Here is a 56,237-nt window from a genome sequence, read left to right on the forward strand (position 1 = left end):
ATCACGCCCTCACTGTGCTTCAAGTTCCACTACTTCGCGCTGCGCAAAATGCACTTCATGATGCGCGCCAAGGCGCTGGTGGCGTTTCCGGGTGGCTTTGGCACGCTGGACGAGCTGTTCGAGGTGCTCACCCTGGTGCAGACGGGCAAGGCCAAGCCGGTCCCCATCGTGCTGTTTGGCTCCGACTACTGGAAGCGGCTCATCAACTTTGACGTGCTGGTGGAGGAAGGCACGGTCTCGCCCGAAGACCTGTCGCTCTTCCATGTGACCGACGATCCACAGGAAGCCTGGAACCTCATCAAGGCCTTCTACGGGCTGTGATCGCCACGGCGCACGGTGCCGCCAACGGCACCGGCACGCTCAGCGAATGACCGGCGGTGGCGGCGGCACCGCAATCGGCGGCAGCACGAAGATGGGCCGCACGATGGGGGGCAAGGTGGTGATGGGCGGCCGCGTGGCCGGAGGGGCTGGCGCGGTGGGCGTCGTCGGCGCGGGCGGCGTGGTGGGGGTCGTGGGCGTGGTGGGTGCCGGCGGGCGTGTGGTGGGCGGCTGCTGCGGGCCGGGCACCGTCACCGGCGGCGGTGCACCCGGCTGCCCCGGGTCGGGCGCAGGCACCGGGGTCGGCACGGGCTGGGGAGCTGGTGCCGCCGGTGTGGCAGGTGCTGGGGGCTCGGGCACAGGCGCGGGCAGTGGCTGTACACGACCACCGCCGCCGAGTTGCTCGCCCATCACATAGGGCAGCGGTGCGGGCGGCAATGGCAGCAACGCCCGGGTGTGCGTATAGAGCGGCAGTTCTGCATCGGACACCACACGCACCGATTCGCCCGCCTTCACGCCCACGCATCCTGCGCGGGTGCAGACCTCGATCTCGTCCTCCTCGCCGGAGACCACCACCTCACCGACCGCGTTGAAGGCCACCAGGAAGGCCGAGCCACGGATGCCCACCACCGCCGTGGGCGTGGTCACTTGGTAGTTGCGTGGCTCGCGCTTGCCAATCAGCCCGGTGATGGCGCGCAGGCCGCCCTGCAACAAACTCACGGCGAACTGGTCCTGCGCGGGGTTGCCGGTGTCGGCATAGCGCGTCACGGTGAACTGCGAGCCCGGGTACAGCGCCACCAGCCCGCCGTCCGAGAAACGGATCTGCGCACGCCCGTCGGCCCCGGTGAGCAGCACATCGCCCGCCTCCACCGGCAGGCCCTTGGACACGGCCGAGGTGCTGCCGGCGCGGCGCAGTTGTACATCACCCGTGCTGAACTGCACCAGCCCTGCTGCGGCAAGGCTCTGCAGGGGCCAGGCGGCCACCAGGGCGGCCCACCAGGCCAGGCGGAACGAAGGGGTCAAGGCGGGCATGTCGGGCCTCCCACGGCATCGAAACGCATTGCAGGCATCAGAACTCGCGCCGCACGGTGACAGACACCGTGCGCCGGTCGTAGTCGGTGATCGGCAGGTTGGACGCATTGCGTGTGACGGCCAACTGCGGCGTGATGCGCCAGCCCGGCGCAGGCAACCACGACAGACCGAGCGCCACCTGCGTGGCGCGGTCGCTGCGCCGCAGCGCAAAGAAGGGATCGTCCGCACCGTAGCGTCGCCGCTCGTGACTCGCGTGCACAAACGCGGCCCAATCGGGTGCCAGCGCCCACTGCCAGCCCGCGCGCAGCCCCCTCAGGCGGTGGCCGAGATGCTCGACGCCGGCCGCGTCAGGCGATTCACGCCCTGCGTACACGCCCGCATAGCCCAAGCTGCCGTTGCGCAGCACATGCACATACGAGGTGCCCGCCACCACGCGCTGGCCATCGCGCAGCGACTGGCCGGGGTAGCGCAGCGTCTGCCATTGCACAAAGCTGTCCCACTGCCGGAAGCCGTCGAGCCGCCAGATCCACTCACCCACCAGGCCTGCGGTGTTGCGCAAGGTGCTGCCATCCTGCTGCCAGGTGCTGCCCTGGGCGCTGAGCAGCCATTCGTGGCGCTCGCGCCGGTAGGCCAGGCCCGCGCTAGCATCCCACTGGAGCGCGTCGTAGTCTTGCGCACGGCGCGCGTGGCCGCGCAGGTCGGCGGTGGTCGCGCCCACCAGCGACCAGCGCGCGTCGATCACATGGCGCCCCCGCAGATGGCCCTGCAAGGCTGCAAAACCCGCGCCCTGCGCTGCGCTACCCGGAGCCAGGCTCCAGGCCGGTGTGCCGGGGGGCGAGAGCGACGGTGCGTCGGGAACAGGACCCGCGTTGGCATTGCTGTCGTGGCCCAGCGTGAGGTCGAGGTGGCCCTTCCAGGTCGAGCGGCCCTCGTGGCCACGCCGATCAAACGAGACGAGGAACGGGTCGAGGCTCAGGGCCGCATCCACCGGCACGCCGCGCAGGCCGAAGCGCTGCAGCACGGCCTCGGCGCCCGGCGCATCGCCCACGGCGTGCAGCGCACGCGCCAGCGCACGGGCTGCGTCTGCATCCTGCGGCCGGTTGGCCAACACGCGCTCCCAAGCCAGGATGGCGCGCGGATAACGGCCGGCCGCATGCGCGGCGTGGCCCATCAGAGCGTCAAATGCCGGATCGCCCGCCTCGGCCGCTTCCAGCCCAGACAGCAGCGCCAGGGCTTGCTCAGCCTGGCCCGCAGTCAGCGCCAGCTGCGCGGCCTGCCAGCGCGGCACAGCGGTCTGAGCCGCGGCCGACAGCGCCATGGCCCACACCGCTGCGGCCAGGGCAAGCTGCTCTTTCAAGTGTCTGCGCGCTCTGTCCCGCATCACGCCCTCCGTGCAGATACGCTCTGATCGCGGCCACTGTAGCGCTTTTACAGTCTTTTGGGTGGCGATTTGAAACCGCCGCGCGATCAACCGGCATCAGTGCCCGGCTGACGGCGGGGCATGTCCCATGCGCCAGGCCGTCCGCGCTCCCAAGCCCACCGCCGCGCCCACCACCCAGAACAGCCCGGCCACGCCGATCACCGCGCCAGCCGTGCCGAACAGCATGGGCATGAGCACGCTGGAGGCGTTGATGGCCATCAGGCGCAGGCCCAGCGCCTCGCCCTGGCGGTGGGCGGGCGTAATCTGGTGCAGCAGGCTCATCACCATGGGCTGCACCGAGCCCAGCGCCAGGCCCAGCAGCACCGAGCACAGGCCCATGGCCCAGGCGGTGGGCAGCAATGGGTACAACCCGAACAGCACCGCCGTGATGCCCATGGCCGCGGCCACCACCACGGCCTCGCGCAGCCTGTCGGCCACCAGCGGCATGAGCACGCGGATGCAGGCCGCCGCAATCGCAAACGCACCCAGGATGGTCCCGATCACCGAGGCCGACAGGCCGCGCTCGTGCCCGAGCAGCGGCACCACGAAGGTGTGCACGTCCCAGCACGAGGCGAGCAGCCAGTTGACGAACAGCAGACGGCGCAGCGGTGGATCGGCCAACAGATCCCACGCGCGGCCACGCGGGGCGTCGGCCGGCGTCTCGGTGCGGGGCAGCTCTTGCGTATGCCTCACCCAGAACCAGGTCAGCACCGGCAGCACGGCCATGAAGGCAAAGGCCGCGCGGTAGCCCTGGCTGCTGCCGGCCACCGGGCCGGCGTGGTCGATGAGCAGCCCGGCCGCAAACGGCCCCACGAAGTTGGACACCGCCGGCCCGATGGCCAGCCAGCTGAACACCTGGCGCAGTTGCGTGGCGTCGTGCGCCGCACGGCCCACATGGCGCTGCAGCGCAATGATGGCTCCGCCCGCCGCGCCACCCGTGCACAGCGCGGCGATGCACAGCGTGACGAAGTGCGGCCAAGCCAGCGCCAGCGCGCAGCCCGCCACGGCCACCAGCACCGCCCAGCCCACCGGCCGGCGCAGGCCGTGCCGGTCGGCATAACGCCCGGCGGGCAGCGAGAGGAACACCTGCGTGAGCGCGAACAGCGCCAGCAGTACGCCCACGGCCGCAGGGCTGTAGCCCTCGTTCAGGGCCCACAATGGCGCGGCCATGCGCATGCCCGCCATGGCCGCGTGGATGCAGACTTGGCCTGCAATCAGCCGCGCCAGCTCGCCGGTCACGGCGCGTCGTCCCCCAAGCCATCGAGCGGCAGGCCTGGCTGCGCCAGCCCCCCGCCGGGCGCGGGCAGCTCCTGGACGTCGCGCAGCTTGCGCTGGATGGCGCGGGTGCGCACGCCCACCTCGTCGAACTTGCGCGCAGCGGCGTCGATGGACTTCTTGGTGGCCTCGACCACGTCGCCGAACTTGGCGAACTCGGTCTTGACCACGCCCAGCAGCCCCCAGACCTCGGACGAGCGCTTTTCGATGGCCAGCGTTTTGAAGCCCATCTGCAGGCTGCTGAGCATGGCTGCAAAGTTGGCCGGGCCACTCACCACCACGCGGCAGTCGTTCTGCAGCGCCTCCACCAGGCCGGGGCGGCGCATCACCTCGGCAAACAGGCCTTCGGTGGGCAGGTACAGCACGGCAAAGTCGGTGGTGTGCGGTGGCGAGACGTACTTGGCACTGATCTTCTTGGCCTCCAGCCGGATGGAAGCCTCGAACGCATTGCCAGCCGCCGCAATGGCCCCCTTGTCGGCGGCATCGTGAGCGTCCATCAGGCGCTGGTACTGCTCCACCGGGTACTTGGAGTCGATGGGCAGCCACACAGGCTGGTCATCCTTGCGGCCCGGCAGGCGAATGGCAAATTCCACCAGCTCGTCGCTGCCCGGCACCGTCTTGACGTTGCGCGCAAACTGCTCGGGCGTGAGCACGTTCTCGATGATCGCGCCCAGTTGCAGTTCGCCCCAGGTGCCGCGCGACTTCACGTTGGTCATCACGCGCTTCAAGTCGCCCACGCTGCCGGCCAGGCTCTGCATTTCGCCCAGGCCCTTGTGCACCTGCTCCAGCCGCTCGCTCACGAGCTTGAAAGATTCGCCCAGGCGCTGCTCCAGCGTGGCGTGCAGTTTTTCATCGACCGTGCGGCGCATTTCTTCGAGCCGCGTGGCGTTGTCGGCCTGGATGGCGGCCAACCGCTCGTTGAGCGCGTTGCGCAGCTGCTCGGCATTGCTCTGGCTGCCCTGCACCAGTTGCGAGAGCTGCTCCGACACCGTCTGCTGCAGCGCGCCGAACTGGTTGCGGATCAGCAGGCCGTTGGATTCGAGCTGCACCTGCAGCGCACCGGCCATGGTGCCCAGCTGCTGCTGGATGTCGCCCTTGAGCGAATCGAGCGTGGCGCGCTGCGCGAGCGACAGCGCCTCGAAGCGCTCCTGGATGCGCTGCTCGAACAGTGCCGCGCTTTCGGCCAGGGTTTCACGCGACTTCACGCTCTCGGCGGCCAGCGCGCCCGTGGCCTGCACCAGGTCGGCGCGGAAGGCGCCCAGCGTCTGGGCCATTTCCTGGCGCGCGGTGGCTGCGTCGGTCTGGGCCTGGGCCAGGTGGGCCAGCAACGTGCGCTGGCTGTCGTCCAGCCGCCCGGCCACGGCGTGTTGCAGGGCCTCAAAGCGCTGGGCCAGGGCCGACTCCTGCACGGCCTGGCGCTGCAGCAGCGCGCTGTCGAGCGCGGCCAGGCGCTGCTCCAGCTTGGCTTCGAACACCCCAAAGGCGGCCAGCAGCTCGTTGCGCCCGGTGCGCGATTCGGCCACAGCCTGGGCCAGGCGTTCGTCCACCGCATGGCGCTGGGCATCGAGCGTGGCCTGCGTGGCCTGGGTGAATCCGCCCACCTGCTGGGCCATGCGGTCCAGCGCGCCATCTTGCCGCGCCACGGCCAGTTGCGTGGCCTGGGCGGCCTGCTCCAGCGCCTGCAGGCGCGTGGGCCAGTCGGGCGGCAAGTCGACGCGCGGGCGCCGCCACAGCAGCACGCCTTGCAGCACCAGCACGGCCAGCAAACCAGCCCCCAGCCCGAGCACCCAGGTTTCCGTCATCGCACACCCACCACTATCAAAACAGTAGCTGATTGTGCTTGACTTTGCTGCGTCGCGGGCCAGTTTGCACCAAATCCGAGCACGCTGCAGCGCTATGCGCAGCGCTGCACGCGGGCCCCGGGCGGTCGATCAGGGGCGCGGGGCGCCCGGGTAGGGCACGGTATTCACCGGCGTGAGCGGGCCGCGGCCGTCGAAGAACGCGATCAGGTTGTCGGCCGCCAGTTGCGCCATGGCCCGGCGCGTGGGCACGGTGGCGCTGGCGATGTGCGGCGTGAGCACCACGTTGGGCACTTCAAGCAGACCCGGGTGCACGGCCGGCTCGCCCTCGAACACGTCCAGCCCCGCAGCGGCAATGCGGCGCTCGCGCAACGCCCGGGCCAGGGCCGCGTCGTCCACGATGCCGCCGCGCGCAATGTTGACCAGCGTGGCCGTGGGCTTCATCAGCGCCAGCTCGGCCGCGCCGATGGTGTGGTGCGCCTCGGGGCTGTAGGGCAGCACCAGCATCACATGGTCGGCCTCGCGCAGCAGCGTGGCTTTGTCCGTATAGGTGGCCTTGCATTCGGCTTCGAGCGCCGGGGCCAGGCGCGAGCGGTTGTGGTACAGCACGCGCATGCCAAAGCCGTGGGCCGCGCGCCGGGCAATGCCCTGGCCGATGCGCCCCATGCCGACGATGCCCAGCGTGCTGCCATGCACCTCGGCCCCGGCAAACATGTCATAGCTCCAGCGGTTCCAGAGGCCGGCGCGCAGAAAGTGCTCAGATTCCGTGAGCCGCCGCGCCGTGGCCAGCAGCAGCGCAAAGCCGAAGTCGGCCGTGGTTTCGGTGAGCACGTCGGGCGTGTTGGTGCCCACCACGCCGGCGGCGGTCATCGCCGCCACGTCGAAGTTGTTGTAGCCCACGGCCATGTTGGCCACGATGCGCAGCCGCGGGCTGGCGGCCAGCAGTGCGGCATCCACCCGCTGGCTGCCGGTGGTGAACGCGCCGTCCTTGTCGGCCATGCGCGCAGCCAGCTCCGCCGGGCTCCAAAGCACATCGTCCTGGTTGGCTTCCACGTCGAAGTGTGCGGCCAGGCGCTCGACGATGTCGGGGAAGATCGCACGGGCGATCAGGATGCGGGGTCGGCTCATCAATGCATCTCCAGTGAATGTGCCCGGCACGCCACTCTGTGACGCGGGCGCTGCCCAAACCAGGGCAGCCGAGCAAGGGCAGCCCCGCAGCGAGGGCTGCGTCCCCCTACCCGCAGTGCGCAGCGCCACGGGCGCTCAGGGGGATGCTTCATCTCACCTAAACCAGATGAAGGTCATGACGATGAACAGCGGAATCAGCACACAGCCCGACCAGGCCATGTAGCCGAAGAAGCTGGGCATCTTCACGCCGCGGTCTTCGGCAATGGCCTTGACCATGAGGTTGGGCGCATTGCCGATGTAGGTGTTGGCCCCCATGAAGACCGCCCCCGCCGACACGGCCGCCAGCGTGGGCGCCAGCGTGGTCATGAGCACCGCCGGATCGCCGCCGGCCGTGTTGAAGAACACCAGGTAGGTGGGCGCGTTGTCCAGGAAGGAGCTGAGCGCACCGGTGGCCCAGAAGTACATGGCCGGATCGGGCGTGCCGTCGGGCCGCGTCACCGCGCGCACCACCGCACTGAACGGGCCGTCCACCCCGGCCTTGAGCATGGCGATCACCGGAATGATGGTGAGGAAGATGCCTGCAAACAGCTTGGCCACCTCTTGCATGGGCCCCCAGCCGAACTGGTTGGCCTCGTGCACCGCGCGCGGCGTGACCGCGAGCGATACCAGGGTCACGGCGATCAGGCCGATGTCGCGCACCAGGCTGGGCAAGGCCACCGGGGTTCCAGCCACGTCGAACACGACGCTGGACTTCCAGATACCGCTGAGCAGCACGAAGCCCACCACCACGGCCAGCAGCAGCAAGTTGACCTGGCCCTGCAGCCGGATGCCGCGCGTATCGGGCGTGGGGTCGCGGGGCAGCAGTTCTTCGCGCTTGCGCCAGTACCAGCTGTCCAGCGCATAGAAGATGGCCAGCAGCGAGCCCAGCATGAACAGCGTTTCGGGAAAGATGTGGCGCACCGTCCAGAAGAACTCCACGCCCTTGAGGAAGCCCAGGAACAGGGGCGGATCGCCCAGCGGCGTGAGCGAGCCGCCCACGTTGGAGACGATGAAGATGAAGAACACCACCACATGGGCCACGTGCTTGCGGTTGTCGTTGGCGCGGATCAGCGGGCGGATCAGCAGCATGGACGCCCCGGTGGTGCCCATGAAGCTGGCCAGCACCGCACCCAGCGCCAGAATGGCCGTGTTGGTGCCCGGGCTGCCGTGCAGATTGCCTTGCACGAAGATGCCGCCAGCCACGGTGAACAGCGCCGTGAGCAGGATGACAAAGGGGATGTACTCGGCCACCAGCGCGTGCGCCACGCCCGCGCCCGCAGCCCCCACCCCGAACACCGCCGCAAACGGCACGAGAAACGCGAGCGCCCACGCCGCGGTGACCTTGCCGTAGTGGTGGTGCCAGAAGATCGGCGCCAGCAGCGGCATCAGCGCGATGGACAGCAGCATCCCGGCGAACGGAATGCCCCACCACACTGCCAATTCAGCACCGTTGAGTTCGCCCGCATGGGCCATGAAGGGAAGACCCGCCACGCACAGGGCCAGGCAGCGGCGCTGCCAGATCGAGAGCTTCATCGGAATTGCCTCCTGTTGTTGTCGTTGGAGGCCGGAGTGTCCCCCATCAGGCGGGACTGGAGATGTCAAACACCTGACGAAGATACGCGAGGTACTTCTCGTCGTCGCACATGCCCTTGCCTGGGGTGTCCGACAGCTTGGCCACGGGCTGGTCGTTGCAGCGCGTCATCTTGATGACCACTTGCAGCGGCTCGTGCGCGGGCGGGTCGCCCAGGTCGTTGGTGAGGTTGGTGCCGATGCCAAACGCCAGCTGGCAGCGGCCGCGAAAGCGCTGGTAGAGCTCGATGGTGCGCGGCACCGTCAGGCTGTCGCTGAAGATCAGCGTCTTGGTCAGCGGGTCCACGCGGTTCTTGCGGTAGTGCTCGATCAGGCGCTCGCCCCAGGAAAACGGATCGCCGCTGTCATGGCGCGCGCCGTCGAACAGCTTGCAGAAGTACAGGTCGAAGTCGCGCAAAAAGGCGCTCATGCCGTACACGTCGGACAGCGCAATGCCCAGATCGCCCCGGTATTCCTTGGCCCACATCTCGAAGCCGAACACCTGGCTGTCGCGCAGCCGCGGGCCCAGCGCCTGGCAGGCCTGCAGATATTCGTGCGCCATGGTGCCCAACGGTGTCAGGCCCAGCTTCATGGCATACAGCACGTTGCTGGTGCCCGCAAACTGCCCTGGGGCCGAGGCCGAGCCCGGCCGCCGCGCGCCAGCACCCAGCCGGGCGCAGAGCACACGCAGCACCTCTTCATGCCAGGCACGCGAAAAGCGGCGGCGCGTGCCGTAGTCGGCAATCTTGAGATCGTCGAGCCCCTCGGCCTGCAACTGGGCGATCTTGGCATCCAGCCGGCGGCGGCCTTCGGGAAAGTCGGGCACCTTCTGCGTGTTGCGGAAGTACACCTCGTTCACGATGGCCAGCACCGGAATTTCGAACAGGATGGTGTGCAGCCAGGGCCCGCGGATGGTGATGTCGATCTCGCCAGTGGGCAGCGGCGTGATCTGGATGTACTTTTCGTTCAGGCGGAACAGCCCGAGAAAATCGACGAAGTCGCTTTTGATGAAGCGCAGCGAGCGCAGGTAAGCCAGCTCGGCATCCTGAAACGACAGGCTGCACAACGAGCGTACTTCGTCGCGAATCTCCTGCACATACGGCGCAAGCTGCACGCCCGGGTTGCGGCACTTGAAGCGGTATTCCACCTGCGCGCCCGGAAACTGGTGCAGCACCACCTGCATCATGGTGAACTTGTACAGGTCGGTGTCCAGCAGGCTGGTGATGATCATGGGCGGGGGCGCAGGCCGTGCGCAGGTTCAGAGCCAAATCGGCTGCTCGTGCTTGTTAATCAAGCACAAGCAGCTCATATTTTGATAGCAAATACCGGTCAGGCCACCACGAGGCGCTGCAGCGCCTGGCGCAGGGCGTCCGGCAGCGGCACGGGGCGGCGCGTGGCGCGGTCCACGTACACATGCACGAAGTGGCCGGCCGCGGCGGACAGCGGCTCACCTTGCGCGAACAGGCCGACTTCGTAGCGCACGCTGCTCGTGCCCAGCCGGGCCACACGGATGCCCGCCTCCACCATTTGCGGAAAGGCCAGCGAGGCAAAGTAGTTGCACTGCGTCTCGATCACCAGGCCAATGGTCTCGCCCGCGTGGATGTCGAGCACGCCCTCGTCGATCAGGTGCGCATTCACGGCCGTGTCGAACCAGCTGTAGTACACGACGTTGTTCACGTGGCCGTACACATCGTTGTCGCTCCAGCGCGTGCTGATGGTGCGGAACACGGGGTAGCTGCTGCGCGGCTGCGGCGCGGGGCGGGCGGCCGGCGCGGCCGCGGGGGTGTCGGGTGCGCTCATGGCCGGCCATTGTGCCAGCGGGCGTGGTACGACAGCGCCACACGCCAGGTGGTGAGCTGCACCTGCACCGTGCGCGCAATGTCGCGCCCGTAGCCCCCGGCCATGGTGAACGCCAGCGGAATGCCGCGCCGCCAGGCCCAGTCGAACACGCGGCGGTCGCGCGCCTCCATGCCGTCATCGGTCACGGCCAGGCGGCCCAGGCGGTCGCCTTCGTGGATGTCGGCCCCGGCCAGGTAGAGCACAAAATCCGGCGCAAAGCGCAGTTCCAGCGCCAGCAGCGCCTGCTCCACGCAGGCCAGGTATTCGTCGTCGCCGCAACCATCGGGCAGTTCCACGTCGAGGTCGCTCGGCTCCTTGCGGAAGGGGAAGTTGCGCGCGCCGTGCAGCGACAGCGTGAACACGCTGTCGTCGCCCTGGAAGATGCGCGCCGTGCCGTTGCCCTGGTGCACGTCCAGGTCGATCACCGCCACCTGCAGCGGCCCCCGAGCGCCGCGCCGGGCTGCGTGCTGCGCCTGCAAGGCCCGCGCGGCCACGGCAATGTCGTTGAACACACAGAACCCGCCGCCTTTGTCAGCGTAGGCGTGGTGCGTGCCGCCGGCCACGTTGCCGGCAATGCCCTCGCGCAGCGCGGCTTCGCAGGCGGCCAGGGTGCCACCCACCGAGCGGCGCGCACGCTCGGCCATGGCCTCGCTCCACGGAAACCCGATTTCGCGCTGCGCCATGGGCGGCAGCGTGCCCTGCGCAATGTGGGCGATGTATTCCGCCGTGTGCACCCGCGCCAGGTCTTCGGTGGCGGCGGCCGGGGCCTCGTGCAGCTGCACGCCGGGCAACTCTTGCGCCAGCGCATCGCGCAGCATGCGGTACTTGGCCATGGGAAACCGATGCCCCTCGGGCAAGGGCAGAACGAAGTGGTCGGCGTAGTACGCATGCATGGGCCGCGATTGTGTCGGGGATGCGATACCCGAGAAGCGCCTCTAATTTTTGCTGCAACGCAACAAAATCGCTTGCCAAGGCGGCTGGGGCACCGCAAAATCCACCCCATGCTGCACTGCAACATGAACGGCGTGAACCGCAGGTCCATGTCAGCGCAGATGTCCGCAACCCTTCCGGCCCGCGGGGGCCGATTTCTCTAGGAGAACCGACATGACGCTGACCGCAGAACAGATCCTGGCTTCGCACAAGGCCAACCTCGAAACCCTGTTTGGCCTGACCTCCAAGGCCTTTGAAGGCGTGGAGAAACTGGTCGAACTGAACGTGACCGCCACGCGCGCCGCCCTGAACGAAGCCGCCACCCACAGCCAGGCCCTGCTGAGCGTGAAGGACGCCCAGGAACTCCTGGCCCTGCAGGCCGGCATGTTCCAGCCCCTGGCCGAGAAGACCGCCGCCTACAGCCGCCACCTGTACGACATTGCGTCGGGCACCGGTGCCGAGTTTGGCAAGGCGTTCGAAGCCCAGGCCGCTGACGCGCAGAAGGGCTTCACCAACCTGGTGGACAGCATGGCCAAGAACGCCCCGGCTGGCTCTGAAACCGCCGTGGCCGTGATGAAGAGCGCCGTTTCGGCCGCCAACAACGCCTTTGAATCGGTGCAAAAGGCTGTGAAGCAGGCCTCCGACGTGGCCGAAGCCAACTTCAACGCCGTGGCCTCCACGGCAGCCAATGCCGCCAAGACCGCCGCTCCGCGCAAGCGTTGAGCACCGGCTGTCCGGGTGCTCTCTGGAGAGCCAACTCTAGGCACGCTTCAGGGATTACCCGGATAATCCGCCCACAGATCGACGGCATTCCCGGCGATCTTCCAGTTGTCTCCTTGGATCCTCTCGAAACCCCCGTTTCAAGGATCCTTTCAAGCCCGGTGTCTCCACCGGGCTTTTTTTTGGTCGCTGCGTGCGCCCCCCCTGCTCCACCATCACCGTCCACAGACCTTGGCGCATACGGCCGGCCTGCAATGCGACTGCTCCCACGCCGCCCACAGGCCCGAGGCTTGGCCGTCTCGCCGCACGCGCGTTTACGCAACGACGGCGGCGCAAGACGCGGGGCTCGGCGCCGCGCGCGAAATTCCCCTCCGCTTGCCCCACCATCTGCGTGGATCCTCAAGGTACGCGCCGCTGCTGCAGAGCCCCCTCCAAGACGTGGAAATTATTAAGAATAATTCGCGTTTACTTTATCATTGCGATGTTTCCATCCTGAAGGACTTGATCCACCATGTTGTCGAAAAACGCGAAAGCCTTGGTCTCGGCCTGCCTCATGGCCACTGCTGCTCTGGGCGCCCATGCACAAGAGCAGGTGTTGAACCTTTACTCGGCGCGCCATTACTCCACCGACGAGGCCCTGTACACCGGCTTTACCAAGGCCACCGGGATCAAGATCAACCGTGTGGACGCCGATGACGCGGGCATCCTGGCCCGCCTCAAGGCGGAAGGCTCGGCCTCGCCAGCCGACGTGATCCTGCTGGTGGACGCCGCTCGCCTGCACAAGGGCGAAGTGGACGGCCTGTTCCAGCCGATCAAGTCCAAGGTGCTCAACGACGCCATTGCGCCCAACCTGCGCGGAGCGCCTACCGCCGATGGCTCCATCGCCTGGTATGGCCTGTCCACGCGCGCCCGCATTGTGGTGTTCAACAAGACGAAGGTGCAAAAGGACGATGTGGACACCTACGAAGAGCTTGGGGATCCCAAACTCAAGGGCAAGATCTGCATCCGATCCGGCTCGCACCCGTACAACCTGAGCCTCTTCGGCGCTGTGGCCGAACACATCGGCATGGAGAAAACCGAGGTCTGGCTCAAGGGCATCGTGGCCAACCTGGCGCGTCCGCCCAAGGGTGGCGACACGGACCAGATCCGCGCCGTGGCCGCCGGTGAGTGTGATGTGGCGGTGACCAACAGCTATTACCTGGCCCGCCTGATGCGCTCGACCAAACCGGAAGATGTGGCCGCGGTCAACAAGCTGGGCGTTGTGTTCCCGAACCAGCAGTCCTGGGGCACGCACCTCAACATCGCCGGCGGTGCGGTGGCCAAGCACGCCAAGAACCAGGCCAACGCCATCAAATTCCTAGAGTATCTGGTGAGCGCCGAAGCCCAGAACTACTTCGCCAACGGCAACAACGAGTGGCCCACCGCCAAAGGCGTGACCACCGACAACCCGGCCCTGCGCGCCATGACCGGCAACGCGCCCTTCAAGAGCGAGACCATCCCGATCAGCGCAGTGGGCGCGAATGCGGTCAAGGTGCAACAGATGCTGGACCGCGTCGGCTTCCAATAAACACGCGCCACTGGCAGGCGCCGCGTGGGCGGCCCTGCCCTGCCTTTTCACAGCCCGGCCCCGCCGGGCTGTTTTGCTGGTGGGGCCTGACTCGGCCATAATTGACGTTTACGTTAACGTCATTTGCGGAGGCAACATGGAGATCCAGGGCAAAGTTTTCATCGTCACCGGCGGCGCATCGGGTCTGGGCGAAGGCACGGCGCGGCATCTGGCACGCCTGGGCGGCACCGTGGTGGTGGCCGACATGCAGGCCGACAAGGGTGAGGCCGTGGCCCGCGAGATCGGCGGCGCCTTCGTGCGCTGCGACGTGAGCAGCGAGGCCGACGGCCAGGCGGTGGTGGCCCAAGCGGTGTCGCTGGGCAAGCTCATGGGGCTGGTCAACTGCGCGGGCATTGCCCCGGCCGAGAAGACCGTGGGCAAAAACGGCGCGCACGCCCTGACGCTGTTCCAGAAGACCATCACCGTCAACCTGCTGGGCAGCTTCAACATGATCCGCCTCGCAGCCGAGGCGATGTGCAAGAACGAACCCGAGGCCACAGGCGAACGCGGTGTGCTGATCTCGACGGCAAGCGTGGCGGCGTATGACGGCCAGATCGGACAGGCGGCCTACAGCGCTTCCAAGGGCGGCGTGGTTGGCATGACCCTGCCCATCGCACGCGACCTGGCGCGCAACGGTATCCGCAACATGACCATCGCCCCGGGCATCTTCGGCACGCCGATGCTGTTTGGCATGCCCCAGGAAGTGCAGGACGCACTGGCCGCCGGCGTGCCCTTCCCGAGCCGCCTGGGCACGCCGCAGGACTACGCCAAGCTCGTGCAGCACATCTTCGAAAACGACATGCTCAACGGTGAAGTGATCCGCCTGGACGGCGCGATCCGCCTCGCGCCGCGCTGAAGCACTCGCCCCCCCCCAGCCCGCGCCCGGCGCAGGCGCGCGGCGGGTCCTGACACGAGGGCTGCGCCGTAAGCGCGTCCCTCGACCTTGCATGCCGCTCGCCTAGAATGGCAGGCTTTCCGGCGCAACCGAGGACCTGCATGATCACCGAAAAAATCGACGGCGTTTCCGTCAGCACCCAGGCCAATGTGTACTTCGACGGCAAGTGCGTGAGCCACAGCATCACCTTCCCCGATGGCACACGCAAGTCGGTGGGCGTCGTCCTGCCCGCCACGCTGACCTTCAACACCGGCGCACCCGAGATCATGGAATGCGTGGCCGGCAGCTGCGAATACCGCCTTGCGGGCTCTGACACCTGGCACACCTCCAAGGCTGGCGACCGCTTCAACGTACCCGGCCAGTCGAGCTTCGACATCCGCGTGACCGAGGCCTACCACTACATCTGCCACTTCGGCTAATTCCGACTTCGCACCATGGCAACCATTCTTCAGAACCTTCCCACCGGCCAAAAAGTCGGCATCGCTTTCTCGGGTGGCCTGGACACCAGCGCCGCGCTGCACTGGATGAAGCTCAAGGGCGCTGTGCCCTACGCCTACACGGCCAACCTGGGCCAGCCGGACGAACCCGACTACGACGCCATTCCGCGCAAGGCCATGGAGTACGGCGCCGAGAAGGCACGCCTGATCGACTGCCGCACGCAGCTGGCGCATGAAGGCATTGCCGCCCTGCAGGCCGGCGCCTTCCACATCAGCACCGCCGGGGTGACCTACTTCAACACCACGCCGCTGGGCCGCGCCGTCACGGGCACCATGCTGGTGGCCGCCATGAAGGAAGACGACGTCCACATCTGGGGCGACGGCAGCACCTACAAGGGCAACGACATCGAGCGTTTCTACCGCTACGGCCTGCTCACCAACCCGGCGCTCAAGATCTACAAGCCCTGGCTGGACCAGCTCTTCATCGACGAACTCGGCGGTCGTGCCGAAATGTCGGCCTTCATGACCAAGGCGGGCTTCGGCTACAAGATGAGCGCCGAAAAGGCCTACAGCACCGACAGCAACATGCTGGGCGCCACGCACGAGGCCAAAGACCTGGAGCATCTGAACAGCGGCATCCGCATCGTGAACCCGATCATGGGCGTGGCCTTCTGGAAGGACGACGTGGCCGTGAAGGCCGAAGAAGTCTCGGTGCGCTTTGAAGAAGGCCAGCCCGTGGCCCTCAACGGCATCGAGTTCAACGACCCGGTCGAACTGATCCTGGAGGCCAACCGCATCGGTGGCCGCCATGGCCTGGGCATGAGCGACCAGATCGAAAACCGCATCATCGAGGCCAAGAGCCGCGGTATCTACGAAGCCCCGGGCTTGGCGCTGCTGCACATCGCCTACGAACGCCTGGTGACGGGCATTCACAACGAAGACACGATTGAGCAGTACCGGATGAACGGCATGAAGTTGGGCCGTCTGCTCTACCAAGGCCGCTGGTTCGACCCGCAAGCCATCATGCTGCGTGAAGCGGCCCAGCGCTGGGTGGCCCGTGCGGTGACCGGCACGGTCACGCTGGAACTGCGCCGCGGCAACGACTACTCGTTGCTCAACACCGAGTCGCCGAACCTGACGTACCACCCCGAGCGCCTGACCATGGAAAAGGGCGAATCCATGTTCTCGCCGCGCGACCGCATTGGCCAGCTCACGATGCGCAACCTCGACATCGTGGACACCCGCGACAAGCTGGGCATCTACAGCTCGGCGGGCCTGCTCTCTGGCGGCCAGCATGGCGATCCGTTGAGCCTCACGGGCCAGCGTTGAGCCGATCGAGCACACTCAAGGCTGCCCCGGGCAGCCTTTTTTTCGCCTACCACCGCTGAATTGGGCATCATTGTTAGCATTTGGGTTTCTTTTTAACTAGAATAATCACTTTCAAACCGCGGACTCTGCCATGACCACTTCGCCTTTTCGTCGTGCCCTGCTCATCGGTGCCCTGGCGTGCGCTGCCCAGGTGCTGCCTGCCCACGCCACACTGGCCCAACCCGAAGGACCGGTGATCCTGTCCATCACCGGCAAGATCGACGTCCGCAACCAGGGCGATCAGGCCGCATTCGACCTGGAAATGCTGGAAAAGCTGCCACAACGTAGCTTCACCACGCAGACGCCCTGGGACAAGAAACCCACCAAGTTCACCGGTCCGTTGCTGCGCGACGTGCTCGCCGCGGCCAAGGCGCGCGGCCAAACCATCACGGCGCTGGCCTTGAACGACTACAAGACCACCATCCCGATGGACGACGTCACGCGGTTTGACGTGCTGCTGGCGCACCGCATCAACGACGAACCGATACCGGTGCGTACCAAGGGCCCGCTGTTCATCATCTATCCCTTTGATGCCAAGCCCGAACTCAAGGCCGCGCGCTACTACGAACGCTCGGCCTGGCAACTGCGCTCTTTGACCATCGACTGACCGGGCTGCACGCGTCCTCCATGCCGTCCCGCCCACGCGACCCGCGCCACCAACGCTATCTGCTGCGACTTGCCGCAGTGACGGCGGTGATGGCGGTGGTGATGGCGGTGGTGCTGGCCTTGCAGGTGCTGCAGCGCCAGGCGATTGCCCAGTCGGCGGCCTTGCGCAGCGATTCGGTCACCGCATTGGCGTTCCAGCTGGAGCGCGAATTCCTGCGACTGCGTTTTGAACTGGGCTCCGCACTCGCCACCGAAGGCCCGGTGGACACGGCGCCCCTACAGCTGCGCCAGGAGCTGTTTGCCAGCCGCTACCAGCTGATGCACGACACCCCCAGTGCGTCGGCATTGAGCGACAACGCCGAGTACCAGCGGGTCATGCCCAAGGTCAAGGCCCTGGTCGAGCGCACCGATGCCCTGCTGGCGCAGCGCCCCGTCGATCGCTCCGCGCTGCGCACCCTGGTGGCCGACTTCCAGGCCGCAGGGCCCGATGTGCTGGCGCTGACGCTGGCAGCCAACTCCCATGTGGCCCACCTGCTGGAAACGCAGGTCAACACCATGCTGGAGCAGGCCGACCAGATCGTGTGGCTGTCGCTGGCGCAGCTCTTGATGCTGCTGGTGGCGGCGACTGCGCTGCTGGTACGGCAGCGCCGCCAGGAGCGTGAGCGGCTTGCGCTGGAGCAGTTGACCCGCGACCTGAGCGAAGCCCATCGCACGGCCGAGGCGGCCAACCGTGGCAAAAGCCAGTTTCTGGCCAACATGAGCCACGAGCTGCGCACGCCGTTCAATGGCATGCTGGGCATGCTCACACTGCTCGAAGGCACGCCTTTGAACGCCCAACAGGGCGACTATGTGCGCACGGCGCGTACCTCGGCATCACACCTGCTGCAGCTTCTGAACGACATTCTGGACGTGTCGGCGCTCGAATCAGGCCGCATGGGTATCCACCCCAGCCCTGTGCAGCTGGGCGCTGTGATGACCGAGGTCGAAAGCCTGATGCGCCCGCTGGCAGAAGGCAAGGGACTGCGCCTGGAGGTGCGCCTGGACCCGCAGCTGCCGCCCTGGCTGGTGGCGGACGCCACGCGCATCCGGCAGATCCTGCTGAATCTGGTCTCCAATGCCATCAAGTTCAGCGAACATGGCACGGTGCGCGTGGACGTCGATCGCCTGCCCCCACAGGCCGACGCCGCTCCGGGCACCGTGCACCTGAGCCTGCAGGTGCACGACCAGGGCATCGGCATGGATGCGCACACCCTGTCCAAACTGTTCCAGCGTTTCTCGCAGGGCGACGCCAGCACATCGCGGCGCTTTGGCGGCACCGGGCTGGGGCTTGAGATCTCGCGCAGCCTGGCACGGCTCATGGGCGGCGACATCACGGTGAGCAGCCAGCCCGGCAAGGGCAGCACGTTCAGCGTGCACCTGCCGCTGCCTGAAGGCGCCCCGCCCGCTGCCCAGCTCCTGCGGCCAGCGGCAGAAGCCGACCTTGGCGCTCCGGCCGACCGCCCGCATCTGTCCATCCTGGTGGCCGAAGACCAGTGGGTGAACCGCAAATACCTGGGCGAGCTGCTGCAACGCATGGGCCACAGCGTGCGCTTTGCGCAAAACGGACAGGAGGCGGTGGAGGCCGTGAAGGCCCGCACGCCCGACGTGGTGTTCATGGACTTGCACATGCCGCTGCTCGACGGGCTGCAGGCCACCCGCGCCATCCGGGCGATGCCCCCGCCCGCAGGCGCGGTGCCCGTGATCGCTCTCACCGCCGACGTGCTGCGCGAGACGCGGGACAACGCCGCACAGGCGGGCATGAGCGCCTTTCTGACCAAGCCAGCGTCGGCAGAGGCCGTCACATCGGTGCTGTTGGAGCTTTTCGGTGAGCGTGCCACGGTGCCCGCCTCGCTTGAACCAGTGCCTGCCCCCACCCCCGCTGCAACGCCTGCTGCCAGCCCCCCGGCAGCGCCCCCACCCCGGGCGCCATCCAAAAAGAGGCGTTTTCGCCCCGGGGATGTGGCCGCGCACATCGACATGGCGATGGTGGGCGAGGTGTGCATCGGGGTGTCTCTGGCGTCGTACAGCAGTCTGGTGCAGTCCTTCTTCTCCGACGAAAGCGGCACCCGCGCCCGGCTCAACGAGACCCTCCAGGCACAGGCAGCCGATGCGGCCCACGAGGCCGCCCACGCCCTCAAGGGCGCAGCCGCCAACCTGGGCTTTCACCACATCGCCCAGCTGGCACGGCAGATCGAGCACCACTGCGGCGACGCAGGCTTTGACTGGGCGGGCGCGCAGCAGGCACTGGACCAGGCCTTCGACATGGCACAGGCCCTGAGCGAGCGCATGGGCCTGTACCGCGCGCAGGCACCGGCCTCCTGAACACACCGCCCGCGCCCCGGGCTGGCGTTTGCGCAGCGCTGGACTCCCTGAGGGCCGGTGTCGCCACACCCAGCACTGCACCCGTCGCCAGGGTCAAGCGCCCGCCGAATGGGCAATCCATTCAGCATCAAATAGGCTGCTCGTGCTTGAAAAACAAGCACGAGCAGCTATCAATTCAATAGCAAACGTATTGCAGGCCGGTCTGGCTCCACCCACACCAGGTCGGCTGCTGCGGCCCTGTGGAACAGCCGGTGCGGCGCATGGTCGTGGCTTGGAGGCGGGGTGTGCGGCGGCGCGCTTTACAGCACCACGGGTTCGGGCTCCAGACGGATGCCGAAACGCTCGTACACGCTGGTCTGGATGGCACGCGCAAGCGTCATGACCTCGCCGCCCGTCACGCTGTCGTCCTGCGTGCCGCGGTTGACCAGCACCAGCGCCTGCTTGTCATACACGCCTGCCTTGCCGATGGTTTTGCCCTTCCAGCCGCAGGCCTCGATGAGCCAGCCGGCCGCCAGCTTGATCGAACCGTCGGGCATGGGGTAGTGCACGATGCGGGGCTCGCGCGCAATGATGTCCTGGCACTGGTCTGGCGTGACCGTCGGGTTCTTGAAAAAGCTGCCCGCGTTGCCCACCACCTGCGGGTCGGGCAGCTTGGCACGCCGGATGTCGCAGACCCAGTCGAACACCTGCTGCGCCGTGGGCTGCTCCACGCCTTCCAGCTGGCGCCGGCGTTCGAGGTCCAGATAGCCCAACTCGGCGCGCCAGGGTTTGGGCAGGCGCAGGCGCACGCGCGTGATCACGCAGCGCCCCGCCAGCCCCATGCCGCGCACGGCACCGGTGTCGGGCGCGGGCTGCGGCAGGGCATGCTTGAACACCGAGTCGCGGTAGCCGAACGCGCACTGCGCCGCGTCCAGCCGCAGGCGCTGCCCGGTCTCCAGGTGGATTGCATCCAGCGACTCAAAACGGTCCTGCAATTCCACCCCGTAGGCGCCGATGTTCTGCACGGGGGCCGCGCCCACCGTGCCAGGAATCAGCGCCATGTTCTCCAGGCCGGGCAGGCCCTGCGCCAGCGTCCAGGCCACGCACTCGTGCCAGCCCACGCCCGCGCCCACCTCCACGATGGTGGCCCGCTCATCGTCGCGCACCACCGCCATTCCGCCGATTTCCATCTTCAGCACCACGGGGCGCACGTCCCCGGTGATCACGATGTTGCTGCCGCCCCCCAGCACGAAGAACGGGCCTCGGCCCAGCTCGGGATGGGCCAGCAGGTCCAGCAGGTCCTGCTCGCTGCGCAGCCGCACCAGGGTGTGGGCCCGCGCGGCGATTCCAAAGGTGTTCAGCCCCTGCAAGGGGACGTTTTTCTCGACTACCATTGGCGCGATTGTCGCACCCGGCCCCCGTGCCGCTGTGGTGCGACGCCGTCCCCTACACAGCCTCTGCGAGACCCATGCCCTCTTTTGATACCGTCTGCGAACCCAACCTGGTCGAAGTGAAGAACGCGGTGGAGAACGCGTCCAAGGAAATCGGCACCCGATTCGACTTCAAGGGCACGTCGGCCAGCGTCGAGATCAAGGACAAGGAAATCACCCTGACCGGCGACGCCGAGTTCCAGCTCACCCAGATCGAGGATGTGCTGCGCAACAAGCTCACCAAACGCAACGTCGATGTCCGCTTTCTGGACGCCGGCACCGTGCAAAAGATCGGCGGCGACAAGGTCAAGCAGGTGTTCACCGTGCGCAGCGGCATCGAGGCCGAGCTGGCCAAGAAGATCCAGCGGCTCGTCAAAGACAGCAAGCTCAAGCTGCAGGCCGCCATCCAGGGCGACGCCGTGCGCGTGACAGGCGCCAAGCGCGACGACCTGCAGGCGGCCATGGCGCTGATCCGCAAAGACATTGCCGACGTCCCGCTGAGCTTCAACAACTTCCGGGACTGACCTCCCCCCCGCCCCATGATGCCTGCAGCCCTCCGCCCTCGTCGCCTGGTGCAGGCCGCATGCGTGGCACTGCTCGGGGCCATGGCACTCGGGCAGGCCAGTGGCCAGACGGTGGCCCTGGCCGGCGTGCTGGGCAGCAAAGCCCTGCTGGTGATCGATGGCAACGCACCGCGCGCCCTGGCACCGGGCGAAACACATGGCGGGGTGCGGCTGATGGCCCTGCAGGGCGATACCGCGCAGGTCGACGTGGGCGGCGACCGCCGTACCTTGCGCCTGGGCGAGGCCCCAGTGAGCGTCGGCACGCGCGCCAACGGGCGGCGTGTGGTGCTCAGCGCAGACGGTCGCGGGCATTTCGTCAGCCTTGGGCAAATCAACGGCCGCACGATGCAGTACATGGTGGACACCGGGGCATCGACCGTGGCCATTGGGGTATCCGATGCCGAGCGCATGGGACTTGACTACCGGCAGGGACAGCGCGTAACCATGGGCACGGCCAATGGCGTGGCCCAGGGCTGGCGCATCGTGCTCGACACGGTGCGGCTCGGAGACGTGATGCTCTATGGTGTTGAAGCCGTGGTCACGCCACAGCCCATGCCCTTCGTGCTGCTGGGCAACAATGTGCTTGGCGAGTTCAAGATGACCCGCACCCCGGATCAGATGGTGCTGGAAAAGCGCTGACGCCTGATGACCCACCCGCTGCTCCAGGGCGCCCCTGCCCGTGACGCCGAATACGAGGATCTGCTGAGCCTCTGGTCGGACCTTGAAAGCGGCCTGTCCACGCTGCTGGCGCGCCCGCTGCAGGTGCAGGATTTCCCGGCCAAGGTGCGTCAGCTCGATGGATGGCTGCAAGACCTGGTGGCGCACGACATCGATGCGGCGCTGTACCTGATGTTCCAGCTCGCCACCACGTCGTCGGTGGGCTACAGCGCATCGCACGCACTGGTATGCGGCACGCTGTGCCACATGATGGCGCATGAGCTGTCGCTGTCAGGTTCCGAGCGCGACAGCCTGGTGCGCGCCGCGCTCACCATGAACATCGGCATGACCGCGCTGCAGGACGAACTGGCCGAACAGCGCGAGCGCCCCACGGGCCCGCAGCAGGAGGCGATCCGGCAGCACCCGCAAGACGGCTTGGCACTGCTCAACCGCCTGTTCATCCGCGACGAGCTGTGGCTGGACGTGGTGGGTCAGCACCACCACGCCGTGCCCGAGCACGTGCCCCTGCGCGAACAGACGCCGGTGGACCGGCTCACGCGCATCCTGGGCACCATCGACCGCTACGCCGCCATGATCAGCCCCCGCAAGTCGCGTGCGGGGCGCAGCGCCACAGACTCGGTACGGGCCATCGTGGGGCAGGAGGTGGACCGCCGTGACGAGGTGACGTACACCCTGATCCGCCTCGTCGGTCTTTGCCCGCCGGGCACCTTTGTGCGGCTGGACAACGGCGACACCGCGGTCGTCCTTCGACGCGGCGACTCGGCCAGCCACCCACTGGTGGCCAGCGTTCTGGACGCCCAGGGGCAACACTGCAGCCCCCCGACGCTGCACCACACCTCACGCGGCAAGCCGGGCATCCAGTCGGCGCTGGCCCGCGCTGCCGTCACACTGGAACTGGACCACCGCACCATGGTGCGGCTGGGCTGGTACGCCGCTCAGGGGCACTCGGGCCTGCGCAGCCTGGTCAGTGGCCCAGCCACACTGACCTGAGACCGTCCGCCACGATCCGACTGCGCAGCGTCAGGACGAACCCCGCGCACCAGCCGATTTGCTGCCCAGGCGCGACTCCTTGCCCTCCAGCAGGCGGCGGATGTTGTCCTTGTGGCGCCAGGCCAGCAGCATGGCCATGACCCCCAGGGCCAGGGTGATGCGCGCATCGGCGTACCACACCACGCCGCTGGCGATCAGGTAGTACACCGGCGCAAACACCGCGGCCACCAGCGACGCCAGCGACGAGTACCGGAAGAAGAACGCCACGATGATCCAGGTGGCGCCTGCGGCCAGGCCCAGCCAGCCGCTCACCCCCACCACCACGCCCAAGGCCGTGGCCACGCCCTTGCCGCCCTCAAAACGGAAAAACACCGGCCACAGGTGTCCCAGGAAGGCCGCCACGCCCACAAGCGCCATCGTGCCCTCTTCCATGCCATAAGGCGCGCCCCACACGCGCACCGCAAACACCGGCAACCAGCCCTTGACCGCATCGAGCAGCAAGGTGAGCACGGCCGCAGCCTTGCTGCCCGAGCGCAGCACATTGGTGGCCCCCGGGTTTTTGCTGCCATATGTGCGGGGATCGCTCAGGCCCATGACGCGCGTGACGATCACGGCAAACGACAGCGAACCAAGCAGGTAGGCGGCGACGGCCGCCAGCAGCGGATAGACGGTGTTCAAGACGGAGCTCCTTGCAAACGACAGGCACGGGGCACACCCGGCGGCCCGCTATTCTGCCAGCGCACACTGCACTGGCCGGGCCTGCAGCAACCGCACACACACCGCCGGTTCGATCTGCACGAGAAACCCTCGCCGCCCCCCGTTGATGGCGATGCGCGGCAGTTCCAGGATCGTGGACTCGATGAACACCGGCATCGGCCTGCGCGTGCCAAACGGGGAAGTGCCCCCCACCAGATAGCCCGAATGGCGGTTGGCGACCTCCGGAGCACAGGGCTCGACCGACTTGGCGCCAATCTGCCGCGCCAGATTTTTGGTGGACACCTTGCGGTTGCCGTGCATGAGCACAATCAGGGGCTTGGCATCCTGGTCCTGCATCACCAGCGTTTTGACCACCTGATATGGGTCGAGGCCCAGCACCTGGGCGCTGTGCAGGGCGCCGCCATGCTCCAGGTACTCATATGGATGCTCGGTGAATGCAATGCCGGCCTCGCGCAGCGTGCGCGTGGCCGGCGTTTCAGAAACATGTTCTCGCTTGGCCATGCCCCGATCATGCCGCAGCGCGCCGCGGCTTTCGCCCACCGGCACCCACAGCCTTCCGCGCCCGCGGCGGTTGGGCCTGCTGCAAGGCACGCACCAGTGCCTGCGCGAACTGCACGGCACCGGGGGCCAGCGCGGCGCCCTGGCGTGCCAGCAACTGCGACTGTCGCTGCTGCAGCGGTGCATCCGACAAAGGCCGGGCCACCAGCCTGCCTGCTTCGACCCAGTGGGCGGCCGTGGCGTACGAGGCGAGCGCCACGTCGCGCGGACCCAGCATGGGCAGCAGGGCCGACGACACATTGCTCTCCATGGCGGGCACGCAGTGCAATCCCTCGAGCGCGCAGGCGAGGTCGAACAACTGCCGTCCTGTGGTGTGCGGCTCGCCGGTCAGCACCGGGTAGTCCACCACGTCACGCACGCCCAGACGCGCCCGACCAGCCAGCGGATGCGAGGGCACCATGAGGGCGAAGACCGGAGCTGGACTGGCATGCAACACAGCCACACCCGGCTCCGGTGCGAGGCTGAACCGCAAGGCCAGATCCACCTCCGAGCGCAGCAGCAAGGCCGACACAGCTGCCGGACTTTCCACCCGCAGCTGGAACTGCGTACCGGGGTGGACCTCTCGGTAGGCCGCGATACAGCGCGGCACCAGACCGGCCGCAAAACCCTCGGTACAGGCCAAGCGCACACGCTGCTGGGCCTGACGGCCAAGGTCGAGCAACTGGGGCACCAAATGCTCGGAGTCCGTCTCCAGGCCGGCCACATGCTGCAACAGCCGCTCGCCCGCCAGCGTCAGTTGCATGCCCCGCACCTGCCGCTCGAACAGCGCCACGCCCAAAGCCCCCTCCAGCTTGGACAGTTGTCGACTGACCGCCGACGCCGCCACGTGCAGATGCTGGGCTGCCTGGCTCACGGAGCCAGTACGCGCCACCTCAAGAAAGTGGCGCAAGGGCAGACTCACCAGGGCAGCATGCAGATCGGCTTTCATTGCTCTAAACAGCATGATAGCTTGCCTATTTGCTGATTGGAGCAAGGCTGCGACCGGTACATGATGGCTGGGTCCCTGCCATCGGCTCCCCGTGCCACACGCCCCATGACCTTGTCGCGCCGCCTCCTACTGTCTTCACTGGCCTCGGCCGCCCTGCCCGCCTGGACGTCCAACGCGGCCCATGCGTCCCCCCCTAGCAGCCGGCCTCAGCGGCCCATCAAGCTGGTGGTGCCTTTCCCGCCTGGTGGTGGCACCGACGTGGTGGCACGGACGCTGGCCCAAAGCCTGGGAGAGCGATTGGGCAAGCCGGTGGTGGTCGAGAACAAACCGGGGGCCTCAACCATCATCGGCACCGAGTCCGTGGTGCGCGCCGAGCCCGACGGGCACACGCTGCTGGTCTCGGGCTCGACCAGCTTCACGGTAAACCCAGCCTTGCGCGCCAGGTTGCCCTACGACCCGGTGCGTGACCTGCTGCCTGTGGGCGTGCTGGCGCGCGCACCCCTGGTGCTGCTGGTGCCTGCACAGTCACCGCACGCCGACCTGGCTGCCTTGCTGGCGGCCGCGCGGTCCAAGCCCCGCAGCCTGCACTACGCCACCTTTGGCGCCGGTTCGGGCCCGCACTTGGCAGCGGCACTGCTGGAACAAGCCGCCGGTGTGCGCCTGCAAGACGTGCCCTACCGCGGCAGCAGCCCCGCGCTGATGGCGCTCATCGCGGGCGAAATCCAGCTCGGAATCGATACCGTGGCCGCTGCTGCGCCGCAGGTGAAGGCAGGCAAGCTGCGCGCGCTGGCCATTGCGGGGCCGGCCCGATCCAGCCTGATGCCGCACGTGCGCACCGTGGCCGAGCTGGGCCTGCCCGATGCGCAGTTCGACGCCTGGTACGCCGCCGCCCTGCCCGCACGCACCCCGACCGCCATCCATGCACGGCTGGCGGCCGAGTTGGCCCGCATCGTCGCCAGCCCCGGCATGGCCGAGCCCTTGCGAGCCCAGGGCATGGAGCCGGTGTTCATGGACACACCGCGCCTCAAAGCCCTCATCGACGAAGAAATCGTGCGGTATCGCGCACTCGCCTGGCGCGCCCAGATCGTGGTGGAGTCCTGATCATGACGAACACACACCGCAACACGGCCATTGCACGCGCCGTTGCCTACCTCGAGGAGGGCGGCTTTGCTGCCGACCTGGCCCGCCGTGTGGCTCTGCGCACCGAGAGCGACACCGGCGCGCCCGGCCCCGCGCTGGATGCGTACCTGGTCGACGAAATGACGCCCTGGCTGGGCACCCTGGGCTTTGACTGCGGCATCCACCCCAACCCCGACCCGCGGGGCGGCCCGTTCCTGATCGCACGGCGCGTGGAAGACCCGGCCCTGCCCACGGTGCTGACGTATGCGCACGGCGACGTGGTCAACGGCATGGCCGCGCACTGGAAGGACGGGCGCACGCCGTGGGACTTGCACGCCGACGGCGAGCGCTGGTATGGCCGTGGCACGGCCGACAACAAAGGCCAGCACACGGTGAACCTGGGCGCTCTGGCGCAGGTGATCGCCGCGCGCGGCGGGCGGCTGGGCTACAACGTCACGCTGCTGATGGAGATGGGCGAGGAGGCGGGCTCGCCGGGGCTCGCCGCCTTCTGCGAGGCCCAGCGTGCCGCCCTGCGGGCAGACCTGCTGGTGGCCTGCGACGGCCCGCGCATGCGCGCCGAGGCGCCCACGCTGTTCCTGGGCTCGCGCGGCGCGGCCAACTTCACGCTGCGGCTGCGCAGCCGCGACAAGCCCTACCACTCGGGCAACTGGGGCGGCGTGCTGACCAATCCGGCCGTGGTTCTGGCCCATGCGGTGGCGAGCATGGTGGACCGGCACGGCCGCATCCAGGTCGAAGGCCTGCGCCCTGCGCCGCTGGACGCCCGCCTGCGCAGCGTACTGCAGGGTCTGCACATGGGCGGCGGCCCCGACGACCCCGTGATGGACCCCGCCTGGGGCGAGCCCGGGCTGGGCCCGGCCGAGCAGCTGGTCGGCTGGAACACGCTCGAAGTACTGGCCTGGGGTGCGGGCTCGGCCGAACGCCCGGTGAACGCCATCCCGCCCGCGGCCGTGGTGCACTGCCAGCTGCGCTTTGTGGTGGGCACGCCGGCCGACGCCATTGAACAGCGGCTGCGCGCCCACCTGGACGCGCACGGCTTCGCCGAGGTGACGCTGGAGATGGGCATGCTCTGCGCGGCCACACGCTTGCCGCTGGACAACCCGTGGGTGGACTGGACGCTGAATTCGATGGCGCAGAGTTGCGGCCGCCCAGCCACGCTCATGCCCAACCTCGCAGGCTCACTGCCCAACGATGTGTTCGCCGACCTGCTGGGCCTGCCCACGCTGTGGATTCCGCATTCGTACCCGGCCTGCGCACAGCACGCGCCCGACGAGCACCTGCTGGTGCCCGTGGTGCGCGAGGGCCTGGCCCTGATGGCCGGGCTGTATTGGGACCTGGGCGAGCCCCACGCCCCGTGGCACCGCGCGGCCGCGGTGTAGCGCCGCGCGGCCTGGTGCCCGGTCAGAGCGCCGGGTCGCGCACCTCCCAGCGGATCGCGTCGATCGCAGCCAGCAGCTCGGGCGATAGCGTGGTGCCCCAGGCGTCCAGGTCTTCGTCGAGCTGGGCGCGCGACGTGACGCCGATGATGGTGCTGGCCACCTGCCACTTGGTGTAGCAAAACGCCAGCGCCATGCGCGTGGGCGACAGGCCATGCTCGCGTGCCAGCGCGTTGTAGCGGCGTGCGGCGGCAAGCGATTCGGGCCGCCCCCAGCGCTGCTTGCGCACGCTCTCGTAGCGCGCAATGCGCGCGCCCTGCGGCGCACCCGGGTCGGTGGGCGCATGCTGATCGTACTTGCCCGTCAGCAGGCCAAAGCCCAGCGGCGAATACGCCAGCAGCGACACGCCCAGGCGGTGGCAGGTTTCGTCGAGCGCGTTCTCGTAGGTGCGGTTGATCAGGCAGTACGGGTTCTGCACCGACACCACGCGCGGCAGGCCGTGCTGCTCGGCCAGGCGCACGAATTCGTGCACGCCGTAGGGCGTTTCGTTCGACAAACCCACGTAGCGCACCTTGCCAGCCCGCACCAGCCCGGCCAGCGCATCCAGCTGCTCGTGGATGGGGGTTTGCGAAGTCTCTTTGGCAGGGTCGTAGTACAGCGTGCCGAAGGCCGGCACATGGCGCTCGGGCCAATGGATCTGGTAGAGGTCGATCACGTCGGTCTGCAGGCGGCGCAGGCTGCCTTCGCACGAGGCCACGATGTCGGCCGCCGTCATGCCCTTGCCCTCGCGGATCCAGGGCATGCCGCGCGACGGCCCGGCCACCTTGGTGGCCAGCACCACGCGCTGGCGCAGGCCCGGCGTACGCGCCAGCCAGCGGCCGATGATGGATTCAGTGGCGCCGCAGGTCTCGGCCCGCGCGGGCACGGCGTACATCTCGGCCGTGTCCAGAAAGTTCACCCCGCGTGCCAGCGCGTGGTCGAGGATGTCGTGGGCCTCGGCCTCGGCGACCTGCTCGCCAAAAGTCATGGTGCCAAGGCAGATGGGTGTGACAGCCAGATCGCTGTGCCCCAGACGGATGGTTTGCATGCGTGCTCCACAGGAATGAGCGCCGCAGTGTACGGCGCATGCGCAGGCTGTGCAGGCGCTGCGCTGTCCCTGCCATGACTGCCGGCACAGGCCCTGCGCCGGAATAATGCCGCCATGCTCGAGACTGCCTACCCGCCCCGCCACCACTCCCGCACCGAAACCGTGCCCCTGCGCACGCTGCGCTACCACGTACGCCGTTGGGGCGCCGACCAGGCCGCCCCAGGCACAGTTCCGCTGGTGCTGGTGCACGGCTGGATGGACGTGGCCGCCTCATACCAGTTCGTGGTGGACGCATTCTCCGACGCCTTCCTGCAGGGCAGATGCATCATCGCGCCCGACTGGCGCGGCTTTGGCCACACCACGCTGCCTTCCCCTTGCGACCACTATGTGTTTGCCGACTACCTGGCCGACCTGGACCGGCTGCTGGACCATTACGCGCCCGGCCAGCCGGTAGACCTGGTGGGCCACAGCATGGGTGGCAACATCGCCATGATGTATGCGGGCGTGCGCCCGGCGCGGGTGCGGCGGCTGGTCAACCTCGAAGGCTTCGGTCTGCCCGCCACGCGGCCCGAACAGGCGCCCAAGCGGCTCGCGCAGTGGCTCGATGAACTGCGCGGCCTGGACAGCGGTGCGCACGACCTCAAGGACTACGACAGCGCCGACGGCGTGGCCCAGCGCCTGATGAAGACCAACCCCCGCCTGCCGGCCGACAAGGCGCGCTGGTTGGCGCAGCACTGGGCGGCGCCCAACGCCCAGGGGCGCTGGCAGATCCTGGGCGACCCGGCCCACAAGATCACGAGCGCCCAGCTCTACCGCCTCGAAGAAGCCTTGGCCACCTACGCCGCCATCACTGCGCCGGTGCTGGCCGTGGAGGCCAGCGACGACAGCCTGGGCCTGTGGTGGAAGGGCAAGTACACGCTGGACGAATACCACCAGCGCCTGCGCCATGTGCCGCAGTGCGAGGTGGCCGTGGTGCAGGACGCGGGCCACATGCTGCACCACGACCAGCCCGAGGCAGTGGCGGCGCACATCGAACGCTTTGTGACCGGCACCCCGGGCACGCCCCCGCGCGCCGTGCCCGGCGCGGTGGCCATGGACCACTGAGTGCCAAAATGGCTGCTCGTGCTTATGAATCAAGCACGAGCAGCTATCAATTCAATAGCAAACAGATGAAGCGCGGCTCCCGTGCGGGCTGGTACGCTGGCGCGCCCGCGGGCCAACGGCCCTGCGTCCGGGCGGGCGGGCCCGGGCATGAGAAAATCGCCGGTTGACCCGAACATCCGCCTTCGCAGCGCGCGCAGGCCCACCACCGAAAGAACACCATGGACGCAGAACGCATCAACCTGATTGGCAACACCCTCTCCGACCTCGCGGTGCGCACGCAAGAGTTACGGAGGTATCTTTGACTTCGATGCCAAATTCGAACGCCTGAGAACCGTCAACGCATCGCTCGAAGACCCGGCCGTCTGGAACGACCCCAAGAAGGCCCAGGAGCTAGGCAAGGAACAGAAATCGCTCTCCAGCGTGGTGGTCACGCTGGACAAGCTCACGCGCGAGCTGGCCGACAACGCCGAGCTCTATGAAATGAGCAAAGACGAAGGCGATGAGGCCGGCCTCATCACCATCGAAGGCGAGACCGACAAGCTGCGCCCGCTCATCGAGGAGCTGGAGTTCCGCCGCATGTTCAGCAACGAGGCCGATCCGCTGAACTGCTTCCTTGACATCCAGGCCGGCGCAGGCGGCACCGAGGCCTGCGACTGGGCCAGCATGCTGCTGCGCCAGTACCTCAAGTACGCCGAGCGCAAGGGCTTCAAGGCCACGGTGGAAGACGAAACCCCGGGCGACGTGGCCGGCATCAAGAGCGCCACGATCAAGATTGAGGGCGAGTACGCGTTTGGCCTGCTGCGCACCGAAACCGGCGTGCACCGCCTGGTGCGCAAGAGCCCGTTCGACAGCTCGGGCGGCCGCCACACCTCGTTCGCGTCGGTGTTCGTGTACCCCGAGATCGACGACTCCATCGAGATCAACATCAACCCGGCCGACGTGCGCACCGACACCTTCCGCGCCAGCGGCGCGGGCGGCCAGCACATCAACAAGACCGATTCGGCCGTGCGCCTCACGCACATCCCGACCGGCATCGTGGTGCAGTGCCAGGACGGCCGCAGCCAGCACAGCAACCGCGACGTGGCCTGGCAACGCCTGCGCAGCCGCCTGTACGACTACGAGATGCGCAAGCGCATGGAGGCGCAGCAAAAGCTCGAAGACACCAAGACCGACGTGGGCTGGGGCCACCAGATCCGCTCGTACGTGCTCGACCAGTCGCGCATCAAGGACCTGCGCACCAACGTGGAAATCTCCAACACCCAGAAGGTGCTGGACGGCGACCTCGACGCGTTCATCGAAGCCTCGCTCAAGCAGGGCGTCTGATGGCCAGACCCCTGCCCTGCGCACCAGCCGCTGCGCCTGCCCATGCTGGCGCGGTGCGCGCGATCATCTTCGACATGGACGGCACCATGGTCGATTCCATGCCCGCGCATGCGCAGAGCTGGGCCGAATTTGCCCGCCGCCACGGCGTGGCCATGGACGTGGCCGAGATCCTGCGCCGCACCACGGGCCGCACCGGGGCCGAGTGCATGCGCGAGGTGCTGGGCGCCGACCTCGACGAAGCGCGGGTGCAGGCGCTGGTGACCGAAAAAGAAGTCATCTACCGCGAGCTGTTTGGCCCGGCGTTCCGGGAGGTGGCGGGTTTTCGCCACTTTGCGCAGTGCGTGCGCGCAGCGGGCCTGCCGCTGGCCGTGGCCACGGCCGGCGACCGGCACAACATCGCCTTTGTGCTGCAGCACCTCCAGCTGGCCGAGCCCCCGCAAGCGATTGTGGGCGGCGACGAAGGCCTGCCGGGCAAGCCCGAGCCGGCGCTGTTCCTCGAAGCGGCCCGGCGCCTGGGCGCCCACCCCGCCGATTGCCTGGTGTTTGAAGACGCGCCCTTCGGCATCGAAGCCGCGCGCCGCGCGGGCATGCGCGCCGTGGCGGTGTGCAGCACCCACACGCCCGAGCAACTCGCCGGACCCCACGTGGTCGCGCAAGTGCGCGACTATCACGAACTCATGAACACGAACTTCCTGGAGACCCTCGATGCGTGAAGGCCAAGCCGCGGTGATCCACCGCACCGACTACCAGCCGCCGGCATTTTGGATCGACCATGTCGAACTCACGTTCGACCTCGACCCTGCCAAGACGCGCGTGCTCAACAAGATGCGCGTGCGCCGCAACGCGGCCGTGCCCGCACAGCCGCTGCGCCTGCACGGTGAAGACCTGAACCTGGCGCGCGTGATGGTCAACGGGGCCGGCACCTCGTTCAAGATGGAGGGCGCGCAACTCGTGCTGGAGAACCTGCCCGAGGGCGACGCCCCCGTGGACCTGGAGATCTTCACCACCTGTGCGCCGGCCAAGAACACCCAGCTCATGGGCCTGTATGTCAGCCAGGGCACCTTCTTCACGCAGTGCGAGGCCGAGGGCTTCCGCCGGATCACCTACTTCCTGGATCGGCCGGATGTGATGGCCAGCTACACCGTCACGCTGCGTGCCGACAAGGCCCAGTACCCGGTGCTGCTGTCCAACGGCAACCTGGTGGAGCAAGGCGAACTCGACGATGGTCGCCACTTCGCCAAGTGGGTGGATCCGCACAAGAAGCCCTGCTACCTGTTCGCCCTGGTGGCCGGCAAGCTGGTGGCCCGCGAGCAGAAAATCCGCACCCGCGCGGGCACCGACCACCTGCTGCAGGTGTACGTGCGCCCCGGCGACCTGGGCAAGACCGAACACGCGATGAACTCGCTGATGGCCAGCATCGCCTGGGACGAGGCACGCTTTGGCCTGCCGCTCGACCTGGAGCGCTTCATGATCGTCGCCACCAGCGACTTCAACATGGGCGCGATGGAGAACAAGGGCCTGAACATCTTCAACACGAAGTACGTTCTGGCCAGCGAGGCCACGGCCACCGACGCCGACTTCGCCAACATCGAGAGCGTGGTGGGGCATGAGTACTTCCACAACTGGACGGGCAACCGCGTCACCTGCCGCGACTGGTTCCAGCTCAGCTTGAAGGAAGGCCTCACCGTCTTCCGCGACCAGGAGTTCAGCCAGGACCTTGCAGGCGATGCCTCGGCGCGCGCCGTCAAGCGCATCGAAGACGTGCGCGTACTGCGCACCGTGCAGTTCCCGGAGGACGCAGGCCCCATGGCCCACCCGGTGCGCCCGGACAGCTACCTCGAGATCAACAACTTCTACACCGTCACGATCTACGAAAAGGGTGCCGAGGTCGTGCGCATGATGCACAACCTGGTGGGCCGCGACGGCTTTGCCCAGGGCATGAAGCTGTACTTCGAGCGCCACGACGGCCAGGCCGTGACCTGCGACGACTTCGCCCAGGCCATTGCCGACGCAAACCCGGGCAGCGAACTGGCCCAGCGCCTGGATGCCTTCAAGCACTGGTACAGCCAGGCGGGCACGCCCCGCGTGCAGGCGCATGGTCACTTCGATGCCGCAGCGCGCACCTACACGCTGACCTTGCGCCAAAGCTGCCCTGCCACGCCCGGGCAGCAGGACAAGCCCGCCTTCGTGATCCCGGTCGAGCTGGGCCTGCTGAGCGCCGAGGGCGCCGCGTTGCCACTGCAATTGCAAGGCGAACCCGCCGCTGCGGGCAGCAGCCGCACCGTGGTGCTCTCGGAGCCCGAGCAGCAATGGGTGTTCACCGGCATCGACGCAGTGCCGGTGCCGTCGCTGCTGCGCGGCTTCAGTGCCCCGGTGGTGCTGGAATGCGCCTACTCCGACCAAGACCTGCTCACCCTGCTGGCACACGACCCGGACCCGTTCAACCGCTGGGAAGCTGGCCAGCGCCTGGCGCTGCGCACCGCACTCGCGGCGCTGGACAACCCCGAAGTGGTGGCAGACGCTGCGGGGCACATCGCCGCGCCGCTGCTACCCGACGCCTTCGTGCAGGCCATGCGCAGCGTGCTGCGCCACCCGCAACTGGATGCCGCCTTCAAGGAACTGGTGCTGACGCTGCCGTCGGAGACCTACATCGCAGAGCAGCGCGACGTGGTGGACCCGCAGCGCATCCATGCCGTGCGCGAAGCCATGCGCGCCCAGCTCGCACAGGCCCTGCATGACGACTGGCAGTGGGCCTGGGAAGCCCACGAGAACACGGGTGGCTACTCGCCGGACCCGATCTCCACCGGCCGCCGGGCGCTGGCGGGCCTCGCGCTGGCCATGCTCTGCCTGAGCGCCGTGCGCACCGGCAACCCGGTGTGGCCCGGCAAGGCCTACCAGCGTTTCAAGTCGGCCAGCAACATGACGGACCGCTTCAACGCGCTCACGGCCTTGGTCTACAGCGGGCACGAACTGGCCCAGCCGGCGCTTGCGCGCTTTCACGCCCTGTTCAAAGACGAGCCGCTGGTCATCGACAAATGGTTTGCCTTGCAAGCCGGCGCGCCAGACCGCGCGGGCCATGTGCTACCGGTGGTGCGCCAGTTGATGCAGCACCCGGACTTCAGCCTCAAGAACCCCAACCGTGCGCGCAGCGTGATCTTCAGCTACTGCAACGGCAACCCCGGCGCTTTCCATCGCGCAGACGCCGGTGGCTACGTGTTCTGGAGCGACCGCGTGATCGAGCTGGACGCGATCAACCCCCAGGTGGCCGCACGCCTGGCGCGGGCGCTGGACCGCTGGCGCAAGCTGGCCGAGCCCTGGCGCACAGCCGCCCGCGAAGCCATTGCACGCGTGGCCGCACGCCCCGACCTCTCGAACGACGTGCGCGAGGTGGTCACCCGCGCCCTCAACGACTGACCCGAAGGAAACACCCCATGGCCCAACGCATCAGCCTCACGCGCTACCTGGTCGAGCAGCAGCGCGCGGATGGACGCATCCCCTCCCAACTGCGCCTGCTGCTCGAAGTGGTGGCACGCGCCTGCAAAAGCATCAGCCAGGCCGTGAACAAAGGCGCGCTCGGCGGGGTGCTCGGCACGGCGCACAGCGAGAACGTACAAGGCGAGGTCCAGAAGAAGCTCGACATCATCGCCAACGAGGTGCTGATCGAAGCCAACGAATGGGGCGGACACCTGGCCGCCATGGCCAGCGAAGAAATGGACGGCATCTACCTCGTACCCAACCGCTACCCCCAAGGCGAGTACCTGCTGCTGTTCGATCCGCTGGACGGCTCGTCCAACATCGATGTGAACGTGAGCATCGGCACCATCTTCAGCGTGCTCAAGAAGCCCGACGGGGACCGTGGCGTGGAGGAATCCGACTTCCTGCAACCCGGCACCCAGCAGGTGGCGGCAGGCTACTGCATCTACGGCCCCCAGACCACCCTGGTGCTGACCGTTGGAGACGGCGTGGCCATGTTCACACTGGACCGCGAGCAGGGCTCCTTCGTGCTCACCGAAGAGAACGTGCGCATTCCGGAAGACACCAAGGAATTCGCGATCAACATGAGCAACATGCGCCACTGGGACGCGCCGGTCAAGCGCTACATCGACGAATGCCTGCAAGGCAAGGACGGCCCACGCGGCAAGGACTTCAACATGCGCTGGATCGCCTCCATGGTGGCCGATGTGCACCGTATCCTCACACGCGGCGGCATCTTCATGTACCCCTGGGACAAGCGGGAGCCGAACAAACCGGGCAAGCTGCGCCTGATGTACGAAGCCAATCCGATGTCCTGGCTGGTCGAACAAGCTGGCGGTGCCGCGACCAACGGCCGCCAGCGCATTCTGGAACTGCAGCCAGCCCAATTGCACGAGCGCGTGAGCGTGATCCTGGGCTCCAAAAACGAAGTGGAACGCGTGACAAGCTACCATTCCGTTGTATAATTTAAGTCTTCGCCGGTGTAGCTCAGTCGGTAGAGCAGCTCATTCGTAATGAGAAGGTCGGGTGTTCGATTCATCTCTCCGGCACCACATTAAAGCCCCTGATTCGCAAGATTCAGGGGCTTTTTGTTGCTTGCCGCACGGCCCATGCCACCGATGAGAGTGCAACAACCGCGCCTGCATCGAATGCAGCACCACAACGAATACCAACACAGTACCCGTTCGACCCCTCCCCGTCCGCCCCTCTAGCAGCGCCACGCCCAAAAGAGCAGCGCTAAAAACAAAAAACCCCGCTACGTTTTTGTAGCAGGGTTTCCAGCATTCACAAGGAATTCGGTGGTAGGACGTACAAGATTCGAACTTGTGACCAACGGATTAAAAGTCCGCTGCTCTACCAACTGAGCTAACGTCCCACTCGAAAAAACCAAACGGGTTGGTTTTCAGCGAAGACCGAGATTATAGCGCTTTTTCATGCGATCCAATCTCTTACCCGGACACCTTTAGCCGGCAGCCAATCGCTCGAGCAGTCGGCCAGCCGCCACCAGCCCAAACGTGGCCGTGACAGTAACCACCGAGCCGTACCCGTGACAGTTGAGCGAGCCGTCTCCATCGATCTGGCAGGACGGATCGGGAGGCGCTACCGCCTCCCGGCTGAAGACCGCCTCAACACGCATGGCTTTACCATCCTTGGGCGCGCCATGGTGTTTGCGCAGCTGGTAGCGCAATTGCGCCAGCAGAGGATCGTGGGTGGCTTGCGAGATATCTGCGAGTTCAACACGGTGTGCCTGACGCTTACCCCCAGCCGCTCCCACGCTCAAGAAAGGCATCCCCTCGGCCCGGGCCCACGCGGCCATGGTGACCTTGGCCCGCATCTGATCGCACGCATCCAGCACCGCGGAGAGCGGGCTGACGGTAGTGGCGCTCACAAGGTCCAACCAGTTTGCGGGTTCGACAAATTCCTCGATGGCCTGCACCTCACAATCCGGATGGATGCTGGCAATGCGCTCGCGCATGGCCTGTACTTTCGCCTGCCCAACGGTAGCGTTGGTCGCATGAATCTGGCGGTTGATATTGGACTCGGCCACATGGTCCAGATCGATCAGGGTCAACCGCGCGACTCCACTGCGGGCCAGCGCTTCCGCAGCCCAAGAGCCCACGCCGCCGATACCAACTACAGCCACATGAGCGCTCCGGATCCGGGCAGCGCCCGCTTTGCCGTACAAGCGCTCAAGGCCAGAGAAACGCCGGTCCAAGTCTAGCGATTCGGTACTGGTGGCAGGCGCAGTAGCCGACATCACTTCAGCCGCGCAAGTCGCTCGCGCGCAGCCGCTGCGGCCTCGGACTGCGGATAGGTCTTGATCAGCTCCTCCAACGTCTTGCGCGCACCGCGTGTGTCTTTGAGTTCCACTTGGCAGCTTGCAATCGACAAGGCCGCCTCGGGGGCTCTCGCATGCTGCGGGGCCTCCGAGAGCATCGCGCGGAACTGGGCCATGGACTCTTTGTAATCGCGGCTCGAAAAATGTGCATTGCCCATCCAGAACCGCACAGAGGGCACATAGCCGCTGCGTGGGTACTGTCGCAGGAACGCAGTGAACGCCTGCACCGACTCGCTCAAACGCCCTGCCCGGAACTGCGCCCATGCAGCGTCGTAATCACGCTTTTCGGCTGGGTCGGCCATGAATTCCTGACCGTCCACCGACACCTTGACAGGCTCGAACTGCCGCAGACGCTCGTCAACACCCTGCGCCATGTCCTTCTGGCGGCGCTGCAGCTCTGTCACCTCGCGCTGCAGTTGCTCGTTCAGTCCTCGCAGCTGCGCCTGCTCTGCGCGCAGGCCTTCAATCTGCGAGGCCAACTCCAGAAGGCTACGGCGCAACTGTGCCGACTCTTCCGCAGCGCGCCGAAGTTCTTCGGCGCTGCGCTGCTGCTGGGTCTGCAGCGCGTCAAAGCGCTGGCGCAACTCCAGGATGGCGCGCCGGGCGTCGCCATCCTCGAAGATGGCCGCGTGTCCGGGCAGAGCCAAGAGCAGAGCGGCCGCGAAAGCGCTGGCGCGAACGCTCCAGCGAGGGCATGCCTTCATGTGAACACTGCGCATCAGCGGTACGACAACTCAGTGCGTCGGTTTTGGGCGTGCGCGTCTTCGGTGCTGCCCTGAGCGGCCGGTTTTTCCTTGCCGAAACTGACCGCCTCCATCTGGCTTTCCGGCACGCCAAGTAGCGCCAGCGAACGCCGTACTGCCTCGGCACGCTTCTGTCCGAGTGCGAGGTTGTACTCACGACCGCCGCGCTCGTCGGTATGCCCCTCAATCATGACTTTCCGCTGGCCGTTGCTGGCTTTGATGAAGCGGGAGTGCGATTCGATCAGGGACTGAAACTCAGGCTTGATGACGTAACTGTCGTAGTCGAAGTACACGATCCGTCCCACGCCTGCGGGGCCCATGGTGTCGCGCGACGAGGCACCCAGATCCACTCCAGCCACACCGCTCTGGCTCGAAGCGCCAGTATTGGCGCCTGCACCGGCCGCTGCCGCCGACGAAGCGTTTTTGTCTTCCACGGGCACGTCGTTGAGCTTGACGCCAGAGCTGCAGGCCGTCAGAGCGGCCACGATTGCGAGAGTGAGAGAGAGTCGTTTGATCATGATGGTGTGAAGTTCCTTGAAGGCTTGAGATAGAAAGAAAACGAAAAGTTCACTGCTTTTGGAAAGGGCCCCAGTCGGGCTCGCGCAGGTCGCCGCCTTGTCCGGCAAGTCGTGTCTTGATGCGACCGTCAACCGTGGTGGTCATCAGCGCCTCCCGGCCTTGCTGCTGGGTCGCATAGACAATCAAGCGACTGTTGGGAGCGAAACTGGGGTTCTCATCGGCCGTGGTATCGGTAACGGCCGACACGGCTCCGGAGGCCAGATCCATGGCATGCAGCTTGAAAGCTCCACCAATGCGCGAGATATAGGCCAGCCATTTGCCATCAGCACTCACGCTCGGAGAGATGTTGTAAGACCCCGAGAACGTCACCCGCTCGGCATTGCCACCCGCCACCGGCACACGGTAGATCTGCGGTGCGCCACCACGATCGCTCACAAAGTAGATCGTGCGCCCATCGCTCGAAAAAACAGGCTCGGTATCGATGCCACTGCTCTGCATCAGCCGGCGAGGCTCGCCCCCGCCAGCATCGATGGTGTAGAGCTGCGAGTTGCCGTCGCGGCTGAGCGTGACCGCGAGGGTGCGGCCGTCTGGAGACCACGCAGGAGCGCTGTTGGAACCTCTGAAGTTGGCGATCAGACGGCGCCTTCCCGTGGCCACTTCATGCACGTACACCACGGGTTTGCGGGACTCGAAGGACACATAGGCCAGTTGGGCCCCGTTGGGCGACCACGCGGGAGAAATGATGGGCTCAGGACTGGTCAATGCAGACTGAGCGTTCTCACCGTCGGCATCGGCCACCCACAGGCTGTAGCGCGTTCCGTTCTTGGTGACGTAGGCGATCCGCGTCGAGAAAATGCCACGCTCTCCGGTGAGCTTTTCGTAGATGTAGTCGGCAATGCGATGTGCCACCAAACGCAGATCGGCCTGGGTGACCAGAAAACTCTGCCCTCCCAAGTCCGCGCCCTTGACCACGTCCCACAACCGGAAACGGATGTCAAAACGACCGTCCGCCAATCGTGTGATGCTGCCAGTGGCCAGGGCGTCGGCGGTGCGCTGACGCCACAGCGCCAGGTCAGGACGCGAAGCTTCGTCCAGTTGCGACCCAGAGGTATCGACCGAGCGAAACTGCCCACTGCGCTCCAGATCGGCCTGCACGATGGCCGCGATTTTCTGAGGCGCGAGCGCGTCGCCACGAAAAGGCGCGATGGCCACGGGCAACTGGGTGAGGCCGACACCCGTCACCTCCATACGGAACTGCGCCAGCGCTGGTGCCGCCGGAACGCTGAGCAAAGAGGCGAGACAAAGGCGACGCGACGTGCGGGACCCGCCCGCGCCATGGTTTTCAATGGTCATAGAGAAAGCGGCTTCATGGAGGGCTGCGGCAACGCTGTGCATTCGCGCCGCCTGAAGGCCGTGAATGTTACACACTGGGTCAAAGTCCCTGTGACAAACTGTGCCGATCATGGTCCATGCCCACGGTGCAGGCGCCCCGTAGAATCGCAGCCGCCATGGCCGATGCCCCCTCCTCCCCCGACACCACGGCCCCGGCCGCTCCACCCAGTACCCAGTCCACTGCTGGTACGCCCACTTCCACCCTGCCCCTGCGCCAGCGGCTTCAACGGCTGATGGTGTACTTCGGCGGCCAGACTGCCGCATGGACCGTGGCCATCCTGGCCACGTTGATCGGTGCCGTCACGGAGCCAATGATTCCGGCGCTGCTGCAACCCTTGCTGGACCAGGGCTTCACACAGGGCACCCTGTCGCTCTGGTGGGTGCCAGCGGCCATCATCGGTGTGTTCCTAATCCGCGGCATTGCGCAGTTTGCAGGCCAGTACGCGTTGGCGCGCATTGCCAATGAAGGCATGCTCAGGCTGCGCAAAGAGCTCTTCCAGCGGGTACTGGCTGCCGACATGGGGCTCTTTACGAAGCAGTCTGCCAGTGCACTGTCGAATACCGTGGTGTACGAAGTGCAGACCGGCGCCAACCTCCTGGTGCAGGCCATGCTGGGCATCTCGCGTGACGGCTTTACGCTGATTGCGCTGCTGCTCTATCTGCTCTATCTCAACTGGCAGCTCACCCTGATCGTGGCAGCCGTGGTCCCAGGTGTGGCCTGGATCATGAAGACCCTGTCCAAGCGCCTATACCGCATCACCAAGACCAGCCAGGAGGCCACGGACGCACTGGCCTATGTGGTGGAGGAAAACGTGCTGGCGCACCGCATGGTGCGACTGCACGGCGCAGAGGCTGCCCAGGCGACACGCTTTGACGGACTGAGCCGAACCCTGCGGCGACTGGCCATCAAGGCGACCATCGCCTCAGCGGCCATGACGCCCTTGACGCAGCTGTTGGCCGCCGGCGCGCTGTCGGCCGTGATCTGCGTGGCGCTGTGGCAAAGCCGGCTGGGCACCGGCACGCAAGACGTCACGGTGGGTGGCTTCGTGGCGTTTATCACGGCCATGCTCATGCTTATTGCACCGATTCGCCGGCTGGCCGATGTGGCCAACCCGATTACACGCGGCGTCGCAGCGCTGGAACGGGGCCTGAACCTGATGGGTCAGACGGCGGCGGAACCGTCCGGCCCACACGCGCCGGGCCGAGCGCGCGGCCACATCGTGCTGGAAGGCGTTCAGGTCCAGTTCCGTGAAGACCACGGCAAAGCCCTCGACGGGGTGGACCTGCAGATCCAGCCGGGGGAAGTCGTGGCCCTGGTGGGGCCGTCGGGTGCAGGCAAGACAACGCTGGTGAACCTGCTGCCGCGGTTCCTGCTCCCCAACGCCGGCACGGTGCAACTCGACGGCGTCTCGCTGGGCGACTGGAACCTGGCCGCGCTGCGCGCGCAGTTCGCCATGGTCAGCCAGGATGTGGTCATGTTCAACGACAGCATTGCTGCCAACGTGGCGCTTGGTGCGCAGCCTGACGAAGCCCGCGTGTGGCAATGCCTGGAAGCCGCCAACCTCGCACAGCATGTGCGGCAGCTCCCGCAAGGTATTCACACGGTGGTCGGGCACAACGCAGCGCAGCTCTCGGGTGGCCAGCGCCAGCGCTTGGCCATTGCCCGCGCGCTGTACAAGGACGCGCCGGTGCTCATTCTGGACGAGGCCACTTCGGCGCTGGACACCGAGTCCGAGCGGCTCGTCCAGGATGCGCTGCAACGCCTGATGCAGGGCCGCACGACGCTGGTGATTGCGCACCGGCTGTCCACCATCGAACACGCCGACCGTGTGGTGGTGATGGAGCGCGGGCGCATTGTCGAACAAGGCACCCACCACGCGCTGCTGGCGCTGGGAGGGCTCTATGCCCGCCTGCAGGCACGGCCAGCCGAGGCAGGGGCCGAAGAAGGCGTGGGCACGCAGACTTGAGCGGCCGCGCAGCCCTGCCTACCACTGCCCGCGCTTGGGCTGCCGCTGCCGAATGGCCTCGACCACCATGTCGGCAATCGGCTGCCTGCTTGCACGCAGCGCGAAGTCGGCAGCCGTCAGCCCGAGCGCATTGCGCAGCGTCGGATCGGCGCCCTCCTGCAGCAGCAGGCGCACCGCTTCGGCCGTGCCATAGTGCGCGGCCATCATCAGCGGCGTGGTGCCATTGGGCGAAGCGGCGTCAATGTAGGCGTGGTGCTCGATCAGCAGCGCAATCAGCTCGGTCTGCTGGGCCGAGGTGCCCGTGGCTGCGTAGTGCAGAGGCGTCCAGCCCGTCTTGTTGACATCGGCATCGCGCGCGATCAGGGTGCGTGCCTCGGCCACATGGCCCTTGAGCGCTGCCATCATCAGAGGGCTCTCGCCGTTGCGGTTCAATGCGTTGACGTGGAGCATGCGAGAGGCCAGCAGCGCTTGCGCCGCCTTCAGCGCCCCGCCCTGCAGCGCCAAGGTGATGGCAACCTCGCCCTTGGGATCGCGGGTGTTGGGGTCAAAGCCGCGTCGCAGCAATGCCGCAATCGTGGGGGCGTCGTCCCGCTGAACCGCTACAAAAAAGTCCTCGTAAGACCCCGCGTGGGCCGGCAGTCCGAGGCCCATGCCCAGACACCAGACCAGGGCGTGTCGGCGGCTGATGGGGGCGCTCATGCGGTCACTCCCGCAAAAAGTTGTTCGAAGTTGCGGCTTGTCACTTGCGCAATCTGTTCAAGCGGAACCCCACGCACATCGGCAAGCTGCTGCGCCACGTACGGCACGTAGGCGGGCGTGTTGACCTTGCCGCGATACGGCACGGGTGCCAGATAGGGGCTGTCGGTTTCGATCAGGATGCGGTCCTCTGGCACAAACGCTGCCACCTCGCGCAGCGCCTGCGCGCTCTTGAAGGTGACGATGCCGGAAAACGAGATGTAAAAACCCATGTCCAGCGCCTCACGCGCCACGTCCAGCGATTCGGTGAAGCAGTGAAAAACACCGCCCGCCTGGCCTTCGCGACCGTCCTCACCGTGCTCGCGCAGAATGGCCAACGTGTCGTCGGACGCGCTGCGGGTGTGAATCACCAGCGGCTTGCGCACGGTTTGCGCGGCCTCGATGTGGGTGCGAAAGCGGGTGCGTTGCCACTCAAGGTCGGCGATGCTGCGCCCGCCCTTGCGGTCTTCCATGCCGTAGTAGTCGAGTCCCGTCTCGCCCACCGCCACCACACGGGTCTGGCGCGCGCAGTCCACCAAACGCTCCAGGGTCGGCTCTTCTACGCCCTCGTTGTCGGGGTGAACACCCGCAGTCGCCCAAAAATTATCGTGCGCCAGCGCGAGCGCGTGCACCTCCGGAAACTCTTCCATCGTGGTGCAGATGCAAAGCGCCCGGTCGACGCGCGCCTCGGCCATGGCGACCCGGATGGCGGGTAGCTGGCTGCGCAGTTCTTCGAAATTCAGGTGGCAATGCGAGTCGGTGAACATTGGGGGACCCCAAAACAAAAGGCCGACACCGCAGTCCGGGTCGGCCCGTCGGCAATCGAAGCGGTCAGATGGTCTGGGTCGGTCGGTCAGATCCGAGCGCCGTCCCGAGCAGTTCCTCGATCCGGACCTTGAGCTGGCGAGACTTTTCGTCTTTCGGAAACTGGATGCCCACCCCCTGCGTGCGGTTGCCCGACGCACGCGCCGGGGTCACCCAGGCCACGCGGCCCGCCACCGGGTAGCGCTGCGTGTCCTCCGGCAGGGTCAGCAGCACATACACGTCGTCGCCCAGCCGGTACTCGCGCGGGGTGGGTACAAAAATGCCGCCCTCGTTGAAGAACGGAATGTACGCCGCGTACAGTGCCGCCTTTTCTTTGATGGCGAGCTGCATCACGCTCGGGCGCGGGGTCGAAGAGGGTGTGCTCATGGTGGGGCCTGTCAGGCTCTGGAGTTTAGGGCGTTTCGCGCCTGGGCGACAAGCGCTTCGGCCATCAACCCGGCCTGGAACGGATGATCGGCCGTGCGCGCCGCCTGCGCCAGGGCCTTGGACCAGCGCACCAGCGCGGGCAGTGCCGCACCCCGGGGCAGCGCATCGGGTGCAAAAAACCGCGGGGCAGCGCCCACAGCCACGGCCATGGCGTCGTGGCAGACCTTCTGCAGCAGAGCCACGGCCTGGGGCCCGCTCAGGTCGGCAAGCGCTGCCACTTCGCCCCGCTGCAAGGCCCGTGGCACCTGGGCCAGCGCTGCCGCCGCACCTGCGCTCTGCGCGAGGCGCAAGGCATCGTCCGGGCGCCCGCCAGCGGCCTGCAGCGCGGCCACCGCATCTGCGGCCGACACGCCTTGCGACTGCAGCCAGGCCTGCGCCTCATCGGCCTGGGGCCACTGCAGGGTGTGCGCAAGACAGCGGCTGCGGATGGTGGGCAGCAACTGGTGCACGGCCTCGGTGGCCAGCACAAAGCGCACATCGCCTGCGGGCTCTTCCAGCGTCTTGAGCAGCGCGTTGGCCGCCACGGTGTTCATCTGCTCTGCGGGGTACACCAGCACGGCCTTGCCGCGGCCGCGGCCCGAGGTGCGCTGCGCAAACTCCACGGCATCGCGCAGCGCCTCGACGCGAATTTCCTTGCTGGGCTTGCGTTTCTTGTCGTCCAGCTCGGCCTGGGCTTTCTCGGGCAGCGGCCAGCCCAGGGCGAGCATCTGCACCTCCGGCATGAGCACGCACAGGTCGGTGTGCGTGCGCACCTCGATGCCATGGCAGCTCGGGCACTGGCCGCAGGCACCGCCCGGGCCGGGCTGGTCGCAAAGCCAGGCGCGCACCAATTCGAGTGCCAGCGTGTACTGCCCAAGGCCCGAGGGCCCGTTCAGCAGCCAGGCGTGGCCCCGCTGGGCCAGCAGCTGGGCGCGCTGGCGCGCAATCCAGGGCGGGATCGAAGCCTCGCTCATGCGAGCCCCTGGGGCGTGGGCACCATGATGGCCAACCAGCCCCGGCGCACCAGCTGCGCGGTGACCTGCTGCCAGACGCGGTGGCGGTCCTGCCCGGCGTCGATGCGCGCAAAGCGCTGCGGTGCGGCGGACGCGCGCGCCGCGTAGCCCTGGGCGACCCGCTCGAAGAACAGCGCAGGCTCTGCCTCAAACCGGTCGGGCGCGCGGGCATCGGCAAGGCGGGCTGCGGCCACATCGGCTGGCAGGTCGAACCACAGCGTCAGATCCGGCTCGCGCAGGCGGGACGGATCAGGCCCCAGCCCGCTCTGCACCATGCGCTCGAGCTGCGCGAGCTGCCCGAGGTCGAACCCCCGCCCTGCACCCTGGTAGGCAAACGTGGCGTCGGTAAAGCGGTCGCACAGCACCACCTCGCCGCGTGCCAGCGCAGGCTCGATCACCTGCTGCAAATGGTCGCGCCGCGCCGCAAACACAAGCAGGGCCTCGGTCAGTGCGTCCATGGGCTGGTGCAGCACCAGCGCGCGCAGTTGCTCGGCGAGTGGGGTGCCGCCCGGCTCGCGTGTGACGACCACGGTACGCCCCTGCGCACGGAACGCCTGGGCCAGGCCATCGAGGTGCGAGCTTTTGCCCGCGCCGTCGATGCCTTCGAGACTGATGAACAGGCCGGTACGTGACATGGGGCTCTTTCAAGGGGCACGCTGGTACTTGTTGACCGCGCGGTTGTGTTCGTCCAGCGTGGCGCTGAAATGGCTGCTGCCATCGCCGCGCGCCACAAAGTAGAACGCCCGCGTGGCCTCGGGCTGCACGGCCGCCAGCAAGGCCGCCTTGCCGGGCATGGCAATAGGCGTGGGCGGCAGGCCCGGGCGGGTGTACGTGTTCCAGGGGGTGTCGGTGGTCAGGTCGCGGCGGCGCAGGTTGCCGTCGAACTTCTCGCCCAGGCCGTAGATCACGGTCGGGTCGGTCTGCAGCAGCATGCCCTGGCGCAGGCGGTTGACGAACACGCCGGCAATCTGGCCGCGGTCTTGCGCGCGGCCAGTTTCCTTCTCGACGATGCTGGCCAGGATCAGCGCTTCATCGGCCGAGCGCAGCGGCAGGTCGGGCAGACGCTGGGCCCAGGCGGCTTCGAGGCGCTTGTCCATCGCATGCAGCGCGCGCCGCAGCACCGCCAGGTCGCTCGCGCCTTTGGCGTAGGTGTAGGTGTCGGGGAAGAAACGGCCTTCGGGATGCACGCCCGGGCGGCCCAGCCGCTCCATGATGGCGGCGTCGGCAAGCCCGGCGGTGTCGGGCTTGAGGCCTTCTTCCCGCGCCAGTGCCTGGCGCACCTGGCGGAAGGTCCAGCCCTCGACCAGCGTCACCGCCCGCAATGCCTCCTCGCCCCGCACCAGCTTCGACAGCAGCGCCCGGGGCGTGGTACCGGCCGGAATCTCGTAGTTGCCCGCCTTGATCTGCCGGTCTTGCCCCGACAGGCGGAACCACCAGTACAGCAGCCCCGGATGCACCTGCGCACCTGCGGCAGCAACGTCGCGCGCAATCGCGCGGGGCGAGGTGCCGGGCTCGATGGCCAGCTCCAGCGGCTCTGCAGCCTGTGTGATGGGCTGGTGCAGCCACCAGGCCACGGCACCCGCGGCGAGCAGGGCCATCACAACGATCCAAGCGAAGAAACGACGCACAACCCTGCTGCCTGTGTGTATGGAGCCGGCCATCATAATTCAGGCATGTTTGCACCTCTCGACGGCGTGGCCGCGCTGTCTCACCTGGGCGTGATCCGGGTCACAGGCGAAGACGCGGCCCGATTCATCCACGGACAACTCACGCAGGACTTCGCCCTGCTCGACCCCCAGCACGCGCGTCTGGCGGGCTATCTATCGGCCAAGGGCCGCATGCTGGCCAGCATGGTGGGCTTCAAGCGCAGCGCCGACGACATCCTGCTCGTGTGCCACCGCGAGCTGGCGGCGTCCACGGCCAAGCGCCTGGCCATGTTTGTGCTGCGCGCCAAGGCGCAAGTGCGCGACGAAAGCGATCAATGGTCGCTGCACGGCCTGGCAGGCAGCGCGGTGCCCGGCGGGCCGCAGCCGCCCTGGACGCTGGCCACCCACGGCGAGGCCCGCATCGTCCATGGGTACCCGGCCGATGGCACGCCGCTGGCGCTGCACGTGGCCCCTGCCGGATCGCCCCCGCCCGCCGGCGCGCTGCTGGATACGGCCCTGTGGGCCTGGGCTGAGGTGCGCAGCGGCGTGGCGACGGTCTCGCCCGCCGTGGCCGACCAGCTGGTGCCGCAGATGCTCAATTACGAATCCATCGGCGGCGTGAGCTTCAAAAAGGGCTGCTACCCGGGGCAGGAAGTCGTGGCGCGCAGCCAGTTCCGCGGGGCCATCAAGCGGCGCACCTACCGGGCGCTGGCGGCTGCCGTGCTGCCCGCAGGCACCGAAGTGTTCAGCCCGGCCGACCCCGAGCAACCCTGCGGTCTGGTGGTCCAGGCCGCCCCGGCCCCACACGGTGGGGCGGCGCTGCTGGTGTCGCTGCAGATCGCGGCGGCCGAAGGCCCGCTGTATGCGGGCGCAGCACCCGGTATGGCGCTGCAGATCGACAGCTTGCCCTACCCGCTGCTGGAAGACCTTTGAGCGCCCGCGGGGCGGCCTGGGGTGGTGTTGGGCGACGTGCCCCCAAAAAGCACAGCCCCAAACGGGGGCTTGTGCTTATCCCCGCTCAATAGTTTGCTACCAAATCAGTAGCAAACCAGTTGCCGCGGCCTCCTGCCGCCATCCTCACAGTGCCCGTGCCATCGGCACATGCAGCAGACCCGCTTCGACATAGGACTCGCCGGTGACGGCAAAGCCCGCGCGCTCGTAAAAGCCCTGGGCGCTGGCCTGGGCGTGCAGTTCCACGCTGCGGTCGCCGCGCTCGCGTGCGGACTGCACGAGCGCATCGAGCACCCGCAACCCCCAGCCCGATCCGCGCAGCGAGCGATCCACCGCCATACGGCCAATGCGCCCCAGGCCGGGTGCAGGCTGCAACAGCCGGCCCGTGGCCACGGCCATGCCCAGGCGGTTGTAGACCACAGCGTGGCGGGCGGTGGCGTCCAGGGCGTCGGCCTCCACCTCGGGCGCAATGCCCTGCTCGCGCACGAACACGGCCGTGCGTACGCGGGCGGCGTCGCGGCCCAGTGCGTGCCAGTCGCCGCTGCGCACCTCCACCACATCGGCCCCGGCTTCGTAGCCCTCAAACAGCGCGCGCAAGGCCGGTGGCACGGGGCGCGAGGTCTGCGTGTGCGGGTCGGCAAACACGTACAGCAATTCGCCCGACACGAGCAGCCGGTCGCCCGCGAAGATGCCGCCCTCGAACAGGCAGGACGAGTTGCCGATGCGCGCACAGCGCAGGCCCACGTCCAGCGTGTCGTCGAGTCGGGCCGACGCGTGGTATTCGAGCGTGGCCTTCTTCACGTACATCTCGCCGCCCAGCACCTCCATCGAGGCCTCGTAGGGCAGCGCGAGCGCCCGCCAGTACTCGGACATGGCCGTGTCCAGGTACGTGAGGTAGTGGCCGTTGAAGACGATTTTCTGCATGTCCACCTCGGCCCAGCGCACACGCAGGCGCAGGAACGAACGGAAGGCAGCACGGGACGGGGCAGCAGCCGGCATCAGGACTCCAGGGCAAACGCGCGCCGCAGGGCCGCTGCGGCATCGGCATGGGCCTGCCGCGCTTCGGGGATGGCACGGCCCATTTTGATGAATTCGTGGGTCACACCGCGGTAGATCTCCAGGTCCACCGCCACGCCCGCAGCGCGCAGCTTGTCGGCGTAGTCGATGCCTTCGTCCACCAACGGATCGCATTCGGCCAGGCCTATCCAGGCCGGGGCCACGCCGTCCACGTCGGGCGCATTCAGCGGTGCAAAGCGCCAGTCTTCACGCTGCTGCGGGCCCTGTACATAGTGCGCAAAGAACCACTCGATGGCCGCGGCTTCCAGCACCAAACCTTCGGCGTAGGTGCTGTGCGAAGGCGTGTCCTGGTGCGCGGTGCAGCCCGGGTAGAACAAGAGCTGCAGCGCCAGCGGCAGGCCCCGGTCGCGCGCCAGGATGGCGTTGACCGCGGCCAGCGTGCCACCCGCGCTGTCGCCACCCACGGCCAGGCGCGCGGGGTCGGCGCCCAGCTGCGCCGCGTGGGCCGCCAGCCACGCCAGGGCGTCCCAGGCGTCGTCGCTGGCCGTCGGAAAGCGGTGTTCGGGCGCCAGGCGGTAGTCGAGCGACACCACCATCGCGCCCGACAGGCGCGCCAGCTCGCGGCACAGCACATCGTGCGTGGCGATGCTGCCCACCGTGAAGCCGCCGCCGTGCAGGTACAGCAGCAGCGGCAGGCCCGCAGCGGTGCTGGGCGCGTACAGGCGAGCGCGCAGCCGGGAGCCGTCACGCGCGGGCAGGTCGAAATCTTCGACCCGCGGGAGTGTGGCCACCGGCACTTCGAGCACGCCCGCCCCCGCCTCATAAGCGCGGCGTGCTTCGGCCGGCGTGCGCGTGTGCAGCGGCGGATGCCCTGCGCGCGCCATGCGGTCCAGCACGCTGCGCATCGCGGGCGTGAGGCGGGTGAGGTGGATGGACGGATGGCGCTGCGTCACGCGAGAACCCCTTGCGCCGTCACTTGAACTGCACGCGCACCGGCGCAGCGCCGGGTAGGCCGTCGTAGGTCACCGTCACGCTCTGACCCGCCTTGGGCGGCAGCAGCGGCGAAAACGAGCCCAAGCTCAGCAGATCGCCCGGCTTGAGCGTGATGCCCTCCTTGGCCAGCGCTTCGGCCAGCCACACCACGGCGTTCAGCGGATGTTCGAGGATGTCGGAGCCCTTGCCGCCCCCCAGGCGCGCGCCGCTGCCGTCGGTGAGCGACACGTTCATGTCGCGCAGCGCATCCAGCAGCACATAGCGCTCGGCGCGGTAGGCCGGAATGGCGAGCGGTGCTCCGGCCACGCCCAGGCGTGCGCCCACGTTGATGGCGGCCACACCCGCGCCATTGAGCTGCGGGGGGGCCTGCACCACCAGGTCGGGAAGTTCGATAAACGGGATCACCTGGTCGATGGCGTCCAGCACCTCGGCCGGCGTGCGCGCCCGGTGGATGGCGCTGCTGCGCACGCGCACGAGCATGTCGGCTTCAAACAGCGGGCGCGCGCCGAAGGCAGCCTCGACCGTGGCCCCATTGGCCAGCACCATGCCCTCGTACAGCACGCCCCACACCGGCTTGTCGGTGTTGAAGCGCTTTTGCACGGCCGGGTTGGTGAGCCCGGCCTTGTAGCCGATGACCTTGCCCAAGCGCGGCGCAAGCGCGGCGTTGAGCTTGGCGCGGGTGCAGGCGCCATCAGCATCGCTGAGGTTTTGTGGGTTGGGGGCAGGCGTGCGGGCCATGTAGTGGCCTGCAAGCTCGGTGACCTGGGCATCGGTCAGGCAGGCGGCGTGGGCGCTTGTCACGCAAGCGACGGCCCAGGCCGCGGCCAGCAGGGTGCGGGGGTGCTTCATGTTCGTCTCCGGTTGTACAGTGTGCGCAATGGCCGGGGCGGCGTCCGCGCCTGCGCGACAGCCCCCCGTGGCCGGCCGCGGGTGTCGTGTCTCCCTCCCCCGGCGCAGCCAATCGTAGCCGCATGCGCAGCGCTGTGCGCAGTGCCCAACCCTTTGCTCCGGACCATGGCCCTCATCTACTACGTCACCCAGATCCAGTTCGACTTTGGCGCTGTGCAACTGCTGCGCCAGGAATGCGCGCGCGTGGGCATCACGCGGCCCCTGGTGGTTACCGACGCCGGCGTGCGCGCCGCAGGCGTGCTGCAGAAGGCGTTGGATGCGCTGGGCGATCTGCCCCATGCCGTATTCGATCAAACCCCGTCGAACCCCACCGAAGCCGCCGTGCGTGCGGCCACCGCGCTGTACCACGCGCAGGGCTGCGACGGCCTGATCGCCGTGGGCGGCGGCTCGGCCATCGACTGCGCCAAGGGCATCGCGATTGCGGCCACGCACGAGGGACCGCTTACCCACTACGCCACCATCGAAGGCGGCTCACCGCGCATCACCGAGCGGGCGGCGCCCCTGATCGCCGTGCCCACGACCAGCGGCACGGGCAGCGAGGTGGCGCGCGGCGCGATCATCATCGTGGATGACCACCGCAAGCTGGGCTTTCACTCCTGGAACCTGGTGCCCAAGGCCGCCATCTGCGACCCTGAGCTCACGCTGGGCCTGCCGCCGCTGCTGACCGCCGCGACCGGCATGGACGCCATTGCGCACTGCATGGAAACCTTCATGTCGTCCGCCTTCAACCCGCCGGCCGACGGCATTGCGCTGGATGGGCTCACGCGCGGCTGGGCGCACATCGTGCCCGCCACGCAGAACGGTGCCGACCGCGAGGCCCGCCGCCAGATGATGAGCGCGAGCATGCAGGGCGCGATGGCCTTCCAGAAGGGCCTGGGCTGCGTGCACAGCCTGAGCCACAGCCTGGGTGGCATCAACCCACGCCTGCACCACGGCACGCTCAATGCCCTGTTCCTGCCCGCCGTGGTGCGCTTCAACGCCGACTGCGACAGCGTGCGCGCCGACCGCCGCCTGGAGCGCATGGCCCACGCCATGGGCCTGGGCTCGGCCAGCGACATCCCCGAGGCCATCCGCGACCTCAATGCCCGTCTGGGCCTGCCCACCGGGCTGGCCGCGCTGGGCGTGACGCCCGACGTGTTCGACGACGTGATCCGCGGCGCACTGGCCGACCACTGCCACAAGACCAACCCGCGCCTGGCCAGCGCCGACGACTACCGCGCGATGCTGCACGCCTCTCTGTAAAGCGGCCTGCGCGGGCGCCACAGGCCCGGTGCGGTATCGCACAATGGTAACGAAAGGCTACACTTCGTTACCGCCGTGCCCCCCCCTGCTGCACGGCCTGCTGCGGAGCCGCCCCCACCCATGCGCGGAATCGATTTCAAGACCTGGCTGACGCAGGGCACCTACCCGCGTCTGCTGGGCCCTGTGCTGCTCATCATCGTGCTCGTCACGGTGGTGCGTTACCACACGCTTGTCACCACCGAAACGCAGGAAGCCCAGCAGCGGGCCGAGGTGGAGGTGGGCCGCATTGCACAAGCCCTGGGCCCGATGCTGGCGCAGCGCCAGGCAGAAGGCCCAGCGGTGCAGGCAGAGCTGCTGCGCGAGGCATCCTGGTCGCTCCAACCCCATGTGCAAGAGCTGCTCTGGCAGGCACCGGGCCAGGCGCCGGTGCGCTGGGCCGCGCAGCCACTGCACCCGCTGGCGCCCGATTGGTTCATCGACTTTGCCGGCATCCAGCCGCCGCGCAGGCACCTGGCACAGCTGCTGCCCGATGGCCGCACGGCCCGGCTCACCGTGGCCCTGCAGCCTGGCCCGGTGGCCGATCCGGTGTGGCGCACAGTGGTCGGGCAGGCCCGGCTGACCACGCTCAACATTCTGGTGATCCTGGTGCTGTTGACGCTCCTGCTGCGTGCCAATGCCCGCCTGCTGCACCGCTTGCGCGAGGCCACCGACCAGTTTCGGCAAGGGCGTCTGGATGTGCGCATGCCGGTGCAAGGCACGCTCGAAGCCCAGGCGGTGTCGCGCACCTTCAACGACATGGCGGGCAAGGTGCAATCGCTCGTGCTGTCGCTGCACGACACCCAGCGCCAGCAAAGCGAGCAACTGCACCTGACCCGGGAGCTCATCGACGCCCTGCCGTGGCCCCTGGTGATGCGAGGCGCAGACGGTGAGGTGCGTGCGACCAATCAGGCCTGGCATCGCCTGATGGAAGCTGCGGGCAGCGCGGCCGAACGCATCGTGGCCCTGCAGTCGGTGCGAAGCCACCTGGACCCGAGCGACCCGGTCGAGCTGCAACTGCCCGGGCAAGCGCCGCGCTACATGGCCTGCCACCATGCCCCGCTGCGGGCCGTGGAAGGCACCCCTGCGGGCACGCTGTGCACGATCACCGACGTCACCCCGCAGGTACAGGCACAGGAACTGACCGACGCTCTTTCCCAGCGCCTGAACATCTGGTGGGAGCACGGCAGCGACCCACTGCTGGCGCTGGACGCGCATGGCCGGGTGCTGCGCACCAACCCGGCCGCAGCGGCCCTGTGGCCCGCCCCCGCCACGCCCGACGGCCGCGCACTGCGTGAACTGCTGGGCCCGGCAGATCCTGTGCAACGCGTACTCGAACGGGTGGCGCAGGCCGCCTCCGGCGCGACAGCCGACACGCTGGACGGGCTGGCCGTGCGGCCCATCCCTGGCGGGCCGGTACAGCCGCAACGGCTGACGGCCCACTGGCTGCCCGCTGTGGCACCCGATACGCCCGAGCGCGGCTGGCTACTGCTGCGCCCTGCTGCCTAAGACGGCCCACCGGGCCTGCGTCGCGGGCTCGGGAAGCTCTGCACAACGCCCTGCGGTCTGCGCAGGCACGGCATCGGGCGGCCCGCTGCGTTGCGTTTCGTGCCCATCGCGCGGCTGTGGGCTGCAAAAAGCGCCTTGCGATCCATCCCGACCCGCACCTGCGCACCCTCGCCAGGATGATGCAGAGCGTCCCTCGGTCACAGCGGATGCACAACCGACAAATCGGGCCGCGCGAGCCACTGCGCAAACTCGTCTGCCAACTGCCGGCTGGCCGCCGTGGCCGCCGACCAGGCCTTCACCCGCGCCGCCGTGTCGGTGCCGTAGCGTGTGAAGTCGGTACGGTCTGGCAGCTTGCCATTGGGCAGGCTGGCCACCCATTCGGCCGAGGGTGCCAGCACCACCATGCGATTGAGCGCGGGCGTGGCCCGGTGCCGCCAGCGCAGGCCCTTGTCGAGCCAGCCCGGGATCACCGCCTGCTGGAAATGCGGGTACAGCACCAGGCCCTGCGCCGCGCCGTTGGCACCACCAGCCCCTGCTGCGCTTTGGGAGCCCGGGTCAAAATGGCTGGTTGTGCTTGTCTGCGCTTCTTCTGAAGCTATCGTTTCAGGAGCATTTGGTGCGATGACCTGCTGCGGCCGGTACTGCAGGTGCAGGTGGTAGTCGGTAATGCCGCCATCCCAGTACGCACCGCGCGGCGCCCCCGGAATGTGGTGCACGGCCTGCAGCACAAACGGAATCGAGCAACTCGCTTGCAGCGCAGGCATGAAGTTCGCCTCCGACAGCAGCACCTGGCGCGTGCGGTAGTCGGTGGTGGCAAACGGCAGCGCCGCAGCGGCCCCCGCCTCGGGGCTGGAAAACACCACGCGCTCCAGCCACGCGCCCATGGCCTTGCGGTGCACAGTGTTGGTCAAGAACGCCCCCAGATACCCGAGCGGCGTGGCCACGCGATGTTCCTGCCCCAGCAGGTGTCGCCCGCGCGAGGTGACGATGTGCAGCCGATAACGCGGGTGCTGCAGCACCTCGGCCACGCGGCCGCCATAGAACAGCGCCAGGTTCTGGCCAAAACGTTCGCTCACATGCGCGGCCGTGGGCCGCTTCTGGCCCGGGGGCAGGTCGTAAGCCTGGTGGATGTAGTCGTGCTCCAGCCGCTCAAACGCCGCCACCGACTGCTGCAAACACGCCGTGGCCATGCGCCAGGCACCGATCGACGCCCCCACCAAGTCCACAGGCTGATCCGACTGCGGCAGCCAGTCGCCAAACAGAAAACGGTCCAGCGGCCCCAGGATCAAACCCTTGGGCCCCCCGGCCGCCGCCGGAATCACCCGCACATGCGAAGGTGCAAGGCCATGGCGTTCAAGGTGTTGTCGGGCCACCGGCCCGGCGTGGATGCGCAGCGCTTTCATGCGCGGCATTGTCGCAAAGGGAGGGGGGGCGGGGCGTCCGCAGCGTGACGCAAGGGGCAGGTGCTCAGACCGGACAGAACGAGCCGACGCCTGGAGCAGCAGGTTTTAAAGAGGGCCTGGCAATCAAAAGGCCGCCCGCGCGAGAACACCCAGAAGACGCAGGCGACATGGACGGCCATGCAGGCGGCCTTCAACCGACCATGCTCCACCGAAAGCGCGCCTGGATGGCCTCTCACGAGTCGGGCGCAGCAGCGGGCGCTGAAGCCCAGGGTCACAGCGCGCGCATTCGCCACCACACGGCAGCGCGGCCCACGCCCAGTCCCGGCCTAGACCATGTAATCCGCCACCTCGGGCTTCACATGCCAGTCGATCGGGTCTTGCTGCAGCACCATGTCGATGTCCAGCCCCAGCATCACCCCCACCTCGCCCGGGAAGGACACGGCCAGTTCCTTCTCACCCATGCCGGCCTCGCGCGCACGGGCACGCCAGGATGCAAGGTGGATAACGCCCGCCAGCGGCTCGTAGGCCTTGTTTTCAAACGGGGCGTCCTGGTACTGCAGGGCGTCTACCACCCCCTGCGGCAGTTGCCAGCGGCGGGCCAGCGCGGCGCTGGCCTGGGCGTAGGTGTAGCCCACCACACGGCGCTCCACGCGGGCGCGGCGCACGTCCAGCGGTGGGGCCAGTGTGGCCAGATGGGGCACCCGTTCGGGGTCGCCCAGGTGCAGCACCAGTTCGCCCAAGGCGTGCAGCAGGCCCGCTGTGTAGGCTGCAAGCTGGTTCTGGTGGACGATGCCCGCCAGCGATCGCGCGAGCTTGGCGGTGTTGAGGCTGCAGCGCCAGAACTGCTGCATGTTCACGCCCGGAACCGAGCGCGAGGTGGTGCCCAGGCGGGCCGATGACACGATCTGCCGCACCTGGGCGGTGCTCAGCAATGCCAGCGCCTCGGGCACACCGGCCACCTTGCCCGGGGCCATGAACACCGGGCCGTTGGCCAGCTCCAGCACACGGCCGGTGAGCACCGGGTCCATGCCGATGAACTGGTTGACCCGGCGCAGGTTGGGTTCGTCGTGCGCCAGCTCGGTCATGAGCAAAGCCACCGCGCGCGGCAGGCTGGGCAAGACCATTGGTTGCGCCATCAGCGCAGACAACTCCATGTCGGGGCACCGGGTTGTGACGATGTTGCCGATTATGTACCCGGTGGTTACAGCCGCGTCAGCGGGGCCGCCCCTGCTGCAATTTGGCAAAGGCCGAGGCCATGGCCGACTGCGGGGCCGGGTCGGCCGCGCGGCGCGGGCCGCCCTGGCGCGGCGCAGGCTCGAAGCGGTTGCCATGCCCTGCCCCGCCCTGGCGCGGCGGCGCGTCGCCCAGCTTCATCGACAGGCCGATGCGCTTGCGCTCCACGTCCACTTCCATGACCTTGACCTTGACGATGTCGCCGGTCTTGACCACTTCGCGCGCGTCGTTGACGAACTTGTGGGCCAGCTGGCTCACGTGCACCAGCCCGTCCTGGTGCACGCCCAGGTCCACAAAGGCGCCGAACTGGGCGACGTTGCTCACCGTGCCTTCGAGCACCATGCCCACCTTGAGGTCGCGGATGTCTTCCACGCCCTCGTTGAAGCGCGCCACCTTGAAGTCCGGGCGCGGGTCGCGGCCGGGTTTTTCCAGCTCAGACAGGATGTCCTTGACGGTGATGACGCCGAACTTCTCGTTGGCAAACAGCTCGGGCCGCAGGGTCTTGAGCATGTCGGCGCGGCCCATCAGCTCGGTCACGGGCTTGCCCGTTTGGGCCATGATGGCTTCGACCACCGGGTAGGTTTCGGGGTGCACGCCGGTCATGTCGAGCGGGTTGTCGCCGCCACGAATGCGCAGGAAGCCCGCGGCCTGCTCGAAGGTCTTGGCCCCCAGGCC

The 56,237-nt window shown here is 67.6% G+C and carries 52 protein-coding genes and 2 tRNA genes (2 of these 54 running past the window's edge); 23 read left to right on the plus strand and 31 right to left on the minus strand.

All coding sequences use genetic code 11. The features are described 5' to 3' along the window. On the plus strand, positions 1–321 hold the 3' portion of the coding sequence (locus ABD866_RS06485; protein ID WP_345062317.1) for an LOG family protein. It extends 543 nt beyond the left edge of the window; only the last 321 of its 864 coding nucleotides appear in the window; its start codon lies beyond the left edge, outside the window; it ends in the stop codon at positions 319–321. 39 nt (positions 322–360) lie between these two features. On the opposite strand, the gene ABD866_RS06490 is transcribed toward ABD866_RS06485, so the two are convergent. The 9 genes from ABD866_RS06490 to ABD866_RS06530 all read right to left on the minus strand — a co-directional run bounded on the left by ABD866_RS06490 (position 361) and on the right by ABD866_RS06530 (position 11,312). Continuing rightward, positions 361–1,350: a FecR family protein gene (locus ABD866_RS06490; RefSeq protein ID WP_345062319.1), complete on the minus strand. Its 990-nt coding sequence runs from the start codon at positions 1,348–1,350 to the stop codon at positions 361–363. A gap of 37 nt (positions 1,351–1,387) precedes the next feature. Further along, positions 1,388–2,707, minus strand: a complete 1,320-nt coding sequence (locus ABD866_RS06495; protein ID WP_345062321.1) for a surface lipoprotein assembly modifier — start codon at positions 2,705–2,707, stop codon at positions 1,388–1,390. 120 nt (positions 2,708–2,827) lie between these two features. After that, complete coding sequence (locus ABD866_RS06500) at positions 2,828–3,955, minus strand: MFS transporter (protein ID WP_425549553.1); 1,128 nt, start codon at positions 3,953–3,955, stop codon at positions 2,828–2,830. A gap of 50 nt (positions 3,956–4,005) precedes the next feature. After that, positions 4,006–5,847 carry a DNA recombination protein RmuC gene (locus tag ABD866_RS06505; RefSeq protein WP_345062325.1) on the minus strand — a complete coding sequence of 614 codons (1,842 nt, stop codon included), beginning with the start codon at positions 5,845–5,847 and terminating at the stop codon, positions 4,006–4,008. Between the two features lie 129 nt (positions 5,848–5,976). After that, complete coding sequence (locus ABD866_RS06510) at positions 5,977–6,972, minus strand: 2-hydroxyacid dehydrogenase (protein WP_345062327.1); 996 nt, start codon at positions 6,970–6,972, stop codon at positions 5,977–5,979. A gap of 153 nt (positions 6,973–7,125) precedes the next feature. Continuing rightward, on the minus strand, positions 7,126–8,544 hold the full coding sequence (locus ABD866_RS06515) for a sodium:proton antiporter (RefSeq protein ID WP_345062329.1): 1,419 nt from the start codon (positions 8,542–8,544) through the stop codon (positions 7,126–7,128). Between the two features lie 46 nt (positions 8,545–8,590). Beyond that, a complete protein-coding gene (gene pncB / locus ABD866_RS06520) occupies positions 8,591–9,811 on the minus strand; it encodes a nicotinate phosphoribosyltransferase (RefSeq protein ID WP_345062331.1) in 1,221 nt (406 codons plus the stop codon). A gap of 98 nt (positions 9,812–9,909) precedes the next feature. Then, positions 9,910–10,380, minus strand: coding sequence for an acyl-CoA thioesterase (locus ABD866_RS06525; protein WP_345062333.1), 471 nt, complete (start codon positions 10,378–10,380; stop codon positions 9,910–9,912). Further along, the gene (locus ABD866_RS06530) at positions 10,377–11,312 is read right to left on the minus strand and encodes a histone deacetylase family protein (protein WP_345062335.1); all 936 of its coding nucleotides are present in this window, start codon (positions 11,310–11,312) and stop codon (positions 10,377–10,379) included. Before ABD866_RS06530 ends, ABD866_RS06525 begins: the two co-directional genes overlap by 4 nt. 211 nt (positions 11,313–11,523) lie before the next feature. On the opposite strand from ABD866_RS06530, the gene ABD866_RS06535 reads away from it, so the two are divergent. From ABD866_RS06535 to ABD866_RS06565, 7 genes are all read left to right on the plus strand, one after another. Next, positions 11,524–12,072 (plus strand): phasin family protein, encoded by a 549-nt coding sequence (locus ABD866_RS06535; protein WP_345062337.1) that lies wholly within the window; start codon positions 11,524–11,526, stop codon positions 12,070–12,072. Between the two features lie 511 nt (positions 12,073–12,583). Then, positions 12,584–13,636, plus strand: coding sequence for an extracellular solute-binding protein (locus tag ABD866_RS06540; protein WP_345062517.1), 1,053 nt, complete (start codon positions 12,584–12,586; stop codon positions 13,634–13,636). Between the two features lie 136 nt (positions 13,637–13,772). Then, a complete protein-coding gene (locus ABD866_RS06545; protein WP_345062339.1) occupies positions 13,773–14,531 on the plus strand; it encodes a 3-hydroxyacyl-CoA dehydrogenase in 759 nt (252 codons plus the stop codon). 140 nt (positions 14,532–14,671) lie between these two features. Continuing rightward, positions 14,672–14,989 carry a pyrimidine/purine nucleoside phosphorylase gene (gene ppnP / locus ABD866_RS06550; protein ID WP_345062341.1) on the plus strand — a complete coding sequence of 106 codons (318 nt, stop codon included), beginning with the start codon at positions 14,672–14,674 and terminating at the stop codon, positions 14,987–14,989. A 15-nt stretch (positions 14,990–15,004) separates the two neighbouring features. Further along, positions 15,005–16,336, plus strand: coding sequence for an argininosuccinate synthase (argG, locus tag ABD866_RS06555; protein ID WP_345062343.1), 1,332 nt, complete (start codon positions 15,005–15,007; stop codon positions 16,334–16,336). A 130-nt stretch (positions 16,337–16,466) separates the two neighbouring features. After that, entirely contained in the window at positions 16,467–16,982 is a 516-nt protein-coding gene (locus ABD866_RS06560; protein ID WP_345062345.1) for a putative pterin-binding protein, read from the plus strand. A gap of 20 nt (positions 16,983–17,002) precedes the next feature. Next, complete coding sequence (locus tag ABD866_RS06565) at positions 17,003–19,342, plus strand: ATP-binding protein (protein ID WP_345062347.1); 2,340 nt, start codon at positions 17,003–17,005, stop codon at positions 19,340–19,342. Positions 19,343–19,641: 299 nt separating this feature from the next. Here ABD866_RS06565 and murB read toward each other — a convergent pair whose 3' ends face one another. After that, positions 19,642–20,715: a UDP-N-acetylmuramate dehydrogenase gene (gene murB, locus ABD866_RS06570; RefSeq protein ID WP_345062349.1), complete on the minus strand. Its 1,074-nt coding sequence runs from the start codon at positions 20,713–20,715 to the stop codon at positions 19,642–19,644. A gap of 74 nt (positions 20,716–20,789) precedes the next feature. On the opposite strand from murB, the gene ABD866_RS06575 reads away from it, so the two are divergent. From ABD866_RS06575 to ABD866_RS06585, 3 genes are read left to right on the plus strand one after another with little or no spacing between them, the layout of a single operon-like run. Next, the gene (locus ABD866_RS06575; protein ID WP_345062352.1) at positions 20,790–21,275 is read left to right on the plus strand and encodes a YajQ family cyclic di-GMP-binding protein; all 486 of its coding nucleotides are present in this window, start codon (positions 20,790–20,792) and stop codon (positions 21,273–21,275) included. A gap of 15 nt (positions 21,276–21,290) precedes the next feature. Next, positions 21,291–21,953: a retropepsin-like aspartic protease family protein gene (locus tag ABD866_RS06580; RefSeq protein ID WP_425549546.1), complete on the plus strand. Its 663-nt coding sequence runs from the start codon at positions 21,291–21,293 to the stop codon at positions 21,951–21,953. Positions 21,954–21,959: 6 nt separating this feature from the next. Next, positions 21,960–22,982: an HD-GYP domain-containing protein gene (locus ABD866_RS06585; protein WP_345062354.1), complete on the plus strand. Its 1,023-nt coding sequence runs from the start codon at positions 21,960–21,962 to the stop codon at positions 22,980–22,982. A 30-nt stretch (positions 22,983–23,012) separates the two neighbouring features. Here ABD866_RS06585 and plsY read toward each other — a convergent pair whose 3' ends face one another. The 3 genes from plsY to ABD866_RS06600 are packed head-to-tail and all read right to left on the minus strand — an operon-like array spanning position 23,013 to position 25,200. Next, the gene (plsY, locus tag ABD866_RS06590; RefSeq protein WP_345062356.1) at positions 23,013–23,660 is read right to left on the minus strand and encodes a glycerol-3-phosphate 1-O-acyltransferase PlsY; all 648 of its coding nucleotides are present in this window, start codon (positions 23,658–23,660) and stop codon (positions 23,013–23,015) included. A gap of 48 nt (positions 23,661–23,708) precedes the next feature. Then, on the minus strand, positions 23,709–24,200 hold the full coding sequence (locus ABD866_RS06595; RefSeq protein WP_345062358.1) for an aminoacyl-tRNA deacylase: 492 nt from the start codon (positions 24,198–24,200) through the stop codon (positions 23,709–23,711). Positions 24,201–24,207: 7 nt separating this feature from the next. After that, entirely contained in the window at positions 24,208–25,200 is a 993-nt protein-coding gene (locus ABD866_RS06600; RefSeq protein ID WP_345062360.1) for a LysR family transcriptional regulator, read from the minus strand. 90 nt (positions 25,201–25,290) lie between these two features. Between ABD866_RS06600 and ABD866_RS06605 the strand changes: the two genes are divergently transcribed. Beyond that, positions 25,291–26,286 carry a tripartite tricarboxylate transporter substrate binding protein gene (locus ABD866_RS06605; protein ID WP_345062362.1) on the plus strand — a complete coding sequence of 332 codons (996 nt, stop codon included), beginning with the start codon at positions 25,291–25,293 and terminating at the stop codon, positions 26,284–26,286. A 2-nt stretch (positions 26,287–26,288) separates the two neighbouring features. Beyond that, the gene (locus ABD866_RS06610; protein WP_345062364.1) at positions 26,289–27,701 is read left to right on the plus strand and encodes a M20 family metallopeptidase; all 1,413 of its coding nucleotides are present in this window, start codon (positions 26,289–26,291) and stop codon (positions 27,699–27,701) included. 22 nt (positions 27,702–27,723) lie between these two features. Here ABD866_RS06610 and ABD866_RS06615 read toward each other — a convergent pair whose 3' ends face one another. Continuing rightward, complete coding sequence (locus ABD866_RS06615; RefSeq protein WP_345062366.1) at positions 27,724–28,785, minus strand: aldo/keto reductase; 1,062 nt, start codon at positions 28,783–28,785, stop codon at positions 27,724–27,726. Positions 28,786–28,899: 114 nt separating this feature from the next. Here ABD866_RS06615 and ABD866_RS06620 point away from each other — a divergent pair, with 114 nt between their 5' ends. From ABD866_RS06620 to ABD866_RS06645, 6 genes are all read left to right on the plus strand, one after another. After that, complete coding sequence (locus tag ABD866_RS06620) at positions 28,900–29,889, plus strand: alpha/beta fold hydrolase (RefSeq protein ID WP_345062368.1); 990 nt, start codon at positions 28,900–28,902, stop codon at positions 29,887–29,889. 218 nt (positions 29,890–30,107) lie between these two features. Continuing rightward, positions 30,108–31,212 (plus strand): peptide chain release factor 2 gene (gene prfB / locus ABD866_RS06625; protein WP_345062370.1). Its coding sequence is split into 2 segments (ribosomal slippage): positions 30,108–30,188 and positions 30,190–31,212, totalling 1,104 coding nucleotides; the frame shifts between segments, so codons are not numbered across the junction. Further along, a complete protein-coding gene (locus tag ABD866_RS06630) occupies positions 31,212–31,925 on the plus strand; it encodes an HAD family hydrolase (RefSeq protein WP_345062372.1) in 714 nt (237 codons plus the stop codon). Before prfB ends, ABD866_RS06630 begins: the two co-directional genes overlap by 1 nt. Next, positions 31,918–34,626: an aminopeptidase N gene (pepN, locus tag ABD866_RS06635; RefSeq protein ID WP_345062374.1), complete on the plus strand. Its 2,709-nt coding sequence runs from the start codon at positions 31,918–31,920 to the stop codon at positions 34,624–34,626. Before ABD866_RS06630 ends, pepN begins: the two co-directional genes overlap by 8 nt. Positions 34,627–34,643: 17 nt before the next feature. After that, positions 34,644–35,651 carry a class 1 fructose-bisphosphatase gene (locus ABD866_RS06640; RefSeq protein WP_345062376.1) on the plus strand — a complete coding sequence of 336 codons (1,008 nt, stop codon included), beginning with the start codon at positions 34,644–34,646 and terminating at the stop codon, positions 35,649–35,651. An 11-nt stretch (positions 35,652–35,662) separates the two neighbouring features. Further along, positions 35,663–35,738: transfer RNA gene (locus ABD866_RS06645), tRNA-Thr, on the plus strand. A gap of 247 nt (positions 35,739–35,985) precedes the next feature. Here the strand turns inward: ABD866_RS06645 and ABD866_RS06650 are convergent. The 5 genes from ABD866_RS06650 to tolB form a co-directional block, all read right to left on the minus strand. After that, positions 35,986–36,061, minus strand: a tRNA-Lys gene (locus ABD866_RS06650). An 87-nt stretch (positions 36,062–36,148) separates the two neighbouring features. Then, complete coding sequence (locus ABD866_RS06655) at positions 36,149–36,943, minus strand: tRNA threonylcarbamoyladenosine dehydratase (RefSeq protein ID WP_345062378.1); 795 nt, start codon at positions 36,941–36,943, stop codon at positions 36,149–36,151. Next, complete coding sequence (gene ybgF / locus ABD866_RS06660; protein WP_345062380.1) at positions 36,943–37,728, minus strand: tol-pal system protein YbgF; 786 nt, start codon at positions 37,726–37,728, stop codon at positions 36,943–36,945. The genes ABD866_RS06655 and ybgF overlap by 1 nt, the downstream gene beginning before the upstream one ends. A 14-nt stretch (positions 37,729–37,742) precedes the next feature. Next, positions 37,743–38,285 carry a peptidoglycan-associated lipoprotein Pal gene (gene pal / locus ABD866_RS06665; protein WP_345062382.1) on the minus strand — a complete coding sequence of 181 codons (543 nt, stop codon included), beginning with the start codon at positions 38,283–38,285 and terminating at the stop codon, positions 37,743–37,745. Between the two features lie 49 nt (positions 38,286–38,334). Further along, positions 38,335–39,639, minus strand: coding sequence for a Tol-Pal system beta propeller repeat protein TolB (gene tolB, locus ABD866_RS06670; RefSeq protein WP_345062521.1), 1,305 nt, complete (start codon positions 39,637–39,639; stop codon positions 38,335–38,337). Between the two features lie 155 nt (positions 39,640–39,794). Here tolB and msbA point away from each other — a divergent pair, with 155 nt between their 5' ends. Further along, on the plus strand, positions 39,795–41,645 hold the full coding sequence (gene msbA / locus ABD866_RS06675) for a lipid A export permease/ATP-binding protein MsbA (RefSeq protein WP_345062384.1): 1,851 nt from the start codon (positions 39,795–39,797) through the stop codon (positions 41,643–41,645). An 18-nt stretch (positions 41,646–41,663) separates the two neighbouring features. Here msbA and ABD866_RS06680 read toward each other — a convergent pair whose 3' ends face one another. The 6 genes from ABD866_RS06680 to mltG all read right to left on the minus strand — a co-directional run bounded on the left by ABD866_RS06680 (position 41,664) and on the right by mltG (position 46,221). Next, a complete protein-coding gene (locus tag ABD866_RS06680) occupies positions 41,664–42,344 on the minus strand; it encodes an ankyrin repeat domain-containing protein (RefSeq protein ID WP_345062386.1) in 681 nt (226 codons plus the stop codon). Next, entirely contained in the window at positions 42,341–43,147 is an 807-nt protein-coding gene (locus tag ABD866_RS06685; RefSeq protein WP_345062388.1) for a TatD family hydrolase, read from the minus strand. The genes ABD866_RS06680 and ABD866_RS06685 overlap by 4 nt, the downstream gene beginning before the upstream one ends. Positions 43,148–43,211: 64 nt before the next feature. Next, entirely contained in the window at positions 43,212–43,571 is a 360-nt protein-coding gene (locus ABD866_RS06690) for a PilZ domain-containing protein (protein WP_345062390.1), read from the minus strand. Between the two features lie 11 nt (positions 43,572–43,582). Next, complete coding sequence (locus ABD866_RS06695; RefSeq protein ID WP_345062392.1) at positions 43,583–44,584, minus strand: DNA polymerase III subunit delta'; 1,002 nt, start codon at positions 44,582–44,584, stop codon at positions 43,583–43,585. Beyond that, positions 44,581–45,258, minus strand: coding sequence for a dTMP kinase (gene tmk, locus ABD866_RS06700; RefSeq protein WP_345062394.1), 678 nt, complete (start codon positions 45,256–45,258; stop codon positions 44,581–44,583). Before tmk ends, ABD866_RS06695 begins: the two co-directional genes overlap by 4 nt. Positions 45,259–45,267: 9 nt before the next feature. Continuing rightward, positions 45,268–46,221 carry an endolytic transglycosylase MltG gene (gene mltG / locus ABD866_RS06705; protein WP_425549547.1) on the minus strand — a complete coding sequence of 318 codons (954 nt, stop codon included), beginning with the start codon at positions 46,219–46,221 and terminating at the stop codon, positions 45,268–45,270. A gap of 75 nt (positions 46,222–46,296) precedes the next feature. Here mltG and ygfZ point away from each other — a divergent pair, with 75 nt between their 5' ends. Then, positions 46,297–47,202, plus strand: a complete 906-nt coding sequence (ygfZ, locus tag ABD866_RS06710; protein WP_345062398.1) for a CAF17-like 4Fe-4S cluster assembly/insertion protein YgfZ — start codon at positions 46,297–46,299, stop codon at positions 47,200–47,202. 144 nt (positions 47,203–47,346) lie between these two features. On the opposite strand, the gene ABD866_RS06715 is transcribed toward ygfZ, so the two are convergent. From ABD866_RS06715 to ABD866_RS06725, 3 genes are all read right to left on the minus strand, one after another. Next, positions 47,347–48,219, minus strand: a complete 873-nt coding sequence (locus ABD866_RS06715; protein WP_345062400.1) for a YbgC/FadM family acyl-CoA thioesterase — start codon at positions 48,217–48,219, stop codon at positions 47,347–47,349. Beyond that, complete coding sequence (locus ABD866_RS06720; RefSeq protein WP_345062523.1) at positions 48,219–49,142, minus strand: alpha/beta hydrolase; 924 nt, start codon at positions 49,140–49,142, stop codon at positions 48,219–48,221. The genes ABD866_RS06715 and ABD866_RS06720 overlap by 1 nt, the downstream gene beginning before the upstream one ends. A 67-nt stretch (positions 49,143–49,209) precedes the next feature. Continuing rightward, positions 49,210–50,079, minus strand: coding sequence for a 2-keto-4-pentenoate hydratase (locus tag ABD866_RS06725; RefSeq protein WP_345062403.1), 870 nt, complete (start codon positions 50,077–50,079; stop codon positions 49,210–49,212). Between the two features lie 165 nt (positions 50,080–50,244). On the opposite strand from ABD866_RS06725, the gene ABD866_RS06730 reads away from it, so the two are divergent. Both ABD866_RS06730 and ABD866_RS06735 read left to right on the plus strand, forming a co-directional pair. Next, on the plus strand, positions 50,245–51,381 hold the full coding sequence (locus ABD866_RS06730) for an iron-containing alcohol dehydrogenase (protein WP_345062405.1): 1,137 nt from the start codon (positions 50,245–50,247) through the stop codon (positions 51,379–51,381). 120 nt (positions 51,382–51,501) lie between these two features. Continuing rightward, positions 51,502–52,926 (plus strand): PAS domain-containing protein, encoded by a 1,425-nt coding sequence (locus tag ABD866_RS06735; protein WP_345062407.1) that lies wholly within the window; start codon positions 51,502–51,504, stop codon positions 52,924–52,926. Between the two features lie 197 nt (positions 52,927–53,123). On the opposite strand, the gene ABD866_RS06740 is transcribed toward ABD866_RS06735, so the two are convergent. The 3 genes from ABD866_RS06740 to ABD866_RS06750 all read right to left on the minus strand — a co-directional run. Beyond that, complete coding sequence (locus ABD866_RS06740) at positions 53,124–54,329, minus strand: patatin-like phospholipase family protein (protein WP_345062409.1); 1,206 nt, start codon at positions 54,327–54,329, stop codon at positions 53,124–53,126. A 326-nt stretch (positions 54,330–54,655) separates the two neighbouring features. Beyond that, positions 54,656–55,483 (minus strand): HDOD domain-containing protein, encoded by an 828-nt coding sequence (locus ABD866_RS06745; protein ID WP_345062411.1) that lies wholly within the window; start codon positions 55,481–55,483, stop codon positions 54,656–54,658. A gap of 58 nt (positions 55,484–55,541) precedes the next feature. Then, a protein-coding gene (locus ABD866_RS06750; protein WP_345062413.1) for a Tex family protein crosses the window boundary here: on the minus strand, positions 55,542–56,237 show its final stretch. It continues 1,659 nt past the right edge of the window; the window shows 696 of its 2,355 coding nt (coding positions 1,660–2,355); its start codon lies off the right edge, out of view; the stop codon is at positions 55,542–55,544.

Source organism: Acidovorax lacteus, assembly GCF_039540375.1.
Classification (GTDB): domain Bacteria; phylum Pseudomonadota; class Gammaproteobacteria; order Burkholderiales; family Burkholderiaceae_C; genus Acidovorax_G; species Acidovorax_G lacteus.

Excerpts from the sequence above, each read along its gene's own strand:
- ABD866_RS06490 (WP_345062319.1), bottom strand. The coding sequence starts at position 1,350 with ATGCCCGCCTTGACCCCTTCGTTCCGCCTGGCCTGGTGGGCCGCCCTG.
- ABD866_RS06500 (WP_425549553.1), bottom strand. The coding sequence starts at position 3,955 with ATGGCGGGCATGCGCATGGCCGCGCCATTGTGGGCCCTGAACGAGGGC.
- ABD866_RS06505 (WP_345062325.1), bottom strand. The coding sequence starts at position 5,847 with ATGACGGAAACCTGGGTGCTCGGGCTGGGGGCTGGTTTGCTGGCCGTG.
- ABD866_RS06510 (WP_345062327.1), bottom strand. The coding sequence starts at position 6,972 with ATGAGCCGACCCCGCATCCTGATCGCCCGTGCGATCTTCCCCGACATC.
- ABD866_RS06515 (WP_345062329.1), bottom strand. The coding sequence starts at position 8,544 with ATGAAGCTCTCGATCTGGCAGCGCCGCTGCCTGGCCCTGTGCGTGGCG.
- pncB (WP_345062331.1), bottom strand. The coding sequence starts at position 9,811 with ATGATCATCACCAGCCTGCTGGACACCGACCTGTACAAGTTCACCATG.
- ABD866_RS06525 (WP_345062333.1), bottom strand. The coding sequence starts at position 10,380 with ATGAGCGCACCCGACACCCCCGCGGCCGCGCCGGCCGCCCGCCCCGCG.
- ABD866_RS06530 (WP_345062335.1), bottom strand. The coding sequence starts at position 11,312 with ATGCATGCGTACTACGCCGACCACTTCGTTCTGCCCTTGCCCGAGGGG.
- ABD866_RS06535 (WP_345062337.1), top strand. The coding sequence starts at position 11,524 with ATGACGCTGACCGCAGAACAGATCCTGGCTTCGCACAAGGCCAACCTC.
- ABD866_RS06545 (WP_345062339.1), top strand. The coding sequence starts at position 13,773 with ATGGAGATCCAGGGCAAAGTTTTCATCGTCACCGGCGGCGCATCGGGT.
- ppnP (WP_345062341.1), top strand. The coding sequence starts at position 14,672 with ATGATCACCGAAAAAATCGACGGCGTTTCCGTCAGCACCCAGGCCAAT.
- argG (WP_345062343.1), top strand. The coding sequence starts at position 15,005 with ATGGCAACCATTCTTCAGAACCTTCCCACCGGCCAAAAAGTCGGCATC.
- ABD866_RS06560 (WP_345062345.1), top strand. The coding sequence starts at position 16,467 with ATGACCACTTCGCCTTTTCGTCGTGCCCTGCTCATCGGTGCCCTGGCG.
- ABD866_RS06565 (WP_345062347.1), top strand. The coding sequence starts at position 17,003 with ATGCCGTCCCGCCCACGCGACCCGCGCCACCAACGCTATCTGCTGCGA.
- murB (WP_345062349.1), bottom strand. The coding sequence starts at position 20,715 with ATGGTAGTCGAGAAAAACGTCCCCTTGCAGGGGCTGAACACCTTTGGA.
- ABD866_RS06575 (WP_345062352.1), top strand. The coding sequence starts at position 20,790 with ATGCCCTCTTTTGATACCGTCTGCGAACCCAACCTGGTCGAAGTGAAG.
- ABD866_RS06580 (WP_425549546.1), top strand. The coding sequence starts at position 21,291 with ATGATGCCTGCAGCCCTCCGCCCTCGTCGCCTGGTGCAGGCCGCATGC.
- ABD866_RS06585 (WP_345062354.1), top strand. The coding sequence starts at position 21,960 with ATGACCCACCCGCTGCTCCAGGGCGCCCCTGCCCGTGACGCCGAATAC.
- ABD866_RS06595 (WP_345062358.1), bottom strand. The coding sequence starts at position 24,200 with ATGGCCAAGCGAGAACATGTTTCTGAAACGCCGGCCACGCGCACGCTG.
- ABD866_RS06600 (WP_345062360.1), bottom strand. The coding sequence starts at position 25,200 with ATGCTGTTTAGAGCAATGAAAGCCGATCTGCATGCTGCCCTGGTGAGT.
- ABD866_RS06605 (WP_345062362.1), top strand. The coding sequence starts at position 25,291 with ATGACCTTGTCGCGCCGCCTCCTACTGTCTTCACTGGCCTCGGCCGCC.
- ABD866_RS06610 (WP_345062364.1), top strand. The coding sequence starts at position 26,289 with ATGACGAACACACACCGCAACACGGCCATTGCACGCGCCGTTGCCTAC.
- ABD866_RS06615 (WP_345062366.1), bottom strand. The coding sequence starts at position 28,785 with ATGCAAACCATCCGTCTGGGGCACAGCGATCTGGCTGTCACACCCATC.
- ABD866_RS06620 (WP_345062368.1), top strand. The coding sequence starts at position 28,900 with ATGCTCGAGACTGCCTACCCGCCCCGCCACCACTCCCGCACCGAAACC.
- ABD866_RS06630 (WP_345062372.1), top strand. The coding sequence starts at position 31,212 with ATGGCCAGACCCCTGCCCTGCGCACCAGCCGCTGCGCCTGCCCATGCT.
- pepN (WP_345062374.1), top strand. The coding sequence starts at position 31,918 with ATGCGTGAAGGCCAAGCCGCGGTGATCCACCGCACCGACTACCAGCCG.
- ABD866_RS06640 (WP_345062376.1), top strand. The coding sequence starts at position 34,644 with ATGGCCCAACGCATCAGCCTCACGCGCTACCTGGTCGAGCAGCAGCGC.
- ABD866_RS06655 (WP_345062378.1), bottom strand. The coding sequence starts at position 36,943 with ATGTCGGCTACTGCGCCTGCCACCAGTACCGAATCGCTAGACTTGGAC.
- ybgF (WP_345062380.1), bottom strand. The coding sequence starts at position 37,728 with ATGAAGGCATGCCCTCGCTGGAGCGTTCGCGCCAGCGCTTTCGCGGCC.
- pal (WP_345062382.1), bottom strand. The coding sequence starts at position 38,285 with ATGATCAAACGACTCTCTCTCACTCTCGCAATCGTGGCCGCTCTGACG.
- tolB (WP_345062521.1), bottom strand. The coding sequence starts at position 39,639 with ATGACCATTGAAAACCATGGCGCGGGCGGGTCCCGCACGTCGCGTCGC.
- msbA (WP_345062384.1), top strand. The coding sequence starts at position 39,795 with ATGGCCGATGCCCCCTCCTCCCCCGACACCACGGCCCCGGCCGCTCCA.
- ABD866_RS06680 (WP_345062386.1), bottom strand. The coding sequence starts at position 42,344 with ATGAGCGCCCCCATCAGCCGCCGACACGCCCTGGTCTGGTGTCTGGGC.
- ABD866_RS06685 (WP_345062388.1), bottom strand. The coding sequence starts at position 43,147 with ATGTTCACCGACTCGCATTGCCACCTGAATTTCGAAGAACTGCGCAGC.
- ABD866_RS06690 (WP_345062390.1), bottom strand. The coding sequence starts at position 43,571 with ATGAGCACACCCTCTTCGACCCCGCGCCCGAGCGTGATGCAGCTCGCC.
- ABD866_RS06695 (WP_345062392.1), bottom strand. The coding sequence starts at position 44,584 with ATGAGCGAGGCTTCGATCCCGCCCTGGATTGCGCGCCAGCGCGCCCAG.
- tmk (WP_345062394.1), bottom strand. The coding sequence starts at position 45,258 with ATGTCACGTACCGGCCTGTTCATCAGTCTCGAAGGCATCGACGGCGCG.
- mltG (WP_425549547.1), bottom strand. The coding sequence starts at position 46,221 with ATGGCCCTGCTCGCCGCGGGTGCCGTGGCCTGGTGGCTGCACCAGCCC.
- ygfZ (WP_345062398.1), top strand. The coding sequence starts at position 46,297 with ATGTTTGCACCTCTCGACGGCGTGGCCGCGCTGTCTCACCTGGGCGTG.
- ABD866_RS06715 (WP_345062400.1), bottom strand. The coding sequence starts at position 48,219 with ATGCCGGCTGCTGCCCCGTCCCGTGCTGCCTTCCGTTCGTTCCTGCGC.
- ABD866_RS06720 (WP_345062523.1), bottom strand. The coding sequence starts at position 49,142 with ATGCGCAGCGTGCTGGACCGCATGGCGCGCGCAGGGCATCCGCCGCTG.
- ABD866_RS06725 (WP_345062403.1), bottom strand. The coding sequence starts at position 50,079 with ATGAAGCACCCCCGCACCCTGCTGGCCGCGGCCTGGGCCGTCGCTTGC.
- ABD866_RS06730 (WP_345062405.1), top strand. The coding sequence starts at position 50,245 with ATGGCCCTCATCTACTACGTCACCCAGATCCAGTTCGACTTTGGCGCT.
- ABD866_RS06735 (WP_345062407.1), top strand. The coding sequence starts at position 51,502 with ATGCGCGGAATCGATTTCAAGACCTGGCTGACGCAGGGCACCTACCCG.
- ABD866_RS06740 (WP_345062409.1), bottom strand. The coding sequence starts at position 54,329 with ATGAAAGCGCTGCGCATCCACGCCGGGCCGGTGGCCCGACAACACCTT.
- ABD866_RS06745 (WP_345062411.1), bottom strand. The coding sequence starts at position 55,483 with ATGGAGTTGTCTGCGCTGATGGCGCAACCAATGGTCTTGCCCAGCCTG.